At 69.1% G+C, this 44,918-nt stretch carries 35 protein-coding genes (1 of these 35 cut by a window edge); 14 read left to right on the top strand and 21 right to left on the bottom strand.

Annotation, left to right across the window (positions count from 1 at the left end):
* Positions 1 to 251 precede the first annotated feature (251 nt).
* The 3 genes from AC07EJ_RS39345 to thyX all read right to left on the bottom strand — a co-directional run bounded on the left by AC07EJ_RS39345 (position 252) and on the right by thyX (position 3,921).
* Entirely contained in the window at positions 252 to 1,937 is a 1,686-nt protein-coding gene (locus AC07EJ_RS39345; protein ID WP_389485726.1) for a ribonuclease J, read from the bottom strand.
* A 135-nt stretch (positions 1,938 to 2,072) separates the two neighbouring features.
* Positions 2,073 to 2,972, bottom strand: a complete 900-nt coding sequence (gene dapA, locus AC07EJ_RS39340; RefSeq protein WP_389485722.1) for a 4-hydroxy-tetrahydrodipicolinate synthase — start codon at positions 2,970 to 2,972, stop codon at positions 2,073 to 2,075.
* Positions 2,973 to 3,180: 208 nt separating this feature from the next.
* Positions 3,181 to 3,921 (bottom strand): FAD-dependent thymidylate synthase, encoded by a 741-nt coding sequence (gene thyX, locus AC07EJ_RS39335; RefSeq protein ID WP_100595173.1) that lies wholly within the window; start codon positions 3,919 to 3,921, stop codon positions 3,181 to 3,183.
* Between the two features lie 275 nt (positions 3,922 to 4,196).
* Between thyX and AC07EJ_RS39330 the strand changes: the two genes are divergently transcribed.
* Complete coding sequence (locus AC07EJ_RS39330; protein ID WP_389485720.1) at positions 4,197 to 4,460, top strand: hypothetical protein; 264 nt, start codon at positions 4,197 to 4,199, stop codon at positions 4,458 to 4,460.
* Between the two features lie 103 nt (positions 4,461 to 4,563).
* The gene (locus AC07EJ_RS39325) at positions 4,564 to 5,124 is read left to right on the top strand and encodes a PH domain-containing protein (protein WP_389485717.1); all 561 of its coding nucleotides are present in this window, start codon (positions 4,564 to 4,566) and stop codon (positions 5,122 to 5,124) included.
* A 73-nt stretch (positions 5,125 to 5,197) separates the two neighbouring features.
* On the opposite strand, the gene AC07EJ_RS39320 is transcribed toward AC07EJ_RS39325, so the two are convergent.
* From AC07EJ_RS39320 to eccD, 6 genes are all read right to left on the bottom strand, one after another.
* A complete protein-coding gene (locus AC07EJ_RS39320; RefSeq protein WP_389485714.1) occupies positions 5,198 to 5,650 on the bottom strand; it encodes a tetratricopeptide repeat protein in 453 nt (150 codons plus the stop codon).
* Between the two features lie 8 nt (positions 5,651 to 5,658).
* Complete coding sequence (gene dapB, locus AC07EJ_RS39315) at positions 5,659 to 6,414, bottom strand: 4-hydroxy-tetrahydrodipicolinate reductase (protein ID WP_389485712.1); 756 nt, start codon at positions 6,412 to 6,414, stop codon at positions 5,659 to 5,661.
* A gap of 36 nt (positions 6,415 to 6,450) precedes the next feature.
* On the bottom strand, positions 6,451 to 7,830 hold the full coding sequence (locus AC07EJ_RS39310) for a M16 family metallopeptidase (RefSeq protein WP_389485709.1): 1,380 nt from the start codon (positions 7,828 to 7,830) through the stop codon (positions 6,451 to 6,453).
* A complete protein-coding gene (locus tag AC07EJ_RS39305) occupies positions 7,827 to 10,052 on the bottom strand; it encodes a polyribonucleotide nucleotidyltransferase (RefSeq protein WP_389485706.1) in 2,226 nt (741 codons plus the stop codon). The genes AC07EJ_RS39310 and AC07EJ_RS39305 overlap by 4 nt, the downstream gene beginning before the upstream one ends.
* A gap of 377 nt (positions 10,053 to 10,429) precedes the next feature.
* Positions 10,430 to 10,717, bottom strand: a complete 288-nt coding sequence (gene rpsO, locus AC07EJ_RS39300) for a 30S ribosomal protein S15 (RefSeq protein ID WP_100595166.1) — start codon at positions 10,715 to 10,717, stop codon at positions 10,430 to 10,432.
* A gap of 192 nt (positions 10,718 to 10,909) precedes the next feature.
* Positions 10,910 to 12,424: a type VII secretion integral membrane protein EccD gene (gene eccD / locus AC07EJ_RS39295; RefSeq protein ID WP_389485704.1), complete on the bottom strand. Its 1,515-nt coding sequence runs from the start codon at positions 12,422 to 12,424 to the stop codon at positions 10,910 to 10,912.
* Between the two features lie 315 nt (positions 12,425 to 12,739).
* Here eccD and eccCa point away from each other — a divergent pair, with 315 nt between their 5' ends.
* The 5 genes from eccCa (at position 12,740) to AC07EJ_RS39270 (ending at position 22,261) form a co-directional block, all read left to right on the top strand.
* Complete coding sequence (gene eccCa / locus AC07EJ_RS39290; RefSeq protein WP_478886022.1) at positions 12,740 to 16,711, top strand: type VII secretion protein EccCa; 3,972 nt, start codon at positions 12,740 to 12,742, stop codon at positions 16,709 to 16,711.
* Positions 16,708 to 17,577 (top strand): protein kinase family protein, encoded by an 870-nt coding sequence (locus tag AC07EJ_RS39285; protein ID WP_389485700.1) that lies wholly within the window; start codon positions 16,708 to 16,710, stop codon positions 17,575 to 17,577. The genes eccCa and AC07EJ_RS39285 overlap by 4 nt, the downstream gene beginning before the upstream one ends.
* Before the next feature lie 10 nt (positions 17,578 to 17,587).
* On the top strand, positions 17,588 to 19,732 hold the full coding sequence (locus AC07EJ_RS39280) for a protein kinase domain-containing protein (protein WP_389485698.1): 2,145 nt from the start codon (positions 17,588 to 17,590) through the stop codon (positions 19,730 to 19,732).
* A gap of 47 nt (positions 19,733 to 19,779) precedes the next feature.
* On the top strand, positions 19,780 to 21,873 hold the full coding sequence (locus AC07EJ_RS39275) for a serine/threonine-protein kinase (RefSeq protein ID WP_478886021.1): 2,094 nt from the start codon (positions 19,780 to 19,782) through the stop codon (positions 21,871 to 21,873).
* A 76-nt stretch (positions 21,874 to 21,949) separates the two neighbouring features.
* A complete protein-coding gene (locus AC07EJ_RS39270; RefSeq protein WP_478886020.1) occupies positions 21,950 to 22,261 on the top strand; it encodes a DUF397 domain-containing protein in 312 nt (103 codons plus the stop codon).
* A 141-nt stretch (positions 22,262 to 22,402) separates the two neighbouring features.
* On the opposite strand, the gene AC07EJ_RS39265 is transcribed toward AC07EJ_RS39270, so the two are convergent.
* From AC07EJ_RS39265 to AC07EJ_RS39230, 8 genes are all read right to left on the bottom strand, one after another.
* Entirely contained in the window at positions 22,403 to 23,812 is a 1,410-nt protein-coding gene (locus AC07EJ_RS39265) for an outer membrane protein assembly factor BamB family protein (protein ID WP_478886019.1), read from the bottom strand.
* 213 nt (positions 23,813 to 24,025) lie between these two features.
* Positions 24,026 to 24,325, bottom strand: a complete 300-nt coding sequence (locus AC07EJ_RS39260) for a WXG100 family type VII secretion target (protein WP_478886018.1) — start codon at positions 24,323 to 24,325, stop codon at positions 24,026 to 24,028.
* Positions 24,326 to 24,382: 57 nt separating this feature from the next.
* The gene (locus AC07EJ_RS39255) at positions 24,383 to 24,724 is read right to left on the bottom strand and encodes a WXG100 family type VII secretion target (RefSeq protein ID WP_478886017.1); all 342 of its coding nucleotides are present in this window, start codon (positions 24,722 to 24,724) and stop codon (positions 24,383 to 24,385) included.
* A 105-nt stretch (positions 24,725 to 24,829) separates the two neighbouring features.
* Positions 24,830 to 26,104 (bottom strand): S8 family serine peptidase, encoded by a 1,275-nt coding sequence (locus AC07EJ_RS39250; protein ID WP_478886016.1) that lies wholly within the window; start codon positions 26,102 to 26,104, stop codon positions 24,830 to 24,832.
* 17 nt (positions 26,105 to 26,121) lie between these two features.
* On the bottom strand, positions 26,122 to 27,870 hold the full coding sequence (locus AC07EJ_RS39245; protein ID WP_478886015.1) for a hypothetical protein: 1,749 nt from the start codon (positions 27,868 to 27,870) through the stop codon (positions 26,122 to 26,124).
* Positions 27,870 to 28,340, bottom strand: coding sequence for a hypothetical protein (locus AC07EJ_RS39240; protein WP_389485671.1), 471 nt, complete (start codon positions 28,338 to 28,340; stop codon positions 27,870 to 27,872). The genes AC07EJ_RS39245 and AC07EJ_RS39240 overlap by 1 nt, the downstream gene beginning before the upstream one ends.
* A 357-nt stretch (positions 28,341 to 28,697) precedes the next feature.
* Positions 28,698 to 29,225 (bottom strand): hypothetical protein, encoded by a 528-nt coding sequence (locus AC07EJ_RS39235; protein ID WP_478886014.1) that lies wholly within the window; start codon positions 29,223 to 29,225, stop codon positions 28,698 to 28,700.
* 150 nt (positions 29,226 to 29,375) lie between these two features.
* Complete coding sequence (locus tag AC07EJ_RS39230; RefSeq protein ID WP_389485665.1) at positions 29,376 to 29,951, bottom strand: CGNR zinc finger domain-containing protein; 576 nt, start codon at positions 29,949 to 29,951, stop codon at positions 29,376 to 29,378.
* Between the two features lie 103 nt (positions 29,952 to 30,054).
* Here AC07EJ_RS39230 and AC07EJ_RS39225 point away from each other — a divergent pair, with 103 nt between their 5' ends.
* A complete protein-coding gene (locus AC07EJ_RS39225) occupies positions 30,055 to 31,227 on the top strand; it encodes an epoxide hydrolase family protein (RefSeq protein ID WP_478886013.1) in 1,173 nt (390 codons plus the stop codon).
* A 70-nt stretch (positions 31,228 to 31,297) separates the two neighbouring features.
* On the opposite strand, the gene AC07EJ_RS39220 is transcribed toward AC07EJ_RS39225, so the two are convergent.
* Positions 31,298 to 31,651, bottom strand: a complete 354-nt coding sequence (locus AC07EJ_RS39220) for a DUF4333 domain-containing protein (RefSeq protein ID WP_389485661.1) — start codon at positions 31,649 to 31,651, stop codon at positions 31,298 to 31,300.
* A gap of 255 nt (positions 31,652 to 31,906) precedes the next feature.
* Between AC07EJ_RS39220 and AC07EJ_RS39215 the strand changes: the two genes are divergently transcribed.
* A complete protein-coding gene (locus tag AC07EJ_RS39215; protein WP_389485659.1) occupies positions 31,907 to 32,623 on the top strand; it encodes a hypothetical protein in 717 nt (238 codons plus the stop codon).
* A gap of 159 nt (positions 32,624 to 32,782) precedes the next feature.
* On the opposite strand, the gene AC07EJ_RS39210 is transcribed toward AC07EJ_RS39215, so the two are convergent.
* Genes AC07EJ_RS39210 through eccB form a run of 3 tightly spaced genes read right to left on the bottom strand, consistent with a single transcriptional unit; the run spans position 32,783 to position 36,203 of the window.
* Entirely contained in the window at positions 32,783 to 33,385 is a 603-nt protein-coding gene (locus AC07EJ_RS39210) for a hypothetical protein (protein WP_478886012.1), read from the bottom strand.
* Positions 33,382 to 34,656 (bottom strand): type VII secretion-associated serine protease mycosin, encoded by a 1,275-nt coding sequence (mycP, locus tag AC07EJ_RS39205; RefSeq protein WP_389485655.1) that lies wholly within the window; start codon positions 34,654 to 34,656, stop codon positions 33,382 to 33,384. The genes AC07EJ_RS39210 and mycP overlap by 4 nt, the downstream gene beginning before the upstream one ends.
* Before the next feature lie 14 nt (positions 34,657 to 34,670).
* Positions 34,671 to 36,203, bottom strand: a complete 1,533-nt coding sequence (gene eccB / locus AC07EJ_RS39200; RefSeq protein ID WP_478886011.1) for a type VII secretion protein EccB — start codon at positions 36,201 to 36,203, stop codon at positions 34,671 to 34,673.
* A gap of 179 nt (positions 36,204 to 36,382) precedes the next feature.
* On the opposite strand from eccB, the gene eccE reads away from it, so the two are divergent.
* From eccE to AC07EJ_RS39175, 5 genes are all read left to right on the top strand, one after another.
* The gene (gene eccE, locus AC07EJ_RS39195; RefSeq protein ID WP_389485651.1) at positions 36,383 to 37,744 is read left to right on the top strand and encodes a type VII secretion protein EccE; all 1,362 of its coding nucleotides are present in this window, start codon (positions 36,383 to 36,385) and stop codon (positions 37,742 to 37,744) included.
* A 5-nt stretch (positions 37,745 to 37,749) separates the two neighbouring features.
* The gene (locus tag AC07EJ_RS39190) at positions 37,750 to 38,550 is read left to right on the top strand and encodes a hypothetical protein (RefSeq protein ID WP_389485649.1); all 801 of its coding nucleotides are present in this window, start codon (positions 37,750 to 37,752) and stop codon (positions 38,548 to 38,550) included.
* A gap of 335 nt (positions 38,551 to 38,885) precedes the next feature.
* Positions 38,886 to 42,053: an SCO5717 family growth-regulating ATPase gene (locus AC07EJ_RS39185; RefSeq protein ID WP_478886010.1), complete on the top strand. Its 3,168-nt coding sequence runs from the start codon at positions 38,886 to 38,888 to the stop codon at positions 42,051 to 42,053.
* A gap of 330 nt (positions 42,054 to 42,383) precedes the next feature.
* Positions 42,384 to 44,288 (top strand): ABC transporter substrate-binding protein, encoded by a 1,905-nt coding sequence (locus tag AC07EJ_RS39180; protein ID WP_389485646.1) that lies wholly within the window; start codon positions 42,384 to 42,386, stop codon positions 44,286 to 44,288.
* Between the two features lie 75 nt (positions 44,289 to 44,363).
* Positions 44,364 to 44,918: the 5' portion of an ABC transporter permease gene (locus tag AC07EJ_RS39175; RefSeq protein ID WP_389485645.1), read on the top strand. 522 nt of this gene lie beyond the right edge of the window; the window shows 555 of its 1,077 coding nt (coding positions 1-555); the start codon lies at positions 44,364 to 44,366; its stop codon lies beyond the right edge, outside the window.

The raw sequence follows: 44,918 nt of genomic DNA, 5'->3' as shown, positions 1-44,918 counted from the left end.
CCGACTCTATCAGACTCTTTCGTGTCCGATTTCCTCGGTGCCTTTCAGGTTTCCGCTCCAGCCTTTCGGCTTTTCGCGTTTCCCTTTCCGGCGGTTCCGACTTTATCAGAGATTCTGAGTCGGAATTTCCGCCCCACTCGGGGAGCTTGGATCGGGCACGTGAGTGCGCCGGTTTCCCCTCGGGCGGAGCCGTAAACCTACTGGAGCGGGGCGCCCCGATGCAAATCGAGGCGCCCCGCTCCTCAGGTGCTTCAGACCTCTACGACGACCGGGAGGATCATCGGGCGCCGACGGTAGTTGTCGGAGACCCATTTGCCCAGCGTGCGGCGGATGAGCTGCTGCAGCTGGTGGGGTTCGACGACACCGTCCTGGGCCGACTTGTCCAGGACTTCCTGGATCCGCGGCAGGACGGCGCTGAACGCCGAGTCGTCGATGCCGGAACCACGCGCCTGGATGGTCGGACCGCTGGTGATCTTGCCGGTGCTGGAGTCCACCACCACGAAGACCGAGATGATGCCCTCGTCGCCGAGGATCTTGCGGTCCTTGAGCGCGGGTTCACCGACGTCGCCGACCGAGAGGCCGTCCACGTAGACGTAACCGGCCTGGACCTTGCCGACGATCTTGGCCTTGCCCTGGACGAGGTCGACGACGACGCCGTCCTCGGCGATGACGATGCGGTCGTGCGGGACGCCGGTGAGGGCGCCGAGCTCGGCGTTGGCGCGCAGGTGGCGCCATTCGCCGTGGACCGGCATCAGGTTCTTCGGCTTGCAGATGTTGTAGAAGTACAGCAGCTCGCCGGCCGAGGCGTGGCCCGAGACGTGGACCTTGGCGTTGCCCTTGTGGACGACGTTCGCGCCCCAGCGGGTCAGGCCGTTGATGACGCGGTAGACCGCGTTCTCGTTGCCCGGGATCAGGGACGACGCCAGGATCACCGTGTCGCCGGAGACGATCCGGATCTGGTGGTCGCGGTTGGCCATGCGGGACAGCGCCGCCATCGGTTCGCCCTGCGAGCCGGTGCAGACGAGGACGATCTCGTTGTCCGGGAGGTCGTCGAGCGTCTTGACGTCCACGACCAGGCCCGGCGGGACCTTCAGGTAGCCGAGGTCACGGGCGATGCCCATGTTGCGCACCATCGAGCGGCCGACGAAGGCGACCCGGCGGCCGTACTCGTGTGCGGCGTCCAGGATCTGCTGGATGCGGTGCACGTGGCTGGCGAAGGAGGCGACGATGATGCGCTTCTGGGCGCCCGCAAAGACGCCGCGGATCACGTTCGAGATGTCGCGCTCGGGCGGGACGAAACCCGGGACCTCGGCGTTCGTCGAGTCGGTGAGGAGAAGGTCGATGCCTTCCTCGCCGAGCTTGGCGAACGTGGGGAGGTCGGTGAGGCGGCGGTCCAGCGGGAGCTGGTCCATCTTGAAGTCGCCGGTGTGGACCACCATGCCGGCGGGCGTGCGGATGGCGACCGCGAGCGCGTCCGGGATGGAGTGGTTGACCGCCACGAACTGGCAGTCGAAGGGGCCCAGGCGTTCGCGGTCGCCCTCGGCGACCTCGAGCGTGTACGGGCGGATGCGGTGCTCCTGGAGCTTCGCCTCGATGAGGGCGAGCGTCAGCTTGGAGCCGATCAGCGGGATGTCCGGCTTCTCGCGCAGGAGGTACGGGACACCGCCGATGTGGTCCTCGTGGCCGTGCGTGAGCACGATGCCGTCGATGTCGTCGAGGCGGTCCCTGATGGACGTGAAGTCCGGCAGGATCAGGTCGATGCCGGGCTGCTCCTCCTCGGGGAAGAGCACGCCGCAGTCGACGATGAGCAGGCGGCCGTCGTACTCGAAGACCGTCATGTTGCGGCCGATCTCACCGAGGCCACCGAGCGGGGTGACGCGCAGGCCGCCCTTCGGGAGCTTCGGCGGGGCGCCGAGTTCAGGATGCGGATGACTCAAAAGACTCTCCTCACCACGCGCGCCACGTACCTGTAAGGCACGTGGCGCGCGTGACGTTCGTGCAGTAGCAGTTGTCTTGTGTGGGTGCAGGAGCTGTGTCCTGCGGTCGTGCGTATTCAGTTGTGAAGTCTGTGTTTAGAGCTGTACCCCGCCGGCGGCGAGATCGATCTTGAGCTGAGCGGTCTCGTCGGGCGTCAGCTCCACGAGGGGCAGGCGCAGCGGACCGGCGGGCTGACCCTGGAGGGCGAGTGCCGCCTTGGTCGTGATGACGCCCTGCGTGCGGAACATGCCGGTGAAGACCGGGAGCAGCTTCTGGTGGATCTCGGTGGCCTTCTGCACGTCCCCGCTGACGAACGCGTCGAGCATGGCGCGCAGGTCGGGGGTGACGACATGGCCGACGACGGAGACGAAGCCGACTGCGCCCACGGAGAGCAGCGGCAGGTTGAGCATGTCGTCGCCGGAGTACCAGGCGAGGCCGGAGCGGGCGATGGCCCAGCTGGCGCGGCCGAGGTCGCCCTTGGCGTCCTTGTTGGCGACGATGCGCGGGTGCTCGGCGAGGCGGACGATCGTCTCGGTGTTGATGGGTACGCCGCTGCGGCCCGGGATGTCGTACAGCATCACCGGCAGTTCGGTGGCGTCGGCGATCGCGGTGAAGTGCCGCAGGAGGCCTTCCTGCGGGGGCTTGTTGTAGTACGGCGTCACGGTGAGCAGGCCGTGCGCTCCGGCCTTTTCGGCGGCGCGGGCGAGCTCGATGCTGTGGCGGGTGTCGTTCGTACCGACGCCGGCGATGACGTGGGCGCGGTCGCCGACCGCCTGTCGTACGGCTCGTACGAGGTCCGTTTTCTCCGCGTCGCTGGTGGTCGGGGACTCGCCGGTGGTGCCGTTGACGACGAGTCCGTCGTTGCCTGCGTCCACCAGGTGGGTGGCGAGTCGCTGCGCGCCGTCGAGGTCAAGTGCGCCGTCCGCCGTGAACGGCGTGACCATGGCGGTGAGGACCCGCCCGAAGGGGGTCTGCGGAGTGGAGGTCGGAGCCATGGGTAATACGCTACTCGCTGCTCAGCGCGCGGTCCCCCCTCGGGGGATGTCAGGGGGTGTGGTGGGGAAGGATCCCGGCACTGCCTGCTCGGGGGTTCAAGCAGTGCCGGGTCCGTTTGATCAGGCTAGATGAACTTTCCGAAATGCCGCAATACGGACACTTCACACGGCTGAACCGTACATCTGTGCCGTATTCACGCTTCCTCGGTTACGGAGCGACCCGGCCGTTCCCGTTGAAAGCCGCGTAGGTGAGCGGCATGAGCTTGGCCCACTCCGCCTCCATCTTCTCGCCGACCATCTCGATCTCCCGCTGCGGGAAGGACGGGACCTTGGCCAGCTCGTGCTGGGTGCGCAGGCCGAGGAAGTGCATCAGGGAGCGCGCGTTGCACGTCGCGTACATCGAGGAGAAGAGGCCGACAGGGAGGACCGAACGGGCCACCTCGCGGGCGACGCCCGCGGCGAGCATCTCCTGGTACGCCTCGTACGCCTGGCGGTACGAGTCCTCCATCACGCGGCCGGTGAGCTCCTGCTGGCCCTGCGTGCCCTCGACGAACTGGTACTTGCCGGGGCGGCCCTGCTGCACCAGCTTGCGGGAGGCCTCCGGGACGTAGAAGACCGGCTGGAGCTCCCTGTAGCGGCCCGACTCCTCGTTGTACGACCAGCCCGCGCGGTGTCGCATGAACTCGCGGAACACGAAGATCGGGGCGTTGATGAAGAACGTCATCGAGTTGTGCTCGAAGGGGCTGCCGTGACGGTCCCGCATCAGGAAGTTGATCAGGCCCTTGGAACGCTCCGGGTCCTTGGTCAGCTCGTCGAGGGACTGCTCTCCCGCGGTGGAGACGCGGGCGGCGAACAGCACGTCGGTGTCGCTCGCGGTGTGCTTGACCAGCTCGACCGTCACGTCGCCGCGGAAGGTCGGCTTGAGGTCGTCAGCAGGGGTTTCGGTCACGGTTCGAGGGGTCCTTCCATCACTTCGCTCGGGCGGCGCCCACTCTACGGGCAGGCACTGACAACGGGGCATTCGGTCGTGCCTCGCGACATTCCGATCCGAACATCGCCGAACTTCTGTGAATTCGGCGAAACAGGGCACCTTTTAGGGCATCCGTGCGTCTGTATGGGTAACGGGGCGGTTCGTTCGCCGCTCTCGGCGCTCCGACCCCATTCGATGGCCGGAGCCGTTCCATGACTCGAACGTTTCGATCTTGACGAGGAGAAGCAGCACCCATGTTCCGCCCCCAGCTACCGCCGGGAGGGGCCCCCAGCGAGCCAGTTCCGTTCGCCTTCATCGCCGAAGCCGACAAGTTCCGCAGCAACGTCACTCCGCCCCCGCGCGAACGCGCGTCGGCCGGCCAGATCGCCGGCCGCTCACTCGTCGGTCTCACCGTCGTCGCCGGGCTCGTGGGCGCCCTGCTCCTGGGGATGCCTGCCCTGTCGTCCGGTCAGGCACCGGCGCACACGCAGCAGTCCGAAGCGTCCGACGGCCGCTGACGGCACGCCCCCGTCCGGCCCCCAGAGGTGGAACGCGGGAGCACGCCTAGGTAGCCTCACCGGGCACAGCCCGAATACAGCGTGGATTGAGTGAGGACCAGTCGTGCCCCTGCCCTTCCTGACGGCCGACCGCGCTTTTGACGAGGTGGCCGACGACGTCGCGCTGCCGTTCGACGATCGCGATCAATGGCGGCGTCCCTACCGGCCGGGGCCGTGGCGCGTGGGATTCGCCGCGCTGCTCCTGCTGCTCGCCTCGTACGTGATGTTCGCCGCGGTGATCATCGCCTTCGCGGGTGGTCTCGGCGGCGCCGCGGTGTGCGGTGTCATCGCCCTGCTCATCATCGCGGCGGCCCTGCGGCTGCTGCGGGTGGGTACGTGGGTGAGCGCGCACGGCCTGCGCCGTGTGGCCTTCTTCCAGACCCAGACGCTCCCGTGGGCCCAGGTCGTCACGGTCCGTACGGTCCAGCAGCCGGTCCGCTGGCTCGGACTTCCCCGCACGGTGCAGGGGCAGGCGCTGCTCCTCGTACGGCGGGACCAGGCCGATGAGAGCTTCGCTCTGGTCACCAGTCACGGCGCGGACTTCCTCGCGCGGGCCGAGGCCTTCGACCGGGCCTCGGACACCATCGAGGTGTGGGCCGAGGAGTACCGGCCGCACCACGCCTGAGCCAAGGCATACGTGAAGGGCCGCGCCGGAACACCGGCGCGGCCCTTCACGCGTACTCGGGACTCACACGTCCTCAGGCACTGACCGTCCTGCCCTCCTGGAGGGCGATGGCGCGCTGCATCGCCTTGCGGGCGCGCGGGGTGTCCCGGGCGTCCCGGTAGGCCACGGCGAGGCGGAACCAGCAGCGCCAGTCCCCCGGTGTGTCCTCGGTCTCCGCCTTGCGACGGGTGAAGACCTCGTCGGCGGAGTCGCGGTCGATGCGGCCGTACTGGTCGCGGCGCAGCTCGTCCACGGGCAGGCCGCCCTCGGCCTCCAGGAGGTCGGCGAGGCGGTTGGCCTTGCGGACGAACCGGGTGTTGGCCCAGAGGAACCAGAGACCGATCACCGGCAGGATCAGCACGGCCACGCCGAACGTGACGGTGAGCAGGGTGCCCTGCTCGATGAGCATCAGGCCGCGGCTGCCGACCAGTACGAAGTAGAAGACCAGGACGAGGGCGGTGACGAGGTAGGTGAGCTTTGCGCGCATGAGATCCGTCAGACGTTCAGGTCGAGGAAGTGTTCCAGGCCGAAGGTGAGGCCGGGAGTGGTCACGACACGGCGGGCGCCGAGCAGGATGCCCGGCATGAAGCTGCTGTGGTGCAGCGAGTCGTGGCGGATGGTCAGCGTCTCGCCCTCTCCACCCAGGAGTACCTCCTGGTGGGCGAGGAGGCCGCGCATGCGCACGGAGTGGACCGGGACGCCGTCGACGTCCGCACCGCGGGCGCCGTCGAGAGCGGTGGCCGTGGCGTCCGGCTGCGGGGCGCTGCCGGCCTTCTCGCGGGCCGCCGCGATGAGCTGCGCCGTACGGGCGGCCGTGCCGCTGGGCGCGTCCACCTTCTTCGGGTGGTGCAGTTCGATGACCTCGACCGACTCGAAGTACGGCGCTGCGGCCTCGGCGAACTTCATGGTGAGGACGGCCCCGATGGAGAAGTTCGGGGCGATGAGCACACCTGTCCGCGGGGAGTCCGCGAGCCAGGTGGTGAGCTGGGCGAGGCGGGCGTCGGTCCAGCCGGTGGTGCCGACGACGGCGTGGATGCCGTGGCGTACGCAGTAGTCGAGGTTGTCCATCACCGAGTCGGGCGTGGTCAGTTCGACCGCGACCTGGGCGCCGGACTCCGCGAGGGTCTCCAGCTTGTCGCCCCGGCCGAGGGCCGCGACCAGTTCCATGTCGTCGGCGGCCTCGACGGCCCGTACGGCCTCGGAGCCGATGCGGCCCCCGGCGCCGAGGACCGCCACGCGCAGCTTGCTCATCTTCTTCGTTCCTTACGCGAGTTGCGAACGGGTGGGCTACGCCACCGCTTCGTGCAGGCGCGCCGCCTGCTTGTCCTTGAGCGGGCCGATGACCGAGAGCGAGGGGCGCTGCCCCAGGATGTCGCGGGCCACCGCGCGCACCTCGTCGGGGGTGACCGAGGCGATCTCCTCCAGCATGTCGCTGACGGACATCTGCTCGCCCCAGCAGAGCTCGCTCTTGCCGATGCGGTTCATCAGCGCACCGGTGTCTTCGAGGCCGAGGACGGTGGAGCCGGAGAGCTGGCCGATGGCGCGGCCGATCTCGTCGTCGGACAGGCCGTGCTCCGCGACGTGGGCGAGCTCGTCGCGGCAGATCTTCAGCACGTCGTGGACCTGGCTGGGCCGGCATCCCGCGTACACCCCGAAGAGGCCGCAGTCCGCGAAGCCGGACGTGTACGAGTACACGCTGTAGGCGAGGCCGCGCTTCTCCCTGACCTCCTGGAAGAGGCGGGACGACATGCCGCCGCCGAGGGCGGTGTTGAGGACGCCCATGGCCCAGCGGCGCTCGTCGGTGCGGGCGAGGCCCGGCATGCCGAGGATGACGTGGGCCTGCTCGGTCTTGCGGCCGAGGAGCTCCATGCGGCCGGCCGCGCGCAGGGGCTTGCGGCCCTCGCGCGGGGCCATGGGGACGGCGTCGGTGCGCGTGAGAGCGCCGGCCTTCTCGAAGGCGGCCCGCACCTGACGTACGACCTTGTTGTGGTCGACGTTGCCCGCGGCCGCGACGACGAGGTGCGTCGGGTCGTAGTGCTTCTTGTAGAAGCGGGCGATCTGGCCGCGGTTCAGCGCGTTGATCGTGTCGACCGTGCCGAGGACCGGGCGGCCGAGCGGGGTGTCGCCGAGCATGGTGTGCGCGAACAGGTCGTGCACGCAGTCGCCCGGGTCGTCCTCCGTCATGGCGATCTCTTCGAGGATGACGCCGCGCTCGGCGTCGACGTCCGCCTCCTCGATGAGGGAGCCGGTCAGCATGTCGCAGACGACGTCGATCGCGAGGGGGAGGTCGGTGTCGAGCACGCGCGCGTAGTAGCACGTGTACTCCTTCGCCGTGAAGGCGTTCATCTCGCCGCCGACCGCGTCGATCGTGGAGGAGATGTCGAGGGCGCTCCGGCGGGAGGTGCCCTTGAAGAGGAGGTGCTCGAGGTAATGCGTCGCGCCGTTCAGCGTGGGCGTCTCGTCGCGGGACCCGACGTTCGCCCAGATGCCGAAGGTCGCGGAGCGTACGGAGGGCAGCGTCTCGGTGACGATGCGCAGGCCGCCCGGGAGGGTGGTCCTGCGCACCGTACCGATGCCGTTCTCGCCCTTGATCAGGGTTTGGGTACGGGCGACGGCCCGCGCCTCCGAGGAGGTGCGGGCCGTCGCCTTGGAGCTACGGGACGTCACTTGTCGGTGTCGTCCTTCGCCTCGTCGCCCTCTTCGCCCTCTTCGCCCTCGACGACGGGGATGAGGGAGAGCTTGCCGCGGGAGTCGATCTCGGCGATCTCGACCTGGACCTTGCTGCCCACGCCGAGAACGTCCTCGACGTTCTCCACGCGCTTGCCGCCGGCCAGCTTGCGGATCTGCGAGATGTGCAGCAGGCCGTCCTTGCCCGGGAGCAGGGACACGAACGCACCGAAGGTCGTCGTCTTCACGACGGTGCCCAGGTAGCGCTCGCCGACCTCCGGCATGGTCGGGTTGGCGATCGAGTTGATCGTGGCGCGCGCGGCCTCGGCCTGCGAGCCCTGCTGGGCACCGATGTAGATGGTGCCGTCGTCCTCGATCGTGATGTCGGCGCCGGTGTCCTCCTGGATCTGGTTGATCATCTTGCCCTTCGGGCCGATGACCTCACCGATCTTGTCCACGGGGATCTTGACCGTGATGATCCGCGGAGCGTTCGGGGACATCTCGTCCGGCGTGTCGATCGCTTCCATCATCACGTCGAGGATGTGGAGGCGGGCGTCGCGGGCCTGCTTGAGGGCCGCGGCCAGGACGGAGGCCGGGATGCCGTCCAGCTTGGTGTCGAGCTGGAGAGCGGTGACGAAGTCCTTGGTGCCGGCGACCTTGAAGTCCATGTCACCGAAGGCGTCCTCCGCACCGAGGATGTCGGTGAGGGCGACGTAGTGCGTCTCGCCCTTGATCTCCTGGGAGATCAGGCCCATGGCGATACCGGCGACGGGGGCCTTCAGCGGCACACCGGCGTTCAGCAGCGACATGGTGGAGGCGCAGACCGAGCCCATGGACGTCGAGCCGTTGGAACCGAGGGCCTCGGAGACCTGACGGATCGCGTACGGGAACTCCTCGCGCGTCGGCAGGACCGGCACGATGGCGCGCTCGGCGAGCGCGCCGTGGCCGATCTCGCGGCGCTTCGGGGCGCCGACGCGGCCCGTCTCGCCGACCGAGTAGGGCGGGAAGTTGTAGTTGTGCATGTAGCGCTTGCGGGTCACCGGGGAAAGGGTGTCCAGCTGCTGCTCCATGCGGAGCATGTTGAGGGTGGTGACGCCCAGGATCTGGGTCTCGCCACGCTCGAACAGCGCCGAGCCGTGCACGCGCGGGATGGCCTCGACCTCGGCGGCGAGCGTACGGATGTCCGTGACGCCGCGGCCGTCGATGCGGACCTTGTCCTTGATGACGCGCTCGCGGACCAGGGACTTCGTCAGCGCGCGGTACGCCGCCGAGATCTCCTTCTCGCGGCCCTCGAACTGCGGGAGCAGCTTCTCGGCGGCCAGACCCTTGACGCGGTCCAGCTCGGCCTCGCGGTCCTGCTTGCCGGCGATGGTGAGCGCCTGGGCCAGCTCGGTCTTGACGGCGGCCGTGAGGGCCTCGAGCACGTCGTCCTCGAAGTCGAGGAAGATCGGGAACTCGCCGGTCGGCTTGGCGGCCTTGGCAGCCAGCTCCGCCTGGGCCTTGCAGAGGACCTTGATGAAGGGCTTCGCGGCCTCGAGACCTGCGGCGACGACCTCTTCGGTCGGCGCCTGGGCGCCGCCCTTGACGAGCTCGATGGTCTTCTCGGTGGCCTCGGCCTCGACCATCATGATCGCGACGTCGCCGTCCTCGAGGACACGACCGGCGACGACCATGTCGAAGACGGCGTCCTCGAGCTCGGTGTGCGTCGGGAACGCGACCCACTGGCCGTTGATCAGGGCGACACGGGTGCCGCCGATCGGGCCGGAGAAGGGCAGGCCGGCCAGCTGCGTGGAGCAGGAGGCGGCGTTGATGGCGACCACGTCGTACAGGTGGTCGGGGTTGAGCGCCATGACCGTCTCGACGACCTGGATCTCGTTGCGAAGGCCCTTCTTGAAGGACGGACGCAGCGGGCGGTCGATGAGGCGGCAGGTCAGGACCGCGTCCTCGGAGGGACGGCCCTCACGGCGGAAGAAGGAGCCGGGGATCTTGCCGGCTGCGTACATCCGCTCCTCGACGTCCACCGTCAGGGGGAAGAAGTCGAGCTGGTCCTTGGGCTTCTTACCGGCGCTCGTGGCCGACAGCACCATGGTGTCGTCGTCCAGGTACGCCACGGCGGAGCCGGCGGCCTGACGGGCCAGACGGCCCGTCTCGAAGCGGATGGTGCGGGTGCCGAAGGTGCCGTTGTCAATGACGGCCTCGGCGTAGTGGGTCTCGTTCTCCACTAGCGTTTTCTCCGTTACTTTTCGTCTTTTGTCCCGTTCCGCCCGTGTGGCGGAGGGACGGGGCCGGAGAAGCGCGCCTTGTGTGCGGGCCGGTCTTCGATCGAAGCACCCGGGGTGGACGGGATCCGTCTCCCGGGGGCCACTACCGAGGACCGGCGGCGGCGAGGGTGCGCTTCTCCTCGTGCGGTGATGCGGCGCGGTGATGCGGTGCAACTGGGTGCGGTGCATCGAAGCGGCGCATGCATGTGTGATGCGTACGTGGTGCGTGCGGTGGTGCTTTTGTTCGTGCGTCCAGACTACAAAGCGTCTGTGTCACTTCGCACGTACAGCAAAGGGAGCGGCCCCCTGTCGGTGGGAACCGCTCCCTTCACGGCGTCTTAGCGGGCGCCGGCCGCACCGCGGCGGATGCCGAGGCGCTCGACCAGGGCACGGAAGCGCTGGATGTCCTTCTTGGCCAGGTACTGCAGAAGGCGGCGACGCTGGCCGACCAGGATCAGCAGACCACGACGGGAGTGGTGGTCGTGCTTGTGCGTCTTGAGGTGCTCGGTCAGGTCCGAGATCCGGCGGGACAGCATGGCGACCTGGACCTCGGGGGAGCCGGTGTCGCCCTCCTTCTGGCCGAACTCGGTGATGATCTGCTTCTTCGTAGCGGCGTCGAGCGACACGCGTACTCCTCGTAGTCTTTTCGTGGCCACCGAGTGCCCCTGGTCCACATCTCAGGGGAGCTTCCGTTACTCGGGAGGCGAGGTCCGCTGGGCGCAGTCTTCAGATTCCGGGGAAACCGGAGACCTGAGGGCGCGTACACAAACGGCCGTCACACAGCGTACCAGCCGCTCCGTGTGCACCCGACCGTCCGGTCAGCCGGCCATCGAGCGGGCCTGTGCGTACACGTCGAACACGGCGAGCGTGAGCGGCACCAGCGTGAGCAGGACGAACGTCTCCGCGATCTCCATGAAGCGTCCCCAGAAGGGGCTGACTCCGCGGCGGGGCGTGATCAGGCCGATCGACGTGATCAGTGCGGTGGCCGCCGCGATCACCGCGACGAGCCAGACCGTACGGATGTTGAGGGCCGTGGAGTCGTTCTTCATGAAGAAGTCGGTCAGGTAGTCCACCGGTGGGTGGAGGGAGAGGCCGAGGCCCAGCAGGACGAGGGCGGCGAGGCCGGCGGCGAGGAGGGGGCCGACCTGCGCGGTGTAGCGGAAGAGCTGCGCGCGCATCAGCATCGCGACGCCGGTGGCGAAGGCGAGGAGCTGGCCCCATACGTCGGTCGAGAAGCCGAGGACGGCCGCGGCGCCGACGGACACCAGGGCGCAGCCGCCGACCAGGCCGACGAGCAGCTCGTGGCCGCGTCGGGCCTGGGCCGCGATGCGGTCGGCCTCGACGGGCTCCTGGTTCGCGGGGTCGCTGCCGTACTCGCCGCGGGCCATGCTCGGCGGTTCGAAGCCGATGGGGAGGCGGGCGAAGCGCATGGAGAGGCCCGGCAGGAAGGCGAGGGCTCCTACGGAGAGCGGCGCGCACAGGCCGGCGGTCTCCACGGCCGTCAGGTGCGTGAGGATGGCGATGAAGGTCGTGAGCAGGCCGACGGCCGACGCGAAGACGAAGGCCACGAAGGGACCGTCGCCGCCCGGCGAGACCAGGGTGAGGACCACGGAGGCGATCAGTACGGCCGTGCAGGCCAGCAGGAACTGGAGGCGGCCGATTCCCTGGTCGTCGGCGAGCGACAGCAGGCCCGAGCCTGCCACCGCCACGTTCGGCAGGGCGCCGAGGCCGAGAGCGATGGCCGAGCCACGGTCGTCGTAGACCCGGGCGCGCACGCCCGCGAGGACGACGAGGAGGAGGCCGGCCACCGCGGCGAGGACGCCCTGGAGGCTGTGCATGTCGTGGTGCGGCTGGGCCGTCCACGTGACGAAGGCCAGGAGGGCGGGCAGGACGCCGCCGCCGATGAGTCCGGCGCCGCGGGTCAGGTCGCCGTTCCACAGGGTGCGGTCGCGGGTGACGGCCGAGGCGACCGCTTCGGAGACGTCGTCGAAGACGGCCGGCGGCAGCGACTCCGAGAACGGGCGCAGGGTGAGCAGCTCGCCGTCGAGGATGCGCTGCGCGGCGAAGGACCGGGCGCTGTCGAGGACGGTGCCGTCGCGGCGTACGAGGTGGTAGCCGACCGGTGCGCCCTCGGCGGGGCTCTGCTGGGAGAGCCGCAGGATCTCCGGGTTGAGGTCGGCGACCGGGACGTCGTCGGGCAGTGCGACATCGATCCGGCTGTCGGGCGCGACGATGGTGACGCGGCAGAAGCCGAGGCCCGTGCCGGCCCCCGAAGGGGCTCCGGTGCCCGCTCCGCCGGTCGCGCCGGCCGTCGCGGAAGCGGAAGCCGTCATGCTCACCTGCTGTTCCCCCTCGGTTGGTGTGTCCGGTGGTGCAGCCGGATGTGGAGGTGTTGTGTACGTCGCTCGTGCGCGTCCCCGCCGCCCGTCAACGAGGCTTCAGGGACCGGCATTCGCGGCCACGCCCGCTCCCGACCGCGTGAAATGCCCTGATTCCCCGGGCGGATCCGCGGTGCTCGGCTGCACCTCCGGCACCCTACCGCCCGCCGTTGTCGGTGACCGTCAGTAGGATCGCAAATCACGATCGACGTCCGCCTGACACGGGGCGGCGGACGGAACACCTCGGTCCGGTAAGGGAATTGGTGCGAAGTGAGTCACATCGTCGTGAAGCGCCCGCCTCGGGCGCTGCCGTCCGAAGTGCCCACAGAAGAGGTGGTCCTGCAGCCTCCGCCCGAGCTGCCACGCGGGCAGCAGGAAGGCGTGATGATGCAGCTCCTGCCGATGCTCGGCATGGGCGGATCCGTCGTCTTCTTCTTCAACGGCAATGGTGGGCCGTTCATGAAGATCATGGGCATGGTGATGATCGCGTCGACCCTGGCCATGGGCATCGCGATGCTGGTGCGCTACCGCCGCGGCTCGCAGGGTCAGATGGCGGACATGCGCCGCGACTATCTGCGTTATCTGTCGCAAACCCGGCGCGATGCGACGAAGACCGCTAGGAAGCAGCGCGACGCGCAGTACTACCTGCACCCCTCGCCCGAGCAGCTGTGGGCGCTCGTCGCCGAGGGCAGCCGCGTCTGGGAACGGCGCACGGGCGACGAGGACTTCGGGCAGGTGCGCGTCGGCCTCGGCCCGCAGGGGCTCGCCACTCCGCTCGTGCCGCCGCAGACCGCGCCCGTGGAAGAGTTGGAGCCGCTGACCGCGGGCGCCATGCAGCGCTTCCTCGCCGCGCACGGCACGCTCGAGGACCTGCCGATGGCGGTCTCGCTGCGCGCCTTCTACCACGTGACGGTCAGCGGTGAGCCGCAGACGGTGCGCGGCACGGCCCGCGCCGTGGTCGCCTCTCTCGCATCGCTGCACTCCCCCGAGGACCTGGTGATCGCCGTGGCGACGGGCCGGGAGGCCGCGCCGCAGTGGGAGTGGGCCAAGTGGCTGCCGCACAGCCAGACCTCGGGCCAGACGGACGGCGCCGGCAGCCGCCGTCTGATCACCACCGACCCGATGGAGCTGGAGGCGATGCTGACCACGCGCCTCCAGGGCCGTCCGCGCTTCCACCCCGGTGGGGCGCCCGTCCCCGAGCAGCCGCACCTCGTCGTCGTGCTCGACGGCGTGTCCCTGCCCCCGATGTCGATGCTGGCCAGCCCCGAAGGACTGCAGGGTGTGTCCGTCGTCGAGGTCGTCCCCGGCGAGCTGACGACCGGCCGCGGCGACCTCTCGATCGTCGTGCAGCCGCGCTCCCTGACGCTGGAGTCGGCGCACGGCGTGGTCTACGAGGGCACGCCCGACCTGCTCTCCTACGAGGCCGCGGACGCGCTGGCCCGCCAGTTGGCGCCGCTGCGCATGGCCTCGGGCGGCGACGACGACGAACCCCTGCTCGCGAACCTGGACTTCACGGATCTGCTGAGCCTCGGCGACGCCGCGTCCGTGGACACCAAGCGGACCTGGCGCCCGCGCTCGCAGGCGGAGCGGCTGCGCGTGCCGATCGGTGTCGGCGAGGACGGCCGGCCCGTCATGCTCGACCTCAAGGAAGCGGCCCAGGAGGGCATGGGTCCGCACGGCCTGTGTGTCGGTGCGACGGGTTCCGGTAAGTCGGAGCTCCTGCGCACCCTCGTCCTCGGCCTCGCGGTCACGCACTCCTCCGAGACGCTGAACTTCGTACTCGCCGACTTCAAGGGCGGTGCGACGTTCGCGGGCATGGCGCAGATGCCGCACGTAGCGGCCGTCATCACGAACCTCGCGGACGATCTGACGCTCGTCGACCGCATGGGCGACTCCATCCGCGGTGAGCTCAACCGCCGCCAGGAGATGCTCCGCGACGCGGGCAACTACGCGAACATCCACGACTACGAGAAGGCGCGCGCGGCCGGCGCCCCGCTCCAGCCGATCCCGTCCCTGGTCCTGGTGATCGACGAGTTCAGCGAGCTGCTGACGGCCAAGCCCGACTTCATCGAGATGTTCGTGCAGATCGGCCGCATCGGCCGTTCGTTGGGCGTGCATCTGCTTCTCGCCTCGCAGCGCCTCGAAGAGGGCCGGCTGCGCGGCCTGGAGACCTACCTCTCGTACCGGATCGGTCTGCGGACGTTCTCCGCCGCCGAGTCCCGCGCGGCGCTCGGTGTGCCCGACGCGTACGAGCTGCCGAACGTGCCGGGTTCGGGCTTCCTGAAGTACGGCACGGACGAGATGGTCCGCTTCAAGGCGGCGTACGTGTCCGGGACGTACCGCACCGGTTCCGCGCAGACCGCGGTGGCGGGCGGGCAGCTTCCGGTGGACCGGCGGCCGGTTCTGTTCACGGCGGCCGAGGTGCCCGTGCAGTACGTGGCCGTGCCCCAGCAGCGGCCCGAGGCCGCGCCCACGACCGACGACGCACTGTCGGACACCGTGCTGGACGTCATCGTGCGCCGGCTCGAGGCGCAGGGTCCGGCGGCCCACCAGGTGTGGCTGCCGCCCCTGGACAGCCCGCCGTCGCTCGACAGCCTCCTTCCCGGCCTCGCCGCCGTGCAGGGCCGCGGGCTCACGCAGCCGGGTTACGAGGGCGCGGGGCGGCTCATCGTCCCCGCCGGCCTCGTCGACAAGCCGTACGAGCAGCGGCGCGACCCGCTGTGGTGCGACTTCTCGGGTGCGGCCGGCCATATGCAGATCCTGGGCGGCCCGCAGTCCGGTAAGTCGACGCTGCTGCGTTCGCTCATCGCGTCGTTCGCCCTGACGCACACCCCGTACGAAGTGCAGTTCTACGCGCTCGACTTCGGTGGTGGCGGTCTGTCGGCCGTCGCCGGACTGCCGCATGTCGGCGGGGTGGCCTCGCGCCTCGACCCCGAGAAGGTGCGGCGCACGGTCGCCGAGGTCTACGGCGTGATGACGCGCCGCGAGGAGTACTTCCGCTCCTCGGGCATCGCCTCGATCGGCGACTTCCGCGCACGCAGGGCGCGCGGCGACATCTCGGTCACCGACCAGCCGTGGGGTGACGTGTTCCTCGTCATCGACGGCTGGGGCAACTTCCGTGCGGACTACGAGGGCCTGGAGCCCGCGGTGCTCGACATCGCGGCGCGCGGCCTGGGCTACGGCATCCACCTGGTGCTCACGGCCTCGCGGTCCATGGAGGTCAGGGCGAACATGAAGGACCACCTCATGAACCGCCTCGAGCTGCGGCTCGGCGACACGATGGACTCCGAGTTCGACCGCAAGGTCGCGGCGAACGTGCCGACGGGCGTGCCCGGTCGCGGCCAGTCGCCGCAGAAGCAGCACTTCATGGCGGCGGTCCCGCGGATCGACGGCCTGACGTCGGACACGGATCTGGCCGAGGCCACGGCGGCGCTGACCGCCGAGGTGACCCGCCACTGGACGGCGCCCGGCGCTCCCGAAGTGCGGCTGCTGCCGCGCGAGTTCGCGGCGGACCGGCTGCCCCCGGGGAACCTGTTCCCGGACCGCGGCGTGTCCTTCGCGCTCGACGAGGACAACCTGGAGCCGGTGTTCCTCGACTTCGAGTCGGACCCGTTCTTCCTCATCTTCGGAGAGAGCGAGTCCGGCAAGTCGAACCTGCTGCGCCTGCTCATCAAGCGCCTCACCGAGCGCTACGACGGCGACTCCTGCAAGCTCTTCGTCGTCGACAACCGCCGCGCCCTGCTGGACGTGACCCCGCCCTCGCACCTGGCGGAGTACATCCCCATGTCGAACTCCATGGGGCATCACATGGACGCGCTCGCCGACCTGATGCAGCGGCGTACGCCGACGGCCGAGGTGACGGCGCAGCAGCTGCGGGACCGCAGCTGGTGGCGCGGTCCGAACATCTTCGTGATCATCGACGACTACGACCTGGTGTCCACGTCGAGCGGGAACCCGCTCTCGGGCCTGACGGAACTGCTCCCGTTCGCACGGGACGTCGGCGTCCGCTTCATCATCGCCCGCTCCTCGGCGGGCGGCGGCCGGGCCGCGTACGAGCCGTTCATCCAGCGGATGAAGGAGCTCGGCGCCCAGGGCCTCGTCCTCGCGGGCGACCCCGGCGAGGGCGACCTCATGGGCGGCGTGCGGCCACGGCCGATGCCGGCGGGCCGTGGCGTCTTCATCTCGCGCAGGCGGGGGAAGCCGCTGGTCCAGACGGGTTGGATGGGCGAGGAGCACGTGTGAGCCAAGCTCCGGCGACCGTAGGGCCGTACCGGGTCATCGCCCCCTTTCAGGCGACCCTCGGTCGACTGCCCGTAGCGGAAGGCCGGTTCCTCGCACGGTCGGGCGATGGCGAGCGCACCGTCCTCGTCTGCGTGCCCCTTCCCGCTTCGGATCGCGGGAGGTGGGCGGTGGAGGCGGCGGCCGCCGCACGTCTGACGGCGCCGGGGTTCCTGCCCGTCATCGAGGCGGACACGACCGCGGAACTCCCTTGGTACGCAACGCCATACGTCCCTCTGCTCACCCTGCCCGAGGCGTTGGCCGCTCACGGAGGTCCTCTCCCGGAGCTCACCGTCCTGGCCTTGGGTTCGTCGCTGGCGGCCGGCCTTGCGGCAGCACACGCGAAGGGTGTGGTGCACGCCGGGCTGTCCCCGTCAGCGGTGTTCCTCACGACCGAAGGGCCACGCGTCGGCAGTTTCGGCGCCGTGCGCGCCGCCGGACCCGACGGCGAGGCGCGCGGCGGCATCCCGTGGCTGACGGCCGGTTGCGTCGCGCCCGAGCAGGCCGCGGGCGGACGCCCCCGGCCGCTCGGTGACGTCCATGCGCTCGGCGCGGTGCTCGCCTTCGCGGCAACGGGACACACCGCCCCGGAGCGTGACGAGCTGCCCGCTTCCCTGCGCGCCGCCGTCACCGCCTGCCTCTCGCGCGACCCGGCACGACGTCCGCAGGCCGCCGAGTTGATGCACCGGTTGACGCCCACGGCTGTGGCATCGCAGGCCACCGTCCTCGACACCACCGCGCCCCTCCCCCTCCCTGCCCGCATCATCGCCGCGCTGGCCCGCCAGTCGGCCTCGGTGCTCGCCGCGGATCCCCCACTCGCTCCGAGGTGACCGGCCCCCGATGCTCTCCCCTCTCACACACGACGACCCCGCCGAGATCGGCCCGTACCGCCTCGTCGCGCGGCTCGGCAGCGGCGGCATGGGCACCGTCTATCTCGCCCGTACGGCGTCGGGCCGTACCGCCGCGCTCAAGACCATGCACGCCCGGATCGCTGCCGATCCGGAGTCCCGTACGCGCTTCCGGCTCGAGATCGATGCGGCGCGGGTGATCGGGGGACGGTACGGCGCCCAGGTCTTCGACGCGGACGCCATGGCCGCCACCCCTTGGCTCGCCACGGAGTACGTGCTCGGACCGCCGCTGGGCGAGGCCGTCACCACGAGCGGCCCGCTGCCACAGGCAGCGGTACGCGCGCTGGGTGCGGCGTTGTGCGAGGCGCTGTCCCAGCTGCACAGTTCGGATGTCGTGCACCGCGATCTCAAGCCGTCCAACATCATGGTCACCGCCGACGGTCCGCGACTCATCGACTTCGGTATCGCTCGCGCCATCGGCGACGAGCGGCTCACCAGAACCGGCGCGGCAGCCGGCACACCGGCCTTCATGTCTCCCGAGCAGGCCACCGGTGTCGAACACACGGCCGCGGGCGATGTCTTCGCCCTCGCGGGCGTGCTGGTGTTCGCGGCCACAGGCCGTGCGCCCTTCGGTTCGGGCCAGGCGGCGGACCTGCTGTACCGGGTGCGCTACGCGGAGGCGGATCTGGCGGGAGTGCCGCCGGCCCTGGCGCCGGTGCTGGCCATGTGCTTGAGCAAGGAGCCGGACCGGCGCCCGTCCACCGCCGAACTGCGGGAACAACTTGCCGGACCCCAGGGCGAGTTCGCCTCCCATCTCCCGGACCCGCTGCTCCTCGAGATCGGCCGCCGGGCGACAGAGGTCTGGCGAACCACCACCCACCGGCTGCCAAGTCCTGCCTCCTCAGGGCACGCGTACGACACCACGGTCCACTCCGCGCGTTCCGTCCACCCCTCGCGCCGGAAGCTACTCATCGGCGGAGGTTCCCTGCTGGCACTGTCCGCCGCCGGCGCGGGCGCCTGGGCATGGGCCCGTTCCGGCCCGGACGGGGCCGCCCCCGCGGCCCTCTGGCGTATGGCCTTCCAAGCACCCACCGCGCCCCGGCACACCCCACCGATGGTGGTGGGTGACACCATCGTGGTGGACAGCGCGGTGGGAGTGCGCGGCTTCCGCGCCGACACGGGCGGCAACGCCTGGAACACCATCGACAAGTCGGGCCCTTGGCGCGCAGCCACGGACGGCGAGCGGCTGTACGCCCTCGCCCCTGTCGATTCACACCCGTACGGATTCACCGTCTCGGCGGTCAACCCGCGCGACGGCTCCACCCAGGGCTCCGCCATCCTCGTCAGCCGCTGGGCAGGAGGGCTGAAGAACGAGCAACTCCTCGCCGTGAGCAACGGGCAGGCCTTCGCCGTCGCCGGAGTCAAGACAGCCCCGGACAAGGGCAGCCAGGCAACCACGAACCCCAAGTCATGGAGCCTGGTCGCCATCGATCTCGCGACCGGCGAGGCACTCTGGGACGAGACGCTCGCACACCCCCCTGCGTCGGAACAGCGCTTCAGCGGCGCCCGTATCGTGGGCGACCGTCTCGTCGTGACCAGCGACGCCGGGTCCGGTCCCGCCGTCACGGTGTACGACGCCGTGACAGGCTCGACCGCGTGGACGCGCAGGGCCGGCAAGGCCGAACTCCGCGGCGGACGCAGCGAGTTGGCCACAGACGACAAGCGAGTCTTCTGGGGTGGGGAGGTACTTCGCGCACAGCTCCTCACCAGCGGCCGAACCTCGTGGACGTACCGCGGCCGCGCGGCGTTCGGCGCCCCGGTCGTACAGGACGGTGTGGTGTACGCCGTCGAGGCCGACGCAACACGTTCGCTCGTCGCCGTCGACGCGGCCACCGGAAAGCTGCTGTGGCGGGAGAAGGACTCGAACGCCTCTGCGGGCAGCCTCGACGTTGCCCCGGTCGTGGGCAAGAAGTACGTCTACAAGCATTCCGGTACGGGAATCTGCGCAGTGGATCCCAGCAGCCGCACCCCGGCGTGGACCGTGCGCGCGGAGGCGACCTCACTCACCGCCCAGCGCGCGAAGGCACGGCTCTTCGCTGTCGCGGACCGCTCCCTCGTCGCCCTGCCGCTGGAATAGCGGAAGCTCAGCCCACGACGGCCCACCGCGAAGACCACAGAAGAAGGATGGCGCAGTTCATGACCCCGCTCGGCTTCGGCGACCCGCTCCGGCTCGGCCCCTACCGTCTCCTCGGAGTGCTCGGCGAAGGCGGGATGGGCAAGGTGTACGTCGGTCAGGACTCCGCCGGTGCCGTGACCGCCGTCAAGGTCCTGCATCCTGAGCTCGCCCATGACCCGAATCTGGCGCAGCGTTTCCTGCGCGAGGCCCAGACCGCGCGGTCCGTGGAGAGCGGGGGCGTCGCCAGGGTCCTGGCCGCGGAACTTGACGGCGGACGCCCTTGGATCGCTTCGGAGTTCCTGTCGGGCCCCACCCTGGAACAGGCCGTCACCCAGCGCGGCCCGCTCGAAGAGCCGGCCCTGCGCGCACTGGCTCATTCGCTTGCCCGCACGCTGCGGGACATCCACGCGGCCGGGCTGATCCACCGCGACCTCAAGCCCGCCAACATCGTCCTCACCTCCACCGGCCCGCGTGTCATCGACTTCGGGATCGCCCGACCCGAGCACGGGCTGACCCTGACGACGACCGGGCAGGTGCCTGCGACGCCCGGATACGGCGCCCCCGAGCAGGTCACCGGACAGCGCGTCAGCCCCGCGGCCGACGTCTTCTCGCTGGGGGCGGTGCTCGCCTACGCGGCCTCGGGCCGCAGGGCGTACGACGGCCCTCATGTCGCCTCGCTGCAGTACGCGGTGGTGCACGGCGAGCCGGATCTCGCAGCGGTACCCGGCCTCCTGCAACCCCTCATCCGTCCCTGTCTGTCCAAGGACCCGGCCCTGCGGCCGTCGCCGGAGCAGATCGCCGCGGCCTTCGCCCCGCCCCGGGGCGCGCAGCGCGTATGGAAGCACGGGGCTCTCGCTGCGGAGATCAAGGAGCACGAGGCACAGACGAAGCAGTACACAACCGTCGTCGGAGTCCCCGCACAGCGCCGACCTTCCCGCCGTCGCTTCCTCGTGTCCCTCGCCACAGGCGGAGCCGTTGTGCTCGCGGGCGGCGGCGCGACGGCGTGGTGGCTGCGCGGCGAGGTTCTTCCCGAGGCCGGCGCCACACCGCCGCCCGCCAAGCTCCTCGCCTCCCCAGTCGACGGCGGGTCCTCCGGCGACGAGGCGCCGAAGCCCCTGTGGGGACCGCTGCCCGTCGCCGCCGAGGACTCGCCGCCACCGATCGTCCTGCGCGATGTCGTCATCTTCGCGGCCAAGGGCGGGGGCCTGACCGCGCGGAAGGTGACGGACGGCAAGGAGAAGTGGGTCCTCCCCGACATCGATGCGACGGCCGGCTACGTGGCGATGGCCAACGGCCGGTTCGCGGCAGCCGACAGCAAGGGCAACGTACATATCCACGATGCCTCCACGAGCGAACGGCTGTGGAGCGTATCGGCGGGAGCGACCTGCGTACTCGCCGCCGACGCGACCACGGTGTACGTCGGCACCGCCGACGACACGATCCGGGCCGTGGCCACGACGGACGGACACAAGGTGCGCTGGACCGAGCCGCTCGCGTACGCGGCGCCGGTCGACACCACAGCCCAAGCGGTGGCTGCGGAGGGGCACTTGGTGGTCGCGAGCCAGGACGGCAGCGTGACGGCCCTGCGGTCCGGCACGGGCAAGGAAGCCTGGCACCGGTCCGGCCAGACCAGCGACGGACGGGCGCTGCGCCCCTTCGTCGACTCAGGGATCGTGTACCTGGGCGGAGCCTCCCTGCGTGCCTGCGGCCTTGTGGACGGGGCGGAGATATGGCGGACGATCGGCACGTTCGGACCTCCGGTCCTGGACGGCGCAGACCTCCTGGCGATGACAGCAGAGGACTGGGGCACACCGCAGCCGAGCCTCATGCGCTATGACACCGCCACCGGTTTCTACGACGACTCCTGGCTGGCAGTGCCGGTGGGCGATGCCGCGCCTCTCGCCGCGCCCGTCTTCCAGGGCAGTTCCCTGTGGCTGGCGGAGGGCGGCAACGCCAAGGGCGTCACCGCCTTCGACAGGAGCACGGGGCACGCCGTCTGGACGTACCGGCCCACTCGCGGCGGCACATGGCGCATGACGGCCACCGGGAACCGGGTCTTCCTGCTGAATGCGGGGGACGCCGTGGCCATGCCGGTCTTCTGACCGCCACCTGCCGCAGCGGACTTCCAAGTACGCTGAGTGGACAGCTTGTTCGTACGTCGAGAAGGGGCCGCCCCACATGGCCGAGGCACAGGACGCGCAGGTCTCCCAGGAGCAGGACGAGGACGTCAAGGCGCGCAAGGAGCGGGAGAAGAACGAGCTCTACGCCCTCGACATCTCCGACGCCGAATGGCACAGCGCCCCCGGCACCGAGGACCACGAGGAGCGCGTAGAGATCGCGTATCTGCCGGACGGCGCGGTGGCGATGCGGTCCTCGGTGGATCCGGAAACGGTGCTGCGGTACACGGAAGCGGAGTGGACGGCGTTCGTGCTGGGGGCTCGGGACGGGGAGTTCGATTTGGAGGATGTGGCGGGGTCGGACGCGGGGTAGATGAGGCCTACGGCTGAGGCGGACAGAGGACTCCGGGCTACGGGGTCCTCTGTGCCCGGTCCTCTACTCGACCCTGCGCGCTTGGTCTCCCACATCTCCCTACACCCCGGCGTAGGGAGATGACGGCTAAGTACCCCGCTCCTAGCCAGCGCTTTCGTAACCGACAACGCCTGGAAGGAGACCCGTATCGTCGGGCTCGCTCGACCCGTCAATCTCCTTGAGCCGGAAGAAGACGCGTCCGTGGCTGACGGTCATGTCTGCCGTCTCTGGCTCTCCGAGCGACGGCGAGGAAGGCATCTCGAACAGGAGAAAGGGACGCGCTGTGCCTGTCTTCGGGTCGATACGCACGACCGCCGCCGGCGCTCGCCCGTCGTTACTTGCCCTGAATGCCAGGAGTTGGTCGCCGCTCGTCTGGATGGGATACATAGGACGGCGGGCCTTGGACTTGAACTTACGCACGGGCTTCCCCGAATCCAGGTCAAAAGCAGTAATCGAGTTTGCGGGACGGTCGGTGAAGAGGTCCTTGATGGCCCCCTTTCCTCCCACGAATACCTGACGACTCCCCACAATCACCAAGTCGCAGGACTCCACAGTCCCGAAAAGCGAACCACCGCATTCGGTGACATAGCGGTCAACTCCCAGCGCCATCGTCGATCTGTGCTTGCCGTGCGCGTCAAGAACGATGAGGTCCGTCACCGAGTCCGCGCCCGCAGCGACAGCGATTACCGGTGGATTCGACGACACCAAGTAGGTTGCCCTGACACCCCGGGCCACCCGGTACGTCCACTCGGGCTTTCCTGTACGTCGGTCAATCTTCTGCACGCGATATGAGGTGTCGTCACTACTGCTTCCACAGGTCTGTAGCGCCAGCAAGTCACGTCCGCCCGCGAAACCGCTGTCGTTGCAGGCTTCCCGGCCTGGAGTCTCCCAGAGCTTCTTGCCGTGACGCAGGTCGTACGCTGCCGAACCCGATCCCCATGCCGTCACGGCGACGCCTCGCGTCAGCGTCACATTCATATTGGTCGCGTACGCATCGTCGGAGTGGGGCAGCGTCACTTCCCACATCTTCTTGCCGGTGTCCACGTTGAATACCACGAGCGAGTTACACGCGGACTCGGCTTTTGCCTTGCCCCCACGACCGGACTGAGCAACAACGGCAGTTCGGCCATCAACTGTCACATGCCGCGTCGTCGAGCAGATGGCACCGCTCAACCTGGTGCTCCAGACAGGGTCCCACTGTCTGAATCGGTATCCCGTGAGCGTACTTCCCTGTGCCATGGCGAAAGTCTTGGCGGTAGCCCAACTGCCCGGCAGGTAGGAGGTTTCGCCCGGCTTCAGCTTCTTGTCGTTGTACTCGACTGCCATCCGGGCTTCAGGGTTGACCGGAATCTTTCCATCAGCCTTGATCACCTCATCCGGGGCTTGCTGGGCAGAGCTGGGCACGTCGCTCGACTTGGCGTCATTCGCCGCTGGGCTCCCACCCCACATAAACCATGAACCAACGCCGGCCACAACGATGAGAACGCCGCAGATGGACAGCCAACGCTTCACGCGCTGCTTTTTACGATCCTTTGCCGAACGCAGAGACTGCGTGAACGGAGAGGGCGCCGGCCCGAATGACATGAACTGCTTTCCCTTCAACGACGAGCGCGAACCGATGCCTTATCCAGCCGTGGACCCACGCACCCCGTTCCACCCGTCGGACCACAATGATGGGGTGGGCGCCTCCCGCGCGCGCCCACCCCGGATCCTGTCCTCTTCGCTCTACAGGAAGAAGCTGGCGGCCTTCTTGTCGCCACCCATGTAGTCACCGCCGGCCAGGTGCACCACGTGACCAATGCCCTTGAGGGCTTCGTGGATGTCGCGGGCCTCGTCGTCCCACGCCTTCTGCTGGGTACCGTACGTGTCCTGGGTCTCACCTTCCCAGTACGCGACCGTGCCCGCCACCAGGGTCTTGATCTCCTGCAGGTCGGCCTCGAGCTGCTTGGCCATGGTTCCGATTTCCGTGGCCGCGGTGTCGAGAGCGCCGTACTTGACGATCATCTCGTCGTGGTTCATGCCCATGATCTACTTCATCTCCCCTGTGGATTCAGACTTACTACTGATGCGTGACCGGCTCGCTCAGTAGCCGCTGAGCGTGGACTTCGGGGCGCCGTCGTACACGTTGATCTTGTTGACTTCCTGGCGCACCTTGTCCTCGGAGTCGTCCTTGATCTTCCGAGTACCGCTCATCGCATCGAGGAACGTCACGAGGATGTTTCCGATTTTCACCAACGAGGTGTTGATCTCGTGCTGCTTCGTGTTGAAGGCGTTGGCGCCGATGCCCTTCCACTGACCTTCCAGGCTGTCGATCGTCCCCTGGAGGCGGTGCACCGTCGACTTGATGTTTTCGAACTTGTGCGCGATCTTGCGCTCGAGCGCAATCATCTGATCGTCTGAGAGCCGCTGCCCCTGTGCCGCCATGTTCGGCCTACCTCTCCTGAGTTACTGATGGAACTTTCTGGATTCCCGTCTGGCCGGGGCAAGAATCTGCCCCCTGCTCGACGGGCGTTGAACGATGAAGCGGGCTCAGCCGGAGCGCCGAGCTCGCACCACCGCGAACGCCCCGCCCCCGAGCACTACTACCGCAGCAACGACTCCGAGGACAATCCACAACTGGTCATTGTCGTCCGAGGACTTCGCACTAGATCCTGCCGCCGAGGTCTCGCCACCTGAAGTGGATTTCGGGGGCTGTGACGAGGCTGGTACGGAAGCGGAGGGGGTGTTGCCGGAGGTGGAACCGGCGGTGGTCTTCTCGTTGGTGAGGGGGTTGATGTCGCCCGCACCCGGGCTTCCCTCGCCATGGAGCAGGTTGCGCGCCGGACGGATCAGCCCGTAACCGAGGTACTTGCTGGGCTTGTTCTTCGGCCAGTCACGCCCTGCTGTGTCGATCAGGACCCGAGTGACCTGGTTCGCCGTCCATGTGGGGTGCTTGGACCAGATGAGAGCGGCCGCGCCGGAAGCGATGGCGGACGCCATACTGGTGCCCGTCCCCATGCAATGCGACTGGAAGTCGTTGTTGCACCAGGCTGGGATGTCCAGACCGGGAGCGGCCAGTTGCACGTAGTTGCCGCTCTCCGAGAACTTGCCGACCAGGCCGCTCTTGTCCGCAGCCGATACGCCGACCACCCCTGGGTACTTCGCGGGATAGCCGATGTAGTTCTCTTTCTCGGCTTCGTTGCCGACCGCAGCGAAAAGGAGCTTGCCCTTGCTCTCGGCGTACTTGACCGCCTCAAGTCCTCCGTTACTCGGGAAGTCTGATCCGAACGACATGTTGATGATCTGGGCATCACTGTCGGCGGCAGCCCGAATGGCCTTGGCCGTGGTGTCACCCTGCTTCTTCGCCGACTCGTCCTTCATCGTCGACAGCCGGGTGCGAATCGGGATGATCTTGGCGTCGGGTGCGACGCCCTTGATCCCGCCCCCCGCCCCGCTACCCGCGATGAGCTCGGCGATCGTCGTGCCGTGACCGTCGAAGTCGTCCGTCTCGCCGCCTGCGCTACCGGTGACGTCGACTCCCTTGAGTACCTTGCCGCTCAAGGATTTCGTCGCGGAGTTGACCCCTGAGTCGACGACGGCGACCGTGATGCCCTTGCCCGTGCTGACCTTCCACAGGTCCTTGGCCCCCATCGCGTCCAAGTACCACTGCTTCGACTGCACGTCGTCGGCGATCGCGCTGGGGGCCAGTCCGGCCGAGACAGCTGCGAGAGCGCCGAGTGCCGCAGTTACGGTGGCGACTCGTCTCCCGGCACGCCCCGCGATCCGCGCCGTGCTTCCACCGCGTCGGCTGGTCCCAGACTGCATACTTCGTACGTCCTCGCTCATACTTGGTCGTTCACCGGGGGCACGTCACGCCGCGGCTTGTCGGGCAATTGCGTCTGCTCGTCCTCGATCAGAAAGCCAGGCCGTTGTGCGCCTTCGCCCTCTTCCTGGTCGGAACTCCCGCGGCCCTCGGGGCCTCGTACGAGGCCGGAGCCGCCGGCGGTGAAGCCGTTCCTGCCCGCATGGGAAGCGGAGTTGCGTCCTGCGGGAGCACCGCTCACGCCGTCGGAATTACCGATGGAACCGCGCGCGGGCGTCTGGTTCCTGGCGGCGCTGTTCGTCGCACTCGGCGCCCCCATGACTCCCCGCTGACTGATCCCGCCGTTCGAGGTCCGCGAACCGGCCGCTCCCTCACCGCCGATGACCGTGCCTCGCGGCACCTTGGGACCCGACTTCGCGGTCGCGCCGGTCGAGGTGGGCCTTCCCCCTACGACGCCGCCGTTGCTCCGGCCCGCGCCCCTCGGCCCCAGGCCTTGGCGGCCGGCCGACGTGCCGCCCGGCTTGGGCGTGCCTCCGGTGACTCCGGACGTCGGACGGCCACCCGGCATGCCGCCCTTGACCCCCGGCTGGCCGGTCGCGTTCGGGCGCCCCATCGGGTTCGTGCCGCCCTGCCCCAGCCCCCGAGCCGTCGCCGGTCCTGTGGTTCCGGGTCGTCCCTGTGCGGTCGCCGGATTCCTCGGCACGCCGGTCGTTCCGAGCGCCCGTCCCACAGGACCCTTTCCCAGGGGATTCGGAACACCCTGGGCGTACGAAGGGAGCGGGACTCCTTGCGGACCGACTGTCGGCGTCACGGTCGGGTTGGCGGTGCTTGTCACAGAGGGCGTCGACGTGTGCTGAGGAAGCGTATCGACGCTGTCGATCTGCGTGCCGACAGGAACGACCGGCCGGTCGATGGCGATCACGGGATCGTCCGTCTTCGGAGGTACATTGCCGATGTCGGGGCGAACGTGCTCCACGACCGAGTGCTCACGCCCCGCGGTCTCCACTTCCGACCTGTGCAGGGCAGCGGTCGGTTCGGTGACGCTGTGGCCCTGGGACGGGGATTCAAGGTCGTACTTGGGATTCGGCATGCCCACGTTGGGCATGGCCTCGAACGTCGGCGGCGTCAGCCCGTGCAGTTGCTCTCCGGACACCGAGTAGAACGACGCCAACCGGTTCATCTGGTTGATCGCCTCTTGACGGTGGCCCTCGGTCTTGACTGCTGCGGCGTAGTCCTTGTTGCCGTCGACCCGCGCGACGACGGGAATATCGTCGACCGTCTTCGGGGCCAGCCGGGTGTCCCGGGGCGGCATCGCGCTGCGCACGGACGCGAGGCCGGTTGCGGCCGCGGTGATCTGGACTCCTGCCTGGTCCGCGTAGGTGGCAAGCGCCTCGGTGTGCGTGACGAGCTTCAGACCCCAGTCCTGGAAGGCCCGGCCGGCCTCACCCTGCCAGTCGTCCTCGGCCGGCTTCAGATGCCCTCTGAGCTCGGCCGCGGCCGCGTTGATGGCATCACTGGCCTTCCACAGCGCCTCGCCGGCATTCTCGAGGTCGGCCGGCTTCGCGTCCGCGATGAGGTCGATCATGTCGTTGAGCTTGTGACCTTCGAAGTTCGTGGCCTTACCGAACTGGAAGAACCGCACACGGCTGAATCCGAAGGCGTCGTGCATCAGCTCCGACATCTGCGACGTCACGTCGGTGGCTCCGACCTGAGCGTCCACCTTCTGCTGGTCGGTCAGGGGCGGCGGCTTCTTCTCGTCCCCAGCCATTACTTGAACCCCTTCGTGGACTTCTTCGCGTCGCTGTGCTCCTGCGCGGGCCGGCCGGACTTCTTCTGCTCCGCCGCGTCGTGTTCGCGGTCGATCCTGACCTGGATCGCCCAGTAACGGCGCCGCTGGTCCTCTTCGAGGTTGTCGTAGCCGATCTCTGCGCCGTGTGCGGCGATGCCGATGGCTTCGATCTGCAGACTCAGCATCTTGGAGAGGTGGGTGATCTGCTGGTGCACGTGGTCGTACTGGGCGTGCAGGCCGTCGGCCTCGTGAAACTCACCCACGCCGCTCAGGGCGTTCCGGGGGATCTGGTGCCCGCCCACCTTGGCCGCACTGCCGGCGGACCCCTCGAACTCCGCCAGGAGCTTGTCCACGCGCTGCTTGAACGACTTGAGGAACCCCGCGCTGACCTTCAGGTCCGCAGCGGCCGCAGCGGAAACTCCACCCATCGCCATGTCCGCAGGAAGCATGACGTGTCCCCTTCCCCGTTCCCCGTCACTCCATCAGCCCGCGCCCTGGGCACGGTGGCGCGAGGGTCCCTCATCGCGCCTTTACCACTGTAGTCACCCTGTACAACCGAACCAACTGACCTATGTGTTAAGTCAGTTACGAAACGCTCTTCCCGTATCGCGCTTTCGGGTGCAATCTTCTCATCTCGCCGACGCGCGCCCGATGCCCGGTCGAAGGCCGTGACGCTCACGCCCAGGCACTGCCCTCACGGGGGCCCGGTGCACTCTCCGGCAGGAGATCGCTCCTCCACGAAATCTTCACCATCGTGACTACGGGACCGCGACTACGGGGAAGGCAGAGGAAGCGCGTTCAACAATTCAGCCCGATTTCACTTCGCAGGGCGAAGACGTCTTCAGCGCCTCCGTGTATTCCGTGATCAAGTCCTTCAGCGCCGATTCATCCTTGCGTCCTGGTTCGAAGACCCTGATGACCGTGGAGATGTCCTCCTTGACCACATCGGGGGCGGTGCACTGGGTGATCGATACGGCTGCGGCGTCCGTGTACGCGATCGTGCGGGCCGCCGCGGACTTGGGGTCGTGGGCGGAGAGTTGGTCCACGGCGATGTCGCGCGCCGCTGTGCCCGGTTCGCGTCGCTCGCGTTCGACGGACAGCACGACCTTCTTGTCCACGGCGACCTCGCAGGTCGTGATGGCGTCCGGGACAGGAGTGTCCGGCTCGACCGACACCCGCTTACCGGGCGGCAGCAACGGCGCCAGCGTCGCCGTCTTGATGTGAATGCCGCACAGCGACGACGGCACGGTGTACTCGCGCTCGGCCGAGTCGCCGCATCCTGCTGCCGTCGCCACCATCACGGCGGTGGCAGCGGCCAGAGGCAGGAGCCGCACGCCGCGAGCCGGCCTCAGTGGTGGCTTTCCGTGTAGTTCCACTGCGCTCCGGATGGCTCTTAGTGGTGCCGTTGGGGTGCACGCACCCGACGCGACAGATGTGTCGCAGGCGTGGGGCGTGGGGCCCACTTGGATGTGCCGAGGTGACGATCACTTCGCTGATCTGGGGTTTTTGCGCTGGTTGGCATTGAAGCGCGCTTTCTTCTGACGATTCCCGCACGTGTTCATGTCGCACCATTTACGGGTGCGGCTTTGGCTGGTGTCGAAGAAGGCGGCTTGGCAGGTTGGCGATGCGCACAAGGCCAATTTTCCGTCTCGTTCGCCTGCGATGATGCTGATCGCGTCGGCGGCGATCACGCTGAGGGCATCTTCCACGCAGGATGCCGAACTGAGCCGCCATTGCCGCTCACCCTCGGGCGTCAGGATCGCCGCGGCCCGCCCCTGAGCGCTGCAGTCGTTGATGACCTGGACAGCAGAAGCGGGGAGAGCCTCCTGGGCCGCGGCCGCTGTCGCGGCGGCGTGAATCGACTCCCTCAGTTCCCGAGCGAGGTCGAGCTGGGCACTGGTGCAGGAGTCCACGGCGAGGCCGTTCACTGCCAGCCAGTCGATGAGGCGGTGCGGCGTGGGAATGCGCTCCACAGCGTTGCCATGACGCTCCGACAGAGTCCCCGTGAAGCTGGTCGCCAGCACGGTACCGAGGCGGAAGTCAGGGAACCCAGCAGGCATGGAACCACCTTAGCCGGTTGCACGCCGGCATGTAGGCGCGGTAGAACCGCCTTAGCCGGTTCGCCGTAGCTCGCAGCCGGTTCCGCGACGGCCAGGAGGTCTCATGCCCCGTCCGACCAACGACGTGCAAGCATTTGAAACCCACGCAACTGACGCCGACCTCGACGATCTGCGCGCGCGACTGGCCGCGGCGCGGCTACCGGAGGCCGAGACGGTCCATCGCGCAGCGCCCGGCCCTCGCCGATGGGAGCAGGGCGTTCCGCTCGCCGACCTCGTCGATGTCGTGAACTACTGGCGCACCGGGTACAACTGGCGCTCGTTCGAAGAGCACCTTGACCAGATCGGCCAGTTCCGCACGACCATTGACGGTCTGGGAATCCACTTCCTGCACCGCCGATCCGCGCGCGCAGATGCCACTCCTCTGGTCTTGACGCACGGCTGGCCCGGCAGCATTGCCGAGTTCACCGATGTAGTGGACGAGTTGGCAGATCCGAAAGATGCAGACGCTCCGGCGTTCCACGTCGTGGTCCCGTCGCTACCAGGCTTCGGCTACAGCGACAAGCCGGCCACCACGGGGTGGGGGACCGAAAAGATCGCGGCCGCATGGGTGGAACTGATGGGAAGGCTCGGCTACAGCAAGTTCGTAGCCCACGGCGGCGACTGGGGAGGCAATATCACCACGGTTCTCGGCGGCAGGTTCCCGGCGCACGTTCTCGGCATCCACACATTGTTCGCGGAGGCGCCGCCCGGGTTGACAACGGACGGGCTGACGGCGGTCGAGCGCAAGTGGACCGAGGAAACCCACGATTTCTGGCGCCACCGCGCGGCGTACGCGAAGCAGCAGGCGACCCGTCCGCAGACCATCGGCTACTCGCTCGTCGACTCACCGGTCGGGCTTCTTGCCTGGATCCTTGACAAGTTCGCCGAGTGGTCAGACACCGAAGACAGCCCGTTCGAGAGGATTTCCAGAGACCGCATTCTTGACGACGTCACCCTGTATTGGCTGACGCGGACCGGCGCATCGGCAGCCCGCATTTACTACGAAAGCCACAACTCGCTCGATCCCGAACTTCGGGTCGACGTCCCGTCAGCAATCACTATGTATCCCCGCGACATCGAGAAGAGTCCGCGCCCCTGGGCACAGGAGCGGTACCGGCAGATCGTCCGATGGGGGTCGCCCGAAATCGGGGGCCATTTCCCGTCACTGGAGGTTCCCGAGTATTTCGTCAAAGATCTACAAGAGGGCCTCGCGGCAGTGCTGGCCGCTCATCGGTGAACGCGAGCGCCGAGCCCCTTGTGGAAATTTCTCCTCGCGAGAGGCGCGGTGGAGTCGAAAGGGTCAGCTGTCAGCTCGCAGCCGGGGACGGCTTTTCGTCGGCCTTGATGTCGAAGTTGACGTTGTCTCCGTCGACCGAGGAAACCTTGACCGTAACGCCCAGCGTGCTGCCGTCACTCGCCGTCAGCGTGCAGCGGCCGGTGTTGCCGACCTTCCCGACGAGGTCCTCGGGACACATGACGTCCGGCTTCGGCTGGCCCGTGGTGGCGGCGAGCTTTTCGGCGACCGTATCGGCCAGCTTGCCCTTGGACACCTTCGGGTCGGATTTCCCCACACTCACCGACCCCGAGCAGCCGACGAGGAGCGCACCGGCGGCTACGGCCGACAGGGCCCACGTTGCGGCGGAGAGACGGGACTTAATCATGGGGAAATCCGTTCCGGTGATCGGGGAAACAGGTAACAGAGGGCCGGAAGGGCGGGCCGCCCCCTCGGCGCGCCCAGCATATGGCGCACAGGAGACGCCCACTTAGGGCGTTTCCGCGGAATTCGGGCACATCGCAACGCTCTGCGGAGTCTTCACCTCACCCGCAATCAATCTTCACGCCCGCGATCACGGGTTACGGCCACGATCTCGGCCTCGGTTCACAGAAGCACACTTCTTCCGCAATAATCTCGACCCATGGAACAGCTGGTTGAGATCCTGGTGAAGGTCCTCTTGCTCGCGTTCGTTGCGGGAATGTTCACGCTCGTTATCAGGGCGTTCATACGCAACAGTCGAGAGGTCGACCGGATCAATAAAGGTTGGGCGGACCTCGAAGGGGTCGCCGCCACGCGTGGCTGGACCTATGAGCGGCGCTCGCCCGGACGGGCCACCGAGTATTGCGGCGTGGGCCCGATGCCGGGCAAGGGCTCGAACCTCTCCGCTTGGCACTACATCACAGGGGAGTTCCGCGGCCGCGCCTTCAAGTGCTTCGAGTACCGCTACACGGATCCCCTGTCCCCCACCACTCAAGGCGGGAACAGGAAGCTCACGTACGAGTCGGTGTTCCTCGTCTCGGCGCCCGGCCAGGGGGCCTACATGCATATGGAGCCGCCGAGCAAGCTGGACAGGGTGCTGGGGCGAGGGCCCAGGAAGCTGCTCGATGTTCCGGAATTCGACAAGAAGTTCCGAGTCGACAGGCATGACGAGGCTTTCGTCCGGAACGCCCTTACTGATGACGTGAGGGCCTTCTTCCTCTCGGATCAGCGTGCCGAGAAGAACCCGCTTCGAGTGCGCGACGACGAACTGTTCACGTGGTACACCGGCACCATGACTCCGCAAGACCTCGAGGACCGGTTGAACTACCTGTGCGACGTTGTGGAACGAATTCCCGCTGAGGCGTGGACAGCCGCCTGAGACAAAGCAAAGCGCCCTTTGGCCCGGATCAGGAATGCACCGGGCCAAGGGGCGCTTTTGCGTGTGCCGACGGCATGATCCAGACGAGAGGCCCTAGTTGGCCCCGCCGGCGGAGTCATCGGCCTGCCGCACCGTTCGCAGGAGGCAGGTACTGACGCCTCAGCACGTGCCTTCCTGCGATGTCACCGTCAGGCGGTACGCGCGTTCGGTGAGCGTTCCCTCGCCGCCGTCGATGCCCGGTGGCGTGTAGTCGTCCTTCGCGCGCCGGGTGCGTTCGACGTGCGTGCAGAAGGCCGCGTCCGCGCCGTCCGCCTGCACCGTGAAGTACGCGTCGGTGTCAGTGTTCGTGTCGGCCGGTCCGGCGTCCACGCCTGACTGGGGTGCTCCCCCGCCGCCGTGCTGGATCACCTTGTCCTCGAGCAGGGACTCGTAGTCGTCGAAGTAGGCGGAGTCGGTGGTGAGTCCGTCGTCTCGGTACATCCAGCCGTCCAGGTCGTCCGTGGCCTGGCTTACCGCGCTGGTCAGTTCATCGTCGCTCCAGCCCGAGTCGGCGGAGACCCTCAGCAGGCTGAACCCCTCGAACACCATGACGCAGGCCAGGACGAGGAAGATCACGCGGCCCACGACGAACGCGGCGTCGGGGAGGTCGGGCGCGGACGGGTCGAGGCTGTGGCGCCAGCCGCGTACGCGGTCCGCCTTGACGCAGGCGGCCACCAACAGCAGGGCGGCGATGCCGAAGCTGAGCGCGACCATCGCGCTCACGCCCCGCCCGCTCTCCTCCGGCCCCGCCGCCGCGCGTCCCGTACCGCGACGGCCGCCCCGCCCAGGCCCGCCACCAGCACCGCTGTGCCGACGACCGTGTACGTCGCCAGGCGGGTGTTGCGCTGTTCCGCTGTTTCGCCGAAGTGGATTTTCGCCGCCGTAGGAGCCTCCGCCCGGGTGACCCCCTCCTCGGGGGACGGGGACTCTATCGGGTGATCCGGGTCGTCCGTGACAGCGCCGACGGGGTCGACGACGCCCCAGCCGACCAGGCGGTCGTGGCCCGCGGTCGAGCGTTCCGCGGTCTGTTCGATCTGGGCGACGACCTCGGCCGCCGTCCAGTCGGGGTGCTTCGCCTTGACTAGGGCCGCCACTCCGGCCACGTACGGGGCGGAGAAACTGGTGCCGTTGTCGGAACAGTGGCCACCGCCGGGAACCGTGGAGACCATGTCCACGCCCGGCGCCGCCACACCCACGAAATCGCCCTGCTGGGAGAACGCGGCGCGTTCGTTGTTACGGTCCGAGGCCGCGACAGCCAGGACGCCGGAGAACGAGGCCGGGTAGGTTTTCTGCACCTTGCCGTCCAGGCCGTCGTTGCCGGCCGAGGCGACGACCACGATCTTGGCGGCCAGCGCCTCGTTGACCGCGTCCTCCAACCCCTTGTCGGGCCTGACCGCGTTCGCCGTGTCCTGCGAGATGTTGATGACCTGGGCGCCCACCGACTTGGCGTACCGGATGGACCGCGCCAGGCTCTCGGCCGTGCCGTGGCCCTCCGCGTCGTTCTGCTGGATCGGGATGATCGTGGCCTCGGGCGCCAGGCCCACGAAGCCGGTGTTTTTGGCCGGACGCGCGGCGATGATGCCCGCGACGCGCGTGCCGTGGCCGACGGTGTCGGTGGTGCCGTGTTCGTTGCCGCGCGCGATCTTGTTGCCGTCGGCGTCCTTGAGGTTCGGGGGCATCTCGTTCTTGCCCTTGGACGTGTCCACGGCATGGGTGAGCTGCGGGTTCTTGACGTCCACGCCCGTGTCGATGACGGCGACCTTGACGCCCTTGCCCTTGGTCTCGCTCCACAGGTCGTCGAGCAGGACGCGCTGGAGCGACCAGGGGCGGCCCTCGAACTTCGGATTCTTCGGGCCGAAGGTGCACTGTTCGCCGTCGGCGACGGCGGGCCCGGCGGGCAGGAGTGCGGTGGTCGTCACGGTCACGGTGAGCGCGGCGAGCAGTGCCGCCCTGCGCGTCCACGTGGCTGCGGATTCCCGGGATGCGTACGTCATCGTGTCCCCCGGTCCTAGGAGCCCTGCGGCTGGCGGGCCGCTGTGCTGGACAGGCGCGGGCCCGTGGGCAGGAACTGCGACCAGGCGTACGGGATCGGAGTCGGGTCGACCTTGTCGTAGCCGAGGCTGGTCTGCGCCAGCTTGGCCTCCTGGCGCAGCGCTTCGCGCTGCTTCTTCGTGGTGCCGATGCCCGCGTCGTCGGCGCCGCTGTCGCTGTTGGACTGCATCGCGTAGCGAAGGCCCGTGTCGGTGACGAGGAACACGGGGCCCACCTTGGTCGCGGTACCCGTGAACTGACGGTAGAGCTGGCCCGATCCGGCGGTGACGTAGGCGCTGGAGGAGCCGACGGGCAGGGGCGCGGGGAACTTCGTGCCCGCCCATGTGCTGAGCGTGGTGCGGCCGTTGTCGACCTTGTCCAGGACGTTGCAGACGGTGTTACGACTGCCGGCCGCGCTGGAGGCCTCGTTGACCGGTTCCGGCTTGTACTTCGGCCAGTTGTCGAGTCCGAAGGGCTGACTGGCGACCACGGCGCCGGGGCTCACCTTGGTCGCCTCGCCAGGCTGCCCCAGACGCACCAGATCAGGGCTGCCCAGGAGCAGGTGCGCGGTGAAGTCGGTGACAGGGGCGACCTTGCCCGGCAGGACGACGTAAAACTGGTCCGGCGTCTTGAGGACCATGCCGACCCGGTTCACGGAGTCGTCGAGCGTGCTGTTCGCGTTGGCGGAGTCGCCGGGGTGGCCCTCCAGCTTCGGGAAGGTGATCGGCGCGCCCTTGTGGAGGGTGTCGAGCCAGTCCCTGGAGACGCGCTGCGGCTCCTGGTTCGCGGTGTCGATTTTGAGGGCGGTCAGGAGTTTCTGCTGCCGTTCCTTCGTGGCCTGCACGGCGATGGGGTAGGCAGTGCCGCTCGCGTCGACGACGTACTCCGTCTTGGCCTTGTCCGGGCCGACGACGTACATCAGGTCGCCGCCGTGCAGCTTCGACTCGCGGCCCTCGACCTTCGGCTCGTCCCGCTTCGCGAGGACGAACGCCGCCTTCTGGATGGCGCGGCCGCCGTCGGCCGGGCGCTCGCAGACGACCCAGCGCTTGGCGGACTCCGCCTCGGATTCCGGGGGCAGGCGGTCGGGGGCGTACGGGATGCCGATCGTGGCGCCGTGCGGGATCTTGCCGCTGTCGAGCACGTCCTCGGCCACCGTCACCGGGGGGTTGTCGCTCGGGTCCACGAGAAGCTTGGCCGACGCCATGTTGAGGACGGGGTGCAGCTGCTTCTTGCCGTCCGTCTCCAGGACCACGTACCGCGTCGTCGACTTGCTCGCGACGATCACGTTCTTGTGCAGGTCGTCCCAGTTGGGCGGCGCTGTCGGCTTGAACATCCCCCACGCCCCGAAGACCGCCAGGACGACGACGCCGACGATGACGCCCGGCAGCACCGCACGCAGCGGCTTCGGTGCCTCTTCCTCCGAACCGGAGGGTGAGGGCTGGAGGAAGGACGCGAGCGTACGACGCTTCGCGAAGGTGTAGGCGTTGAGTTCGTCCCGCCGTGATGCCATCTGTGTCCGCTTCTCCCCGTGCAGCACTCGGGGGTACCTGCGTCCCCCGCCCTCCGTTGTCAGACCCGGCCCCTACTATGCCTGTTGCGTGGTTGTGCGTGTGGGACGGGTAGGGTGCTGGGGCCTTCAAAGGCCCTGTACGTCAGGGATTTTCGGGAGAGTTCGGGGGGTTTGGAGTGATGGCTTCCGCAACGCGGACCCGGTCACGGTCGCAATCCCGGTCGCGGTCGAACGGTCGGCCGGGACCGGGAGACGGTGCGCCGGCGGCTCGGTCCGGCGGTGGGGCCGGCTCTGTGGCGGCGCCCGCCGGTCCGGTCTCGCTTCATCTGAAGTCACGTTCCGGACGGGCCGGATCCTTCCGGCTCCAGCAGATGGTGATGATCGAGGTCGCCGCCGCGCTGCTCGTCGGCGCCGCGGTCGTCGACAAGTTGGCGCTGGTGCCCGCCGGTGTCGTCGCCGTGATCCTCGTCCTGTTCGCTCTCGTACGCCGCAGAGGGCGTTCGCTGCCCGAGTGGCTCGGCAGCGTCCTCGCCCTGCGCGGGCGCAAGCGCCGTGCGGCCAGCACGCCGGTCCCGCCCGGCACGGAGCCGGGCCTGGCGCCCGCCGTCGAGTGCGACCCCGCGCTGCGGACGTACAGCTACGTCCGCGGTGACGACCGCGATCAGCGGCCCATCGGCATGGTCGGCGACGGCGGCTTCCTGACCGCCGTGCTCCAGGTCGAGTCGGACGCCACCGCCCTGCGGGCGGAGCGCTCCCGGCGGCCGCTGCCCATAGGGATCGTGCGGGACGCCCTGGATGTCGACGGGATCCAGCTCGAGTCGGCGCAGATCGTGCTGCACACGCAGCCCGCGCCCGCGCTGCACCTGCCGCAGCAGTCCGTGGCGGTGAGCAACTACGCGCCGCTGCAGGCCCAGACCGGCTCCCCCGCCGTCCGCATCACGTGGATCGCCCTGAAGCTCGACCCGGAGCTTTGCCCGGAGGCCGTGGCCGCGCGCGGCGGCGGCACCGTGGGAGCGCAGAAGTGCGTGGCCCGCGCGGCGCAGCATCTGGCGAGCCGGCTGACCGGCGCGGGCTTCCGCGCCAGTGTGCTGACGGAGGAGGAGCTCACGGCCGCCGTCGCCACGTCGGCGTGCGCCAACCCGATGGTGACGGCGCAGGCCGGGCGGAGCGAGCTGCCGCAGCGCAGGACCGAGGAGTCCAGCCGGAGCTGGCGCTGCGACAACCGCAGGCACACCACGTACTGGGTGCGGCGCTGGCCCCAGCTCGGCGGATCCGGGCCCGCTCTGCACCAGTTGGTCGCGCTTTTGACCACGGTGCCCGCGCTGGCCACGACGTTCAGTCTGACGCTGTCCCGCGGTGACCAGCGGGACATCCAGCTCTGCGGGCACATGCGGATCACAGGACGCAGCGAGAGCGAACTGACCACGGCCCGGCGGTCCCTGGAGACGGCGGCCCGGCAGGCCAAGACGGGTCTCGTCCGGCTCGACCGCGAACAACTGCCCGGTGTTCTCGCCACGTTGCCCCTCGGAGGTGCGCGCTGATGGCCATGACGTCATCTCCCCCGGCCGGGGCAGGATCCTGGGACGGAAATTCCTGGAACGGGAACGGCAACGCAGGCGCGCCTCCCGCGCCGGCCGCCGGTGACCGCCCCCGTACCGGGTTCGGGCTCATCGGGCCGCGGCACCAGCGCCACACGCTCTCCGTCGAGCAGATGGACACGCTCGCGCTGCCCATCGGGGACGACGGTGTCGTCGTCGGCGTGGATGCCGACGGCCAGCCCGCCGTACTCGGGGTGAACCGGCCGACGCCGTACGACATGGTGCTCATCGGCGGTCTGTGGACGGCTCAGGTGCTCGCGCTGCGGGCCGCGGCGACCGGCGCGCGGGTCGCGGTGGAGACCGGGCGGGCGCAGGCCTGGGCCCAGTTGGTGCAGGCGGTCGGTGGCGGCCAGTCCGGGATGACGGTGCACGACGTCGGGCGGGTGCCGCCGCAGGGCGCGTCCGCCGGTGGTCCGGTGCTCGTGGTGCGGGACTGCGGGATGCGGCCGCCGCGCGGGCGGGTGGCGTCGGCGCCGTGGCAGTCCGTGCTGACGCTGCTGCCCTATCTGAGCCCGGTGGCGCCCCGGTTGATGCGGCAGGCGCGGCTCGTCGGGGTCCAGCGGGTTTCGCCGGACGAGGCGGCGGAGATCGGTCGCGTCATCGGACTGCCTCGCGGCGAGTGGGAGTCCCTTCCGACGCTCGCGGACGGCGTCACTCTGTGGTGCACCGACCGCGACCGGCAGTACGTGATGACCCGGGCGACGGACGCCGAGACCGGATTGTTGGGTAACGCACGCCGGATGGACTGAGGCCGGCCCGGAGCCCGCCGCGGAGCGTCCAAGCGATCGAACTCGTTCCCCTTTGCGGCCTATTCGGGCAGTTTGCGCGTGGCGGACTGAGGGGTGTTCGTCACTTCCGTATCGCTTGGGCATCACTTGTTGGCCCGATGTGACCTACCGGATGGCGCCGGGGGGCGGACGGGCCTGCCGTGCTCGTGGTTTTGGTGATTAGGCTGGGACAAGGACGCGCGCGAAACCCACGACCGGCTCGTACGCGTCCCAGGGGAAGAGCGCGGCGGATCGGACGACAGGAACGGTCGCCCCTCACCACGGCACGAGGGTGCTCGACCACACCAGGAGGCATTGTGAACAGCGATCGGGACGAGATCCGCGGGGGCTGGGACACACCCGTCGATGATCACTCCGACGCGGAGTCCGCCACTGAGACGACGGGCGAGTTCACCATCGACTACGCCCCACCGGCCTGGTACACGCAGAACGCGTCGTCCGGCACGGGCGAGACCCCTTCGGCCGCACCCGTCACGCCTCCTCCGCCGGTGCCTCCGGCCCCCGTTCCCACGCCCGCTCCCGCGCCGGTGACGCCTCCGGCGCCGCCCGCGCCCTACACGCCGTACACGCCCACCGCTTCGGCCCCTGAGCCGGACGCGGGTTCCGGGAACGGTGACCTGGAGAGCGGCGCGACGATGCGGTTCTCCGCTGCCGCGCTGAAGCGGGAGTTCGCCGAGCTGGCCGCGCAGAAGGCCGACCCGGCGACGGAGGAGCAGGGCGCTGACGCGGAGTCCACCGACGCGCAGCCGGACGCCGGGGCCAGTGGCTCGAGTAACTCCGGTGACTCCGGAGATTTCCCTGTGGCCGCCGCTGCCGGGCCCTCCGGGGACGACGAGGTGGCCGGCGCCGCCGGGGACGGCACGACGCCGGACTCCCCCGAGCAAGGCCGCGCAGACACTGACGCCGACACAGGCACCGGCACCCGTACCGGTCACGCCTCGGCCGACGGCACCGACTCCGATGCCGCTTCTGATGACGCGTCCGAGGCGGAGGGCTCGCCAGGATCAGACGGATCAGAAGGATCGGACGCCTCGGACAACACCGCCGAGGCCGCCACGACGGACGCACCGACGGCCACCGCAGCAGGCGCTGCAGGCGCGGACACCGCCACCGGCACCGCCGCCGGCGCGGACGCGGCTGCCCCCGCCGCCTGGGCCCCGCCGCCCGTGCCGCAGGACGGCATCCCGCCGCTGCCCCCGGCGTTCCAGCCCGCCGCCCCCACATCGGCCCCGCAGTGGCCCGCGGATCAGCAGCCGCAGCCCGGCACGCCGGTTCCGGCCCAGGGCGCGCCCGCCCCGCCGGCCTGGCCCGCGCAGAACACCCCGCCCGCGCCGCAGGGTGGTTACGGCTTCCCGCAGCAGCCCCAGCCCGGCACGCCCAACCCGCCCGCGCCGCAGGGTGGTTACGGCTTCCCGCAGCAGCCCCAGCCTCAGCCCGGCACGCCCAACCAGCCCGCCCCGCAAGGCGGTTACGGCTTCCCGCAGCAGCCCGCGCCCCCGGCACCGCAGCAGCAGGGCTACGGCTTCCCGCAGCAGACCCCGCCCGCACCCCCCGCACCGAACCAGCCCGCGCCGCAGGGCGGCTACGGCTTCCCGCAGCAGCCCCAGCCTCAGCCCGGCACGCCCAACCAGCCCGCCCCGCAAGGCGGTTACGGCTTCCCGCAGCAGCCGGCCCCCGGCGACCCGCAGCAGCCCCAGCCCGGCGCCGGCTACGGGTTCCCGCAGCCGCAGCCCGGCGCGCCCGCTCAGGGGCACCCGGCCGCGCCCGCCCCGCACCTCCCGGGGCAGCAGCACCCCCAGCAGCCGCCCGCACCGCAGAGCCCGCAGCAGCCCGGCCCTCAGCCTCCCGTCGCACAGCAGCCGCACCCGCAGCCGCCCGCGCCGCAGGCCCAGGCCCCGGCCCCGCACCCCGAAGGCCACCCTGGCCAGCAGGCCCAGGGTCAGAATCAGGGTCAGCCCGGACAGTTCCAGGGCCAGCCCGGTCAGCCGTTCCCGGGGCAGGCGCCGCCCGCCGACCCCCGTGCCGGTGGTGCCTGGCCGCAGCCCATTCAGCACGACCAGCGCACGCCCACGAACGTCGGCGGTGCGCCGCTCGGCTACACGGCGGCCGTGGAGCTGTCGGCCGACCGGCTGCTCAACAACAAGAGGCAGAAGGCGAAGAGCACCCGCCCCGGCGGCGGCAACTCGCGCTTCAAGCTCGGGGGCAAGAAGGAGGAGGCCGAGCGGCAGCGGAAGCTGGACCTGATCCGCACGCCGGTCCTGTCCTGCTACCGGATCGCCGTCATCAGCCTCAAGGGCGGCGTGGGCAAGACGACCACGACGACGGCGCTCGGTTCGACGCTCGCCACGGAGCGCCAGGACAAGATCCTCGCGATCGACGCCAACCCGGACGCCGGCACCCTCGGCCGCCGCGTGCGCCGTGAGACCGGGGCGACCATTCGCGACCTGGTGCAGGCGATCCCGCACCTCAACTCGTACATGGACATCCGCCGGTTCACCTCGCAGGCGCCGTCCGGCCTGGAGATCATCGCGAACGACGTGGACCCGGCGGTCTCGACGACGTTCAACGACACGGACTACCGCAGCGCGATCGACGTGCTCGGCAAGCAGTACCCGATCATCCTGACCGACTCCGGTACCGGTCTGCTGTACTCCGCGATGCGCGGCGTCCTCGACCTCGCCGACCAGTTGATCATCATCTCGACGCCGTCCGTGGACGGTGCGAGCAGTGCCAGTACGACGCTCGACTGGCTGTCTGCGCACGGGTACGCGGATCTGGTGTCGCGTTCCATCACGGTCATCTCCGGAGTCCGCGAGACCGGCAAGATGATCAAGGTGGACGACATCGTGTCGCACTTCGAGACGCGGTGCCGCGGCGTCGTGGTGGTGCCGTTCGACGAGCACCTGGCGGCCGGCGCCGAGGTCGACCTCGACATGATGCGACCCAGGGTGCGCGAGGCGTACTTCAACCTCTCGGCGATGGTCGCGGAGGACTTCCCGCGGGCCCAGCAGCAGCAGGGCCTGTGGACGTCGGACGGCAACCCCCCGCCCACCATGGCTCCTCCGGTGCCGGGCCACCAGCAGCAGCCTTACCCCGCGCAGCAGCCCTACCCGGGCCAGCCGTACCCGGGTCAGCCGGGCGCGCCCCAGCCGCCCGCGCCGGGTCAACAGCCCGCTCCGGGGCAGCAGTTCCCGGGTCAGCCCTACCCCGGCCAGCCGTATCCGCAGCAGCCCGGCCAGGCCCAGGCCGGAGCACCCGGCCAGCAGCCCCAGCAAGCGGGTCAGCCGAGTCAGCCCGGCCCCCCGCAGATGTGGCAGCAGCAGCCCCCGGCGCAGGGCCACCCTCCGGCTCAGCCGGGCCAGCCCGCGCCGGGTCAGCCGCCCACCCCCGGCCAGGCCGCCCCTGGCCAGCCCGGCCAGCCCCTCCCCCCGTACGCCACACAGCCCCAGCCGCCTCAGCAGTAACAACGCCGAATTCCGGCCCTCCAGGGCATGGGAAAGGCCCGCACCGACACCACGGTGCGGGCCTTTCCCGTGCCTGCCGAAAAGCCCTCAAACATCCACCAGGCACCCATTGTTGTGCGGTACGGGCATCACGCCCTGGCCTGCCAAGCGTCAGAGGTCTCGACCAATGTGCGTGAAATGCAGGTCAACTCGTTATTTCCGCAGGCCACATGGGGTTCATGTGCCGTTGACGTGCGCAGACCGCCGCTGATAGACACACACATCAACCAGCTGGCGTCCCATGATCAACCTGCCACTCCTGCGCGAGCAACGACGCGAGGTCACCGACCCATGGACACAAAAGATCAGCCCAAGAGAGCACACGCTCCGCTCTTCTCCCGTTCCCCACGGCGCGCGCCCCGCCGGACCCTGCGGGTCCTCCTGGCGGCCGGCGCCGTGGCGTTCACCCTGACGGCCGGCCTCGCCACGCCGCTCAACCCCGCACCCCAAGAGGCCAAGGCGGCCGACGGCGGCAAGAAGGTCCTCACCGTCGCCCTCGCCCAGAGCGTCGACTCGCTGAGCCCGTTCCTCGCCCAGCGACTGGTCAGTACGAGCATCCACCGGATGATGTACGAGTACCTGACCAACTATGACCCCAAGGACAACCACGCCGTCCCGGGCTTCGCCACCGACTGGAAGCCGTCCGCGGACAAGCTCACCTGGACCTACACCATCAGGTCCGACTCGAAGTGGTCCGACGGCGAGCAGGCCACCGCCGCCGACGCCGCCTTCACCTTCAACAAGATCATGACGGACGAGGGCGCCGCGACCGCGAACGGCAGCTTCGTCTCCAACTTCAGGAAGGTCACCGCTCCCAGCCCCACCAAGCTGGTCATCGAGCTGAAGAAGCCTCAGGCCACGATGGCCGCGCTCGACGTCCCGATCGTGCCCGAGCACATCTGGAAGAACGTCAAGGACTTCTCGAAGTTCAACAACGACAAGACCTTCCCCGTAGTCGGCAACGGCCCGTTCGTGCTGACCGACTACAAGGTCGACCAGTACGTGAAGCTGAAGGCCAACAAGAACTTCTGGCGCGGCGCGCCCAAGTTCGACGAGGTCGTCTTCAAGACGTACAAGGACCAGGACGCCGCGGTCGCCGCCCTGCGCAAGGGCGAGGTCTCCTTCGTGGCCGGCTCCCCCGCCCTGACGCCGGCTCAGGCCGCGTCGCTCAAGGGCGAGCAGAACATCAAGGTCAACGAGGGCCCCGGACGCCGCTTCTTCGCGCTCGCCACCAACCCGGGCGCGCAGACCAAGGACCACAAGAAGTTCGGCAACGGCAACAAGGCCCTGCTGGACCAGAAGGTGCGCCAGGCGCTGTTCCTGTCGATCGACCGCAAGACGATCGTCGACAAGGTCTTCCAGGGCCACGCCGTCGAGGGCGAGGGCTACATCCCGCCGCGGTTCGGCGACTACTTCTGGAAGCCGTCCGGCAGCCAGGCCCTCGGGTACGACCCCGACAAGGCGGGCAAGCTGCTCGACGAGGCCGGCTACAAGATGAAGGGCAGCGAGCGCGTCGGCAAGGACGGCAAGCCGCTCAACTTCCGCATCCTGTGCCACGCCACCGACCCGAACGACAAGGCGATCGGCAAGTACCTCAAGGAGTGGTGGGGCAAGCTCGGCATCGGCCTGAAGGTCGACTGCCTCGACGACGTCTCGGTGCCCTGGTACGCCGGCGAGTACGACCTCGCGTTCGACGGCTGGTCGGTCAACCCCGACCCCGACTTCGTCCTCGGCATCCACACCTGCGCCGCGCTGCCCGTCAAGGCCAAGGAGAGCGCCCAGACGGACAACTTCATCTGCGACAAGACGTACGACGACCTGTACAAGAAGCAGCTCGCCGAGTACGACCCGGCCAAGCGCGCGGACATCGTCAAGCAGATGGAGTCCTGGCTGTACGACTCCGGGTACATGAACGTCATCGCGTACCCGAACGCCGTCGAGGCGTACCGCACCGACCAGATCAAGTCGATCCAGACGATGCCCACCGCGGCCGGCAACATCTACGGCCAGGACGGGTACTGGAGCTGGTGGTCGGCCGTTCCGGCGGACGGCACGAGCGACTCGAAGGGCGGAGGCGGCGGCGGTTCCGGCTCGACCGGCGTGATCATCGGTATCGTCGCGGCCGTCGTCATCCTCGGCGGCGGCGGGCTGTTCCTCGCGCGGCGCCGCCGCACCTCGGCGGACGACCGCGAGTAGCAGCACCGGACAGAGAGAACGCGTCACGTCCGTCCGCAGGCGTCGCAAGTACCGCACGAGTAACGAGAGTTCCACATGACAGCAGAGAGCACTCCGGCGCTCGTGCAGAGTGCGGACACCGACGGCCCGGCGCAAGCCGGGCCGTCGGCGGCCCGCGGTCCACGGGCGCGCAACACCAAGGCCTATCTCCAGTACGTGGCGGGCAAGATCGCGGGGGCGATCGTGTCGCTGTTCGCGGTCCTGGTCACCAGCTTCTTCCTGTTCCGCCTGATCCCGAGCGATCCGGTGAAACAGATGACCGGCGGCCGCCGCGTCTCGGCGCAGCAGCTCGAAGCGCTCCGCCACCAGTTCGGCCTCGACCTGCCGATGTGGCAGCAGTTCACCAACTACATCGGTGACGCGCTGACCGGCGACTTCGGCACGTCGTACCAGTTCCACGCCCCGGTCATCGACAAGATCACCGAGGCGCTCCCGGCGACGCTGCTCCTGACCGGTACGGCGTACGTCCTCTACACCGCGCTCGGCATCTGGCTGGGCACGCGCACCGCCTGGCGCAACGGATCGCGCAGCGACCGCTTCAACACCGCGTTCGCCCTCACGCTCTACTCGATCCCGTCGTTCTGGCTGGGT

The organism is Streptomyces sp. NPDC045026 (assembly GCF_056432625.1).
Note: the sequence above shows the minus strand (reverse complement) of the source record. Positions and strands in the feature narration are given on the sequence as shown.

Bases quoted from the DNA above. Each gene is read 5' to 3' on its own strand.
- AC07EJ_RS39220 (WP_389485661.1), bottom strand. From the start codon at position 31,651: ATGATTAAGTCCCGTCTCTCCGCCGCAACGTGGGCCCTGTCGGCCGTA.
- AC07EJ_RS39245 (WP_478886015.1), bottom strand. From the start codon at position 27,870: ATGGCTGGGGACGAGAAGAAGCCGCCGCCCCTGACCGACCAGCAGAAG.
- AC07EJ_RS39270 (WP_478886020.1), top strand. From the start codon at position 21,950: ATGGCCGAGGCACAGGACGCGCAGGTCTCCCAGGAGCAGGACGAGGAC.
- dapA (WP_389485722.1), bottom strand. From the start codon at position 2,972: ATGGCTCCGACCTCCACTCCGCAGACCCCCTTCGGGCGGGTCCTCACC.
- AC07EJ_RS39275 (WP_478886021.1), top strand. From the start codon at position 19,780: ATGGCGCAGTTCATGACCCCGCTCGGCTTCGGCGACCCGCTCCGGCTC.
- AC07EJ_RS39225 (WP_478886013.1), top strand. From the start codon at position 30,055: ATGCCCCGTCCGACCAACGACGTGCAAGCATTTGAAACCCACGCAACT.
- eccB (WP_478886011.1), bottom strand. From the start codon at position 36,203: ATGGCATCACGGCGGGACGAACTCAACGCCTACACCTTCGCGAAGCGT.
- AC07EJ_RS39240 (WP_389485671.1), bottom strand. From the start codon at position 28,340: ATGCTTCCTGCGGACATGGCGATGGGTGGAGTTTCCGCTGCGGCCGCT.
- AC07EJ_RS39330 (WP_389485720.1), top strand. From the start codon at position 4,197: ATGTTCCGCCCCCAGCTACCGCCGGGAGGGGCCCCCAGCGAGCCAGTT.
- AC07EJ_RS39260 (WP_478886018.1), bottom strand. From the start codon at position 24,325: ATGGGCATGAACCACGACGAGATGATCGTCAAGTACGGCGCTCTCGAC.
- dapB (WP_389485712.1), bottom strand. From the start codon at position 6,414: ATGAGCAAGCTGCGCGTGGCGGTCCTCGGCGCCGGGGGCCGCATCGGC.
- AC07EJ_RS39280 (WP_389485698.1), top strand. From the start codon at position 17,588: ATGCTCTCCCCTCTCACACACGACGACCCCGCCGAGATCGGCCCGTAC.
- AC07EJ_RS39320 (WP_389485714.1), bottom strand. From the start codon at position 5,650: ATGCGCGCAAAGCTCACCTACCTCGTCACCGCCCTCGTCCTGGTCTTC.
- AC07EJ_RS39215 (WP_389485659.1), top strand. From the start codon at position 31,907: ATGGAACAGCTGGTTGAGATCCTGGTGAAGGTCCTCTTGCTCGCGTTC.
- AC07EJ_RS39180 (WP_389485646.1), top strand. From the start codon at position 42,384: ATGGACACAAAAGATCAGCCCAAGAGAGCACACGCTCCGCTCTTCTCC.
- AC07EJ_RS39230 (WP_389485665.1), bottom strand. From the start codon at position 29,951: ATGCCTGCTGGGTTCCCTGACTTCCGCCTCGGTACCGTGCTGGCGACC.
- mycP (WP_389485655.1), bottom strand. From the start codon at position 34,656: ATGACGTACGCATCCCGGGAATCCGCAGCCACGTGGACGCGCAGGGCG.
- AC07EJ_RS39190 (WP_389485649.1), top strand. From the start codon at position 37,750: ATGACGTCATCTCCCCCGGCCGGGGCAGGATCCTGGGACGGAAATTCC.
- AC07EJ_RS39255 (WP_478886017.1), bottom strand. From the start codon at position 24,724: ATGGCGGCACAGGGGCAGCGGCTCTCAGACGATCAGATGATTGCGCTC.
- eccD (WP_389485704.1), bottom strand. From the start codon at position 12,424: ATGACGGCTTCCGCTTCCGCGACGGCCGGCGCGACCGGCGGAGCGGGC.
- eccE (WP_389485651.1), top strand. From the start codon at position 36,383: ATGGCTTCCGCAACGCGGACCCGGTCACGGTCGCAATCCCGGTCGCGG.
- AC07EJ_RS39250 (WP_478886016.1), bottom strand. From the start codon at position 26,104: ATGCAGTCTGGGACCAGCCGACGCGGTGGAAGCACGGCGCGGATCGCG.